The 57,671-nt window shown below is 48.7% G+C and carries 53 protein-coding genes (1 of these 53 running past the window's edge); 5 read left to right on the forward strand and 48 right to left on the reverse strand.

Going from position 1 to position 57,671, the window contains the following annotated elements; all coding sequences use genetic code 11:
• Window positions 1-1,805, forward strand: partial view of a discoidin domain-containing protein gene (locus ACOZB4_RS20530; protein ID WP_379406946.1) — the 3' portion only. It extends 1,546 nt beyond the left edge of the window; the window shows 1,805 of its 3,351 coding nt (coding positions 1,547-3,351); the start codon falls outside the window, past its left edge; its stop codon occupies window positions 1,803-1,805.
• Window positions 1,806-1,903: 98 nt separating this feature from the next.
• Here ACOZB4_RS20530 and ACOZB4_RS20535 read toward each other — a convergent pair whose 3' ends face one another.
• The 22 genes from ACOZB4_RS20535 to metH all read right to left on the reverse strand — a co-directional run bounded on the left by ACOZB4_RS20535 (window position 1,904) and on the right by metH (window position 26,782).
• Window positions 1,904-2,941: a ThiF family adenylyltransferase gene (locus tag ACOZB4_RS20535; protein WP_379407013.1), complete on the reverse strand. Its 1,038-nt coding sequence runs from the start codon at window positions 2,939-2,941 to the stop codon at window positions 1,904-1,906.
• 210 nt (window positions 2,942-3,151) lie between these two features.
• Complete coding sequence (locus ACOZB4_RS20540; RefSeq protein ID WP_422759619.1) at window positions 3,152-3,757, reverse strand: phosphotransferase; 606 nt, start codon at window positions 3,755-3,757, stop codon at window positions 3,152-3,154.
• A 620-nt stretch (window positions 3,758-4,377) separates the two neighbouring features.
• Window positions 4,378-5,931, reverse strand: coding sequence for an ABC-F family ATP-binding cassette domain-containing protein (locus tag ACOZB4_RS20545; RefSeq protein WP_379406944.1), 1,554 nt, complete (start codon window positions 5,929-5,931; stop codon window positions 4,378-4,380).
• 122 nt (window positions 5,932-6,053) lie between these two features.
• The gene (locus ACOZB4_RS20550; protein WP_379406943.1) at window positions 6,054-7,049 is read right to left on the reverse strand and encodes a hypothetical protein; all 996 of its coding nucleotides are present in this window, start codon (window positions 7,047-7,049) and stop codon (window positions 6,054-6,056) included.
• Window positions 7,036-7,590, reverse strand: a complete 555-nt coding sequence (locus tag ACOZB4_RS20555) for a hypothetical protein (protein ID WP_339272400.1) — start codon at window positions 7,588-7,590, stop codon at window positions 7,036-7,038. Before ACOZB4_RS20555 ends, ACOZB4_RS20550 begins: the two co-directional genes overlap by 14 nt.
• Window positions 7,591-7,595: 5 nt before the next feature.
• The gene (locus ACOZB4_RS20560) at window positions 7,596-7,991 is read right to left on the reverse strand and encodes a hypothetical protein (RefSeq protein WP_379406942.1); all 396 of its coding nucleotides are present in this window, start codon (window positions 7,989-7,991) and stop codon (window positions 7,596-7,598) included.
• 24 nt (window positions 7,992-8,015) lie between these two features.
• A complete protein-coding gene (locus tag ACOZB4_RS20565; RefSeq protein WP_076321164.1) occupies window positions 8,016-8,474 on the reverse strand; it encodes an ABC transporter permease in 459 nt (152 codons plus the stop codon).
• Between the two features lie 73 nt (window positions 8,475-8,547).
• The gene (locus ACOZB4_RS20570; protein WP_379406941.1) at window positions 8,548-10,620 is read right to left on the reverse strand and encodes a hypothetical protein; all 2,073 of its coding nucleotides are present in this window, start codon (window positions 10,618-10,620) and stop codon (window positions 8,548-8,550) included.
• Window positions 10,617-12,521, reverse strand: a complete 1,905-nt coding sequence (locus tag ACOZB4_RS20575) for an ATPase, T2SS/T4P/T4SS family (RefSeq protein WP_379407012.1) — start codon at window positions 12,519-12,521, stop codon at window positions 10,617-10,619. Before ACOZB4_RS20575 ends, ACOZB4_RS20570 begins: the two co-directional genes overlap by 4 nt.
• On the reverse strand, window positions 12,508-13,377 hold the full coding sequence (locus ACOZB4_RS20580; protein ID WP_379406940.1) for a hypothetical protein: 870 nt from the start codon (window positions 13,375-13,377) through the stop codon (window positions 12,508-12,510). Before ACOZB4_RS20580 ends, ACOZB4_RS20575 begins: the two co-directional genes overlap by 14 nt.
• Window positions 13,374-14,081 carry a hypothetical protein gene (locus ACOZB4_RS20585; protein ID WP_379406939.1) on the reverse strand — a complete coding sequence of 236 codons (708 nt, stop codon included), beginning with the start codon at window positions 14,079-14,081 and terminating at the stop codon, window positions 13,374-13,376. Before ACOZB4_RS20585 ends, ACOZB4_RS20580 begins: the two co-directional genes overlap by 4 nt.
• Window positions 14,082-14,134: 53 nt before the next feature.
• A complete protein-coding gene (locus ACOZB4_RS20590; RefSeq protein WP_379406938.1) occupies window positions 14,135-15,244 on the reverse strand; it encodes an SAF domain-containing protein in 1,110 nt (369 codons plus the stop codon).
• Window positions 15,245-15,272: 28 nt separating this feature from the next.
• Window positions 15,273-16,739 (reverse strand): serine/threonine protein kinase, encoded by a 1,467-nt coding sequence (locus ACOZB4_RS20595; RefSeq protein WP_379406937.1) that lies wholly within the window; start codon window positions 16,737-16,739, stop codon window positions 15,273-15,275.
• Between the two features lie 161 nt (window positions 16,740-16,900).
• Window positions 16,901-17,977 (reverse strand): SAM-dependent methyltransferase, encoded by a 1,077-nt coding sequence (locus ACOZB4_RS20600; protein WP_379406936.1) that lies wholly within the window; start codon window positions 17,975-17,977, stop codon window positions 16,901-16,903.
• Between the two features lie 5 nt (window positions 17,978-17,982).
• Entirely contained in the window at window positions 17,983-18,756 is a 774-nt protein-coding gene (locus ACOZB4_RS20605) for an ABC transporter ATP-binding protein (protein WP_379406935.1), read from the reverse strand.
• Window positions 18,753-19,100: a thioredoxin family protein gene (locus tag ACOZB4_RS20610; RefSeq protein WP_098743275.1), complete on the reverse strand. Its 348-nt coding sequence runs from the start codon at window positions 19,098-19,100 to the stop codon at window positions 18,753-18,755. The genes ACOZB4_RS20605 and ACOZB4_RS20610 overlap by 4 nt, the downstream gene beginning before the upstream one ends.
• Complete coding sequence (locus ACOZB4_RS20615) at window positions 19,097-19,435, reverse strand: cyclic-phosphate processing receiver domain-containing protein (protein ID WP_076321155.1); 339 nt, start codon at window positions 19,433-19,435, stop codon at window positions 19,097-19,099. The genes ACOZB4_RS20610 and ACOZB4_RS20615 overlap by 4 nt, the downstream gene beginning before the upstream one ends.
• A 17-nt stretch (window positions 19,436-19,452) precedes the next feature.
• Window positions 19,453-20,301 (reverse strand): deoxyribonuclease IV, encoded by an 849-nt coding sequence (locus ACOZB4_RS20620; RefSeq protein WP_076321154.1) that lies wholly within the window; start codon window positions 20,299-20,301, stop codon window positions 19,453-19,455.
• A complete protein-coding gene (mutM, locus tag ACOZB4_RS20625) occupies window positions 20,291-21,109 on the reverse strand; it encodes a DNA-formamidopyrimidine glycosylase (protein ID WP_379407011.1) in 819 nt (272 codons plus the stop codon). The genes ACOZB4_RS20620 and mutM overlap by 11 nt, the downstream gene beginning before the upstream one ends.
• Before the next feature lie 51 nt (window positions 21,110-21,160).
• Entirely contained in the window at window positions 21,161-21,955 is a 795-nt protein-coding gene (locus ACOZB4_RS20630) for a TIGR01457 family HAD-type hydrolase (RefSeq protein WP_379406934.1), read from the reverse strand.
• A gap of 370 nt (window positions 21,956-22,325) precedes the next feature.
• Window positions 22,326-23,255, reverse strand: coding sequence for a ribonuclease Z (gene rnz / locus ACOZB4_RS20635; protein WP_379406933.1), 930 nt, complete (start codon window positions 23,253-23,255; stop codon window positions 22,326-22,328).
• Between the two features lie 86 nt (window positions 23,256-23,341).
• Window positions 23,342-26,782, reverse strand: a complete 3,441-nt coding sequence (gene metH, locus ACOZB4_RS20640; protein WP_379406932.1) for a methionine synthase — start codon at window positions 26,780-26,782, stop codon at window positions 23,342-23,344.
• Between the two features lie 169 nt (window positions 26,783-26,951).
• On the opposite strand from metH, the gene ACOZB4_RS20645 reads away from it, so the two are divergent.
• Complete coding sequence (locus ACOZB4_RS20645) at window positions 26,952-27,488, forward strand: acireductone dioxygenase (protein ID WP_379406931.1); 537 nt, start codon at window positions 26,952-26,954, stop codon at window positions 27,486-27,488.
• A 90-nt stretch (window positions 27,489-27,578) separates the two neighbouring features.
• Here the strand turns inward: ACOZB4_RS20645 and ACOZB4_RS20650 are convergent, their stop codons facing one another.
• From ACOZB4_RS20650 to ACOZB4_RS20670, 5 genes are all read right to left on the reverse strand, one after another.
• Window positions 27,579-27,983, reverse strand: a complete 405-nt coding sequence (locus tag ACOZB4_RS20650; protein ID WP_076321148.1) for a FixH family protein — start codon at window positions 27,981-27,983, stop codon at window positions 27,579-27,581.
• A gap of 280 nt (window positions 27,984-28,263) precedes the next feature.
• Window positions 28,264-29,055, reverse strand: coding sequence for an HAD family hydrolase (locus ACOZB4_RS20655; RefSeq protein ID WP_076321147.1), 792 nt, complete (start codon window positions 29,053-29,055; stop codon window positions 28,264-28,266).
• A gap of 42 nt (window positions 29,056-29,097) precedes the next feature.
• On the reverse strand, window positions 29,098-29,622 hold the full coding sequence (locus ACOZB4_RS20660) for a hypothetical protein (RefSeq protein WP_076321146.1): 525 nt from the start codon (window positions 29,620-29,622) through the stop codon (window positions 29,098-29,100).
• 160 nt (window positions 29,623-29,782) lie between these two features.
• Window positions 29,783-29,989: a DUF896 domain-containing protein gene (locus ACOZB4_RS20665; protein ID WP_076321145.1), complete on the reverse strand. Its 207-nt coding sequence runs from the start codon at window positions 29,987-29,989 to the stop codon at window positions 29,783-29,785.
• A 263-nt stretch (window positions 29,990-30,252) separates the two neighbouring features.
• Entirely contained in the window at window positions 30,253-30,621 is a 369-nt protein-coding gene (locus tag ACOZB4_RS20670) for a LysM peptidoglycan-binding domain-containing protein (protein WP_076321339.1), read from the reverse strand.
• A gap of 175 nt (window positions 30,622-30,796) precedes the next feature.
• On the opposite strand from ACOZB4_RS20670, the gene lexA reads away from it, so the two are divergent.
• Window positions 30,797-31,423, forward strand: coding sequence for a transcriptional repressor LexA (gene lexA, locus ACOZB4_RS20675; RefSeq protein WP_076321144.1), 627 nt, complete (start codon window positions 30,797-30,799; stop codon window positions 31,421-31,423).
• Between the two features lie 94 nt (window positions 31,424-31,517).
• Here the strand turns inward: lexA and ACOZB4_RS20680 are convergent, their stop codons facing one another.
• The 19 genes from ACOZB4_RS20680 to ACOZB4_RS20770 all read right to left on the reverse strand — a co-directional run bounded on the left by ACOZB4_RS20680 (window position 31,518) and on the right by ACOZB4_RS20770 (window position 53,781).
• Entirely contained in the window at window positions 31,518-32,306 is a 789-nt protein-coding gene (locus tag ACOZB4_RS20680) for a hypothetical protein (protein WP_379406929.1), read from the reverse strand.
• Window positions 32,299-32,844, reverse strand: a complete 546-nt coding sequence (locus ACOZB4_RS20685; RefSeq protein WP_379406928.1) for an RNA polymerase sigma factor — start codon at window positions 32,842-32,844, stop codon at window positions 32,299-32,301. Before ACOZB4_RS20685 ends, ACOZB4_RS20680 begins: the two co-directional genes overlap by 8 nt.
• A 292-nt stretch (window positions 32,845-33,136) precedes the next feature.
• Window positions 33,137-33,406 carry a hypothetical protein gene (locus ACOZB4_RS20690; RefSeq protein WP_379406927.1) on the reverse strand — a complete coding sequence of 90 codons (270 nt, stop codon included), beginning with the start codon at window positions 33,404-33,406 and terminating at the stop codon, window positions 33,137-33,139.
• Window positions 33,407-33,562: 156 nt separating this feature from the next.
• Window positions 33,563-34,891, reverse strand: coding sequence for a type I glutamate--ammonia ligase (gene glnA, locus ACOZB4_RS20695; RefSeq protein WP_339272365.1), 1,329 nt, complete (start codon window positions 34,889-34,891; stop codon window positions 33,563-33,565).
• A gap of 61 nt (window positions 34,892-34,952) precedes the next feature.
• Window positions 34,953-35,363, reverse strand: a complete 411-nt coding sequence (locus tag ACOZB4_RS20700) for a MerR family transcriptional regulator (RefSeq protein WP_076321140.1) — start codon at window positions 35,361-35,363, stop codon at window positions 34,953-34,955.
• 82 nt (window positions 35,364-35,445) lie between these two features.
• Window positions 35,446-36,699, reverse strand: coding sequence for an aminotransferase class I/II-fold pyridoxal phosphate-dependent enzyme (locus tag ACOZB4_RS20705; RefSeq protein WP_379406926.1), 1,254 nt, complete (start codon window positions 36,697-36,699; stop codon window positions 35,446-35,448).
• A 143-nt stretch (window positions 36,700-36,842) separates the two neighbouring features.
• A complete protein-coding gene (gene hflX / locus ACOZB4_RS20710) occupies window positions 36,843-38,135 on the reverse strand; it encodes a GTPase HflX (RefSeq protein ID WP_379406925.1) in 1,293 nt (430 codons plus the stop codon).
• 121 nt (window positions 38,136-38,256) lie between these two features.
• Entirely contained in the window at window positions 38,257-39,240 is a 984-nt protein-coding gene (locus ACOZB4_RS20715; protein ID WP_076321137.1) for an AAA family ATPase, read from the reverse strand.
• A gap of 81 nt (window positions 39,241-39,321) precedes the next feature.
• On the reverse strand, window positions 39,322-39,975 hold the full coding sequence (locus ACOZB4_RS20720) for a YdcF family protein (RefSeq protein WP_379406924.1): 654 nt from the start codon (window positions 39,973-39,975) through the stop codon (window positions 39,322-39,324).
• A complete protein-coding gene (locus tag ACOZB4_RS20725; protein ID WP_071218240.1) occupies window positions 39,975-40,532 on the reverse strand; it encodes a DUF402 domain-containing protein in 558 nt (185 codons plus the stop codon). Before ACOZB4_RS20725 ends, ACOZB4_RS20720 begins: the two co-directional genes overlap by 1 nt.
• 99 nt (window positions 40,533-40,631) lie before the next feature.
• On the reverse strand, window positions 40,632-43,304 hold the full coding sequence (locus ACOZB4_RS20730) for a transglycosylase domain-containing protein (RefSeq protein WP_379406923.1): 2,673 nt from the start codon (window positions 43,302-43,304) through the stop codon (window positions 40,632-40,634).
• Window positions 43,305-43,488: 184 nt separating this feature from the next.
• Window positions 43,489-43,728: an RNA chaperone Hfq gene (hfq, locus tag ACOZB4_RS20735; RefSeq protein ID WP_076321134.1), complete on the reverse strand. Its 240-nt coding sequence runs from the start codon at window positions 43,726-43,728 to the stop codon at window positions 43,489-43,491.
• A gap of 53 nt (window positions 43,729-43,781) precedes the next feature.
• A complete protein-coding gene (gene miaA, locus ACOZB4_RS20740) occupies window positions 43,782-44,729 on the reverse strand; it encodes a tRNA (adenosine(37)-N6)-dimethylallyltransferase MiaA (RefSeq protein ID WP_379406922.1) in 948 nt (315 codons plus the stop codon).
• Entirely contained in the window at window positions 44,719-45,498 is a 780-nt protein-coding gene (locus tag ACOZB4_RS20745) for a class I SAM-dependent methyltransferase (protein WP_379406921.1), read from the reverse strand. Before ACOZB4_RS20745 ends, miaA begins: the two co-directional genes overlap by 11 nt.
• A 17-nt stretch (window positions 45,499-45,515) precedes the next feature.
• On the reverse strand, window positions 45,516-47,501 hold the full coding sequence (mutL, locus tag ACOZB4_RS20750; protein WP_379406920.1) for a DNA mismatch repair endonuclease MutL: 1,986 nt from the start codon (window positions 47,499-47,501) through the stop codon (window positions 45,516-45,518).
• Window positions 47,502-47,538: 37 nt separating this feature from the next.
• Window positions 47,539-50,307 (reverse strand): DNA mismatch repair protein MutS, encoded by a 2,769-nt coding sequence (gene mutS / locus ACOZB4_RS20755; RefSeq protein ID WP_422759620.1) that lies wholly within the window; start codon window positions 50,305-50,307, stop codon window positions 47,539-47,541.
• Between the two features lie 440 nt (window positions 50,308-50,747).
• Window positions 50,748-51,998, reverse strand: a complete 1,251-nt coding sequence (locus tag ACOZB4_RS20760) for a putative amidoligase domain-containing protein (protein ID WP_379406919.1) — start codon at window positions 51,996-51,998, stop codon at window positions 50,748-50,750.
• Between the two features lie 107 nt (window positions 51,999-52,105).
• Window positions 52,106-52,672: an outer spore coat protein CotE gene (locus tag ACOZB4_RS20765; RefSeq protein ID WP_076321128.1), complete on the reverse strand. Its 567-nt coding sequence runs from the start codon at window positions 52,670-52,672 to the stop codon at window positions 52,106-52,108.
• 128 nt (window positions 52,673-52,800) lie between these two features.
• Window positions 52,801-53,781, reverse strand: a complete 981-nt coding sequence (locus ACOZB4_RS20770) for an aromatic acid exporter family protein (protein ID WP_379406918.1) — start codon at window positions 53,779-53,781, stop codon at window positions 52,801-52,803.
• A 247-nt stretch (window positions 53,782-54,028) separates the two neighbouring features.
• Here ACOZB4_RS20770 and scfA point away from each other — a divergent pair, with 247 nt between their 5' ends.
• On the forward strand, window positions 54,029-54,178 hold the full coding sequence (scfA, locus tag ACOZB4_RS20775; RefSeq protein ID WP_379407010.1) for a six-cysteine ranthipeptide SCIFF: 150 nt from the start codon (window positions 54,029-54,031) through the stop codon (window positions 54,176-54,178).
• Between the two features lie 103 nt (window positions 54,179-54,281).
• Window positions 54,282-55,661 (forward strand): thioether cross-link-forming SCIFF peptide maturase, encoded by a 1,380-nt coding sequence (scfB, locus tag ACOZB4_RS20780; protein ID WP_379406917.1) that lies wholly within the window; start codon window positions 54,282-54,284, stop codon window positions 55,659-55,661.
• A gap of 200 nt (window positions 55,662-55,861) precedes the next feature.
• Here scfB and ACOZB4_RS20785 read toward each other — a convergent pair whose 3' ends face one another.
• Window positions 55,862-56,542 carry an MBL fold metallo-hydrolase gene (locus ACOZB4_RS20785; protein WP_379406916.1) on the reverse strand — a complete coding sequence of 227 codons (681 nt, stop codon included), beginning with the start codon at window positions 56,540-56,542 and terminating at the stop codon, window positions 55,862-55,864.
• A gap of 31 nt (window positions 56,543-56,573) precedes the next feature.
• Entirely contained in the window at window positions 56,574-57,554 is a 981-nt protein-coding gene (locus ACOZB4_RS20790; protein WP_379406915.1) for a GNAT family N-acetyltransferase, read from the reverse strand.
• Between the last annotated feature and the right edge of the window lie 117 nt (window positions 57,555-57,671).

Below are 57,671 nucleotides of genomic sequence, written 5' to 3' on the forward strand. Positions count from 1 at the left end.
GCAGCTACACGTTAACAACATCCATAGCACCGGATGCAAACGAACTACCCGTTAAACGGGAGAACAACGTCAGCCAGGCCAATCTCACGGTATATTCCTCCCGCGGCGCCAGCATGCCATATACCCGTTACGATACGGATGATGCATTACGCGGTGGCGGGGCTCTGCTAAAGTCGGCACCGACTTTCGATCAAGCGCTCACAGCATCAGAAGCATCCGGCCAACGTTATGTAGCACTACCTTCCAACGGGTCCAATCTCGAATGGACGGTTCGGCCAGGTGAAGGCGGGGCTGGCGTAACTATGCGCTATACGATGCCGGACTCACCCGACGGCATGGGATTGACTGGCTCACTCGACGTTTATGTGAATGGCACGAAGAAAAAGACCATTCCATTGACCTCCTACTACAACTGGCAATACTTCTCCAGCGATCAACCTGCAGATGCGCCTGGTGGGGGACGCCCTCTCTTCCGGTTCGATGAAGTACACTGGAAGATGGATACGCCGCTTCAGCCGGGAGACCACATTCGTATTCAGAAGTCCAATGCCGATAACCTGGAATATGGCGTTGATTTTATCGAAATCGAGCCGGTCCCTGCGGCAATCGCCCGTCCGGCAAATTCGGTATCCGTAACGGATTTCGGTGCAACCCCGAACGACGGCCAAGATGACCTATCAGCGTTTGAAGCTGCTGTGCAGGCTGCCGCTTCAACCGGCAAGACCTTATACATTCCCGAAGGGACATTCCATCTGGGCAACATGTGGAAGATCGGTTCGGTTGGGAATATGATTGATGACATCAAGATTATGGGTGCAGGCATCTGGCATACAAATATTCAATTTACCAACCCGAATGCCGCTTCTGGCGGGATCTCGCTTCGGATCACGGGCCAGCTTGATTTCAGCCATATCTACCTCAACTCAAATCTTCGGTCACGTTATAATCAAAATGCAATCTACAAGGGATTTATGGATAACTTCGGCACCAACTCCAAAATTCACAATGTGTGGGTCGAGCACTTTGAGTGTGGATTCTGGGTAGGCGATTATGCGCATACCCCAGCCATAATTGCGGAGGGTCTGATCATTGAAAACAGCCGAATCCGTAATAATCTCGCGGACGGGGTCAATTTTGCCCAAGGAACCAGCCATTCAACTGTCCGTAACAGCAGCATTCGAAATAACGGAGACGATGGTCTCGCCGTATGGACGAGTAACGTGAATGGCGCACCTGCGGGCGTTAACAACACCTTCTCCTATAACACCATCGAAAATAATTGGCGCGCAGCAGCCATCGCATTCTTTGGGGGAAGCGGACATAAGGCTACTCACAACCTGATTGTTGACACCGTAGGCGGTTCCGGTATTCGAATGAATACCGTGTTCCCGGGATACCATTTCCAGAACAATACCGGCATTCTGTTCTCCGATACAACGATCATTGGGAGTGGAACCAGTAAAGACCTGTATGATGGGGAGCGCGGCGCAATTGATCTGGAAGCATCGAATGATGCAATCCGCAATGTCACGTTTACCAACATCGATATCCTGAACACCCAGCGTAGTGCCGTTCAGCTTGGTTATGGCGGCGGTTTTCAGAACATCGTATTTAACAACATCCATATTGACGGTACGGGGCTAGACGGGATCACATCCTCAAGATTCTCGAATCCTCATCCAGGTGCGGCGATTTACACCTATACGGGCAATGGGTCGGCAACATTTAACAATCTGACAACAGAAAATATCGCTCATCCTGATCTGTATTTCATTCAGAACGGCTTTAATTTAATTTTGAATTAAGGATTGGGGATCAACATGAAAAGGAGTGGGCCTGTGAGGCCCACTCCTTTTGTGCGTTTACGATTATTGATGAAACACTTTTGCTCTTGTCCTTGTGATTACCCACCAACGTATTGATTGTACAGCGACCTGGCCTTGGCGATATCCGATGTGCCATGCACCAGGGTTCTGCCGTCCCGGAATATAACCAAACGATGTGGATTCACCTGATAGATGATCATATACGGCGTTACGGTTGCTTTTCCATGATGGAGCCTGTTCAATCGATCGGCCATTTCATCCAGCTGAAGCTGCAGCGGTCTGGCTGGCCTAATCTGTACCGTATCCCTGCCACACAACACCTCGCTTTTATCCGCGTGTTCAGCCGTCAAGTAAGGATATTTCGGATGCTCCCCGCATGTGGGGCAGTCCGATTTTTTCGCTCGGTCCACGCCAAACTCCACCCGTTCATTACGCCATAAATCGAACGACAGCATCTTTTTTCTAAGAGCATGTCGGTGTCCTGACAAAAGCTTCATCGCTTCCATCGTTTGATGGGCAACGACCATCTGTACCGCTTGCGGAAGAATTCCGTTAATGTCGCAGGTGTCACCACCCAAAGGAATCGTTCCAAGCAGACAGTTCAAGCATGGCGTCTCTCCCGGCAAGAATGTGTAACTCATGCCTGAACTTCCCACGCAGCCTCCGTAAATCCACGGGATTCCATGCTTAAAACCGATGTCGTTCAGAATCAGCCGGGTCCCGAAATTATCGGTAGCATCCATCATCAAATCAACGCCTTGACAGAGTACCGACAGTTCCTGGGCACGTACATCCATAACGATACCATCCACGATACCATCCGAATTAATTTCGGATAACCGTTTAGCCGCTGCTACGGCCTTCGGTAATCGATCGATCGCATCCTGTTCGGTAAACAGCTGCTGACGCTGCAGATTGCTCCATTCCACGTAATCCCGATCCACGATCGTTACATGCCCGACACCTGCGCGAACCAAAGTTTCAGCTATAGCGCTTCCCAGCGCCCCAGCACCAAGAACGAGCACGTGACTGTCCCGGATACGGAGCTGGCCCTCTTTTCCAAATGGCGTAAAGCGCTCTTGCCTAGAATACCGATCTTCTCGTTCCTTTTTCATTGTTACATCACGGTCCGGGGACCCCGAGGCTGCCACGAAGAGAGACTGTGTACGATTTACTTCCTCCCTGTTATCGCTTAAATCAGACATGAATTTTCCTCCGATCAATATCTGCAAATCTTCTAACAAAAGATGACGTTCACGAAGTTTTTTGACGACGACGACCCATGATTGAAAATACCCATCCCACGAAGAGGATGGGCTGTTTAACTATTGCAACCTAGTATTTAGCGCCTTCTCCATTATACTGCGATGACGCAGAATCCAGGCCGCACTCCGTGCCCTCCAGGCTATCCCCCATAGAAGGCCTTCCGTTTCCGGCGTGACCTGTAACTCGATCGCTTCCTCTGCCGTTTCCCTTACGACCACTTCAACGATCATCTCAAAGAGGGCGGCCCTACTAGTTGGATCGAGGCCATATGCGTCAACCAATAAGCGGAGCTGCCTTGCACGAACCTCTGCATTTGGCAAACCAACCCTTTCAGCTACATCATCATCATGCAGCTGCGGAAATAGCCAACATACGCGGGCTAGTTCAAGAAACGGATGTACAGGGCCAGCGTATTCCCAGTCAATTAATGCAATCGGCCTCCCATCACGGGTAACCATATTCCAAGGGGCAATATCACCGTGGCTGTATACAACCCTGGTGTCACCCAGTTTACGCAGGAACCATGGCTTCCAGACAAGCCCGGGTTGGGGTTTAAATGTAGCAGAAGCGTCATGAAGCTGCCGTAATAATTGTCCTACTTCGATGATACCTTCGTCGCTCCATGGCCCGGGATGAACAAATTCGCCTTCGATATAACTTAACATCTCTTGGCCTTTCTCATTACATCCTGAACCTATAATATCCGGAATCGATGTAAACCCTGATTGCCTCAAATGCCTCAACAAAGAGTGTACAGCCGGAGTCCAAGCTCCGGCTGGGCGGTACACAATCTGGCCCCGCCGTATAACCGACTTCTCGGGAGAGAGCATGACGTCTTCTCCCTGATTTAAGTTATTTTCCCAATTCATTTTAGTACGGCTCCCTTTCAGAAGGGAATTACACGGGTTCATGGGGCTATGGATGCGAATCCCCTTCATATAATGATGCCCCGATGGATAAGTCCATGTCTTCCATCAACAACTCCTCCGTTCATTTCAGGTTGTTTCTAGCATATCATAAATGCACTTATACCATAAAACATAAAGTATAAAGCATAAGGCATATACCATACGATATACGAACGATATACGATATAACATAAAACATAAAACATAAAACATAAAACATAAAACAAATAAACCGTAACCGTACGCCCCATTTTGCGGATATACATAAGGAGGACAGGCAGCAATCTGCCCATCCTCCTTATGGAATACTAATAAATTTATGATAATCAAAGTTTCATTTGTCCTGGCAGAGAGCTGGATTCTGATCCTGATATGAATCAGGAATTCTGGTTGGACCAGTCTTCGACGTTCCAGATCTTGGTCACCCAATCCTCATAAAACTCAGGTTCGTGGGAAACCAGCAGGATTGTGCCTTTATATTTTTTCAAAGCACGTCTTAGTTCTTCCTTAGCCACAACATCAAGGTGGTTCGTCGGTTCGTCAAACAGAATCCAATTGCTTTCGCGCATCAGAAGTTTACACAGACGGACCTTGGCTTGCTCTCCGCCGCTAAGTGCCTTCAATGGACGGGTAATATGCTCGTTTTTGAGCCCGCAGCGAGCAAGCGCTGCACGAACCTCGTGCTGGTTCAAGTGTGAGAATTCGTTCCACACATCATCAATCGGCGTAATATTCCCTGGACGTACTTCCTGCTCAAAATAAGCAGGCACCAGGAAATCCCCTTGATACGTCTTCCCGGAGAGCGCCGGGATTTTGCCTAATATGGTCTTCAGCAGCGTTGATTTACCTACGCCATTACAGCCAACAATGGCAATTTTCTCTCCTCGCTCGATCAGGATATTCATTTTGGGGAGCAATGGTCGATCATATCCGATCTCAAAATCGATCCCCTCGAATACCGTTTTACCACTAGCACGGGATTCCTTGAAGTTAAACACAGGTTTAGCTGCTTCCTCGGGGCGGTCAATCCGCTCCATACGATCCAGCTGCTTCTCCCGGCTTTTCGCTCGGCCAGAGGTGGAGTAACGGGCCTTGTTCCGCTGAATGAAGTCTTCCTGCTTCTTGATGAATTCCTGCTGCTTCTCGTAAGCATCAATATGCTGGTTCTTATTGATATCGGCCATTTCCAGGAACTTCTCGTAGTTCGCTGTATAGCGAGTCAATTTTGCAAATTCCAAATGATAGATCACATCCACCACCTGGTTCATAAATTCCGTATCATGGGATATCAAGATGAAAGCATATGGGTATTGCTTCAAATATTGAGTGAGCCAATCAATATGCTCAACATCCAGATAGTTGGTGGGCTCGTCTAACAACAGTACATTGGGCTTCTCCAGAAGAAGCTTTGCAAGCAATACTTTAGTACGCTGTCCCCCACTTAATGTTGCTACATCGCGATCCAAGCCAATGACGGATAACCCAAGACCATTCGCCATCTCTTCAACCTTTACGTCCAACATGTAGAAATCCCCGATATCCAGCTGCTCCTGAATTTCACCCATTTGTTCGAGCAGCAGCTCCAACTCTTCGGGAGAAGCATCACTCATCTTATTGGTGATCTCCATCATTTCTTTTTCCAGCTCTAGCAGAGGCAGGAAGGCATCCTTCAACACATCACGAACCGTTTTGCCAGGTGTCAGCTTGGTGTGCTGATCCAGGTATCCGTACCGGATCTTCGGTGTCCACTCCACCTTGCCGCTGTCTTTTAACAGCTGCCCGGTCAAAATATTCATTAGTGTTGATTTGCCTACGCCGTTTGCTCCAACCAAACCAACATGTTCGCCTGCCAACAAACGAAAGGATACATTCTTAAATAGAGTACGTTCCCCGAAATTATGTGATACGTTCTCTACAGTCAATAAACTCATGGCTATAGTAACTCCTGTCTGTATAAAATGAACTTATTTCATGTTAATTTAGCGAAATATACACAGTCAAGAGTTTATTGTATCACATCCTGGAGTCCGGCAGAAACCATAACTTTCAGAGATTATAGAACACCGGGATTAGAACAGCTTTTCTCCTGATAACCTGCTGCCGCTGCCTCCTTGGCACTCGGAAACACTTCTTCCACCCGATAGTTGTATTGGCAGACATCGCGATAATAATATTTGAGTCCCCTGCTATCCACACCTCCGAAATAAACCGGAGCTTTAACGAGTCTGCCGCCTCCAAGGGCATAGTTATTATAATACTGATCGCCCAGGGGAATACCTTGAATAAATGCCATCATACCGATATCATCAATCGTATTCACCCACTCTTCCTGGGATATCAACGGAAGTGCGAACGTATAGGATACTCCGTTTCGGAGCGCCACTTGGTTGTGCCGCTGTATGTAATAAGCCAGATGATCTTGAACGGTATTCACAATCGTGATCCGCCTAACTTGTTCAAACCTATCTTTATCTTCCAGCAAAGCTACACCCGTCCTGCCAGTCAGATCCTCCCGAAATCCAGAGTGCCAGATGGAGGAGCCTCCACCTGATTCATACACCTGAACGAAGGAATCCAATGTAAACCGGATGCTGTTGCCCCTGCCATCATTCCAGGCATAAGGGATTTTGGGCGTCCATCTGTGCTCCATGAGCTCCTCCCCATACGCGTTGGTGAAAGTTTGCGAAACATACATATAATACCCGTCATAATCCAGCACAACGATAGCAGGAATATACCACCACAAGGCAGTCTGCGCAGCCGGATCATCCGCGATCCCCATATTGATGTACAGCGTCTGAGAAAAGGACTCCAGCGCTCGCTCTTTGTCCGCACGCATGAACTTTAAAGAATCATATGCCGACTCTTTGTCCTGGGTCTCATTATCGTTCAGCATCATCCCACCGTCTTGGACGGCTGTGCGCAGAGCTGCCGAGTATTTCATTTCTACGTACCGGACATCCTCCAGACTCTCGGCATGCATGCCCAGAATAATAAACATGGGGAAAAACACGGCGGTGAATACGATGGCAAGATCAGTAATCTTCATTCAGAACCAAGCCTCCGTATGGGAATGCGATTGCTGCTTTTCCACCTGAATTTGATCCGGTCAGCGCATCGAACATGATCAGTCCGGGTGTTCGATTCAGAGAACTGACACTTACCTGGAAGTGATCTCCGGCCGTTAAGCGATATCGGCGTCTATCATCGTGTTTATCAACATTCGACTCCGGGAACAAATATCCCATAACATCTTCCTGATAGTAAGCATCATATACGACGGAATAACGATTCAGGAATGTACCAGGATCTGAAGGATCCCCATATTCCGGGTGGTACTTCTTGTGGTGGTGCTCCATCTCCACATTGTAAATGTTCCCGGTGGCTGCCAGCTCTTGCAGGAAGTCATTGTACATGATCGGAGTAATATACCCCTTCGTACGAACACTGTCCACGAATTTGGTGACGGATTGATAAACAACAAGTCGTGACAGATCATCCTGTCTTCTGGCCATCTCACCTGCGGGAACCAAGTACAGCAGAAGAAGTGCCAGAAAGGCAGCAAACCATTTCGAAACCGAGTTTGACATTGCTGTTACCTCACTTTAACAAACTGGATGCTTTCCACATCTCCATTGATTCTCCGAACGTACTCCGTAGCATAACGGGCGTTCATATCAATGATCGAGAGATCCAGCTCCTCCGGATTACTTCCTGATCGGAACAGTGCTCCATCCACATACATATTGAAGCCGCCTGCTTGAACCTCTCGCAGCGTGAATAATACTTCGCTCCCCTTATAAATGAGCTTCCTGTTCTCGTTCGTCATCTCTACGGTGATCACACCCGCATGCTGCTCCTGAGTCATTCTCCCTGCGGCTGATATACCGCCATCAACCATCGTATGAATATGCAATGCATACAGGGCTGCGCTAAGAAATAATGCCACCCCTGCTGCCATTTCCAGCGCGCTTATCGTTTGTTCACGCAAGGCAAGTCACCTTTCCATTCATAACTATTGATCAAACTTGATGCCTCTGATCACGTTGGAATCATCCTTAACGATGGTGGCCTTGAATTTCCCGCTTGGATTGACGTACTCCGGGCTTTTCTCATCCATAACGTGTTCGATATTTCCCTGTCTTGAATCCGGATTGGGAATCGAACCGTCCTTCTCCAACACATTGCCGTACCATTGCCCTGCTTTATTTTTGCCTGTTGCTATGAAAACGCCAAATTGATCCTTGTCCTTGTATTTGCGCAGTGCGTTTGTCACCTGAGAACCGCTGATGGTTGTTCCGTCATATACGGTAAATGCTGCCTGGGACAGCTCTGTCTGAATATCTGAAAAGTTGTTCTGAGCGGTTTTGGTTGCCTCCTGCGCCGAGATAAACAAAATAACAACAATGGTAATCAAAGCAATGGTCAGAAATATACCTGCTGCAACCTTTAAAGCGGATGATGCATTATTCATTGAAATCTCCCTCATTCTTTTATTTATTTTTTAAATCTACTGATCTAATTCCAGTTGACCCATCCTCGTGTCGTTATAATCGTTGAATTTGCTCATAGTACGTTTCCATCTGGGAGAAACTCATGCCGATTAGCGGAATGACAAGATACATAAAGATCAGCGCATACATCGGAGTAAAACCGATCATTCGCCCCCATGCGGCCTTCGTGTCGATCATCGCTTCATATTCCTGCTTGCGCTGCTCGAAACTGAATATCATTTCTCCATCGATATCATCAAAAACATCCTTGATCGGTACTTTATCCACCGCAAGCAGCAGCTTGTCCACGAGCCGCTGAAATTCAGGAAACCAGACGTCTTCCTTCAACTCCAGCAAAGCCAACTGTGCGCCATGTTCGTAATGAAGCAAGCTTTTTTGAATGGGAATTTTAAAAATAACGGCAAACCGATTAAGCCATTCTAATATGCCCTCAACCGAGATTCGCTCCATTCCACGCAATATAGAGACGACCGTCTGAAATTGATAAATTTCATGCCGCATTTCCATATTGCGAACTTTCCGGTGAAAATGCAGCAGCCATAATGGCGCCGCATATGCAGCCACACCTGCCAGAAAGGATAGGAGCAACTCCCACCATTTCAAATACTCGCTATCATAGCGCTGCAGTTTAGTCATAATTCGATCGGTTGTGATTTCAACTTGTTCTTTGGTCAATCCAATAGGGTCTGTCTCACTGACCATCTGTTTGATCTGATCATCGGTTGCATCCGGCGACATATGCAATTGTTCCATTAGCAGCCGATCACGCTCAACCGTTTCTTCTGCCTGCCGACGCTCGATCTCATTCATCTGGCCGAACAGGGAATGGTTCAGGGAAACGGGGACATACAGCAGATGATGTTTTGCCTGCACATGCAGGCCTGCTGCCAGCGATAACGACAGGAAGAAAGCCAGGAGGAAAAACGTCACCCTTCTGATATAGAGCCATTCGAACTTGATTCTCGCGTTGCTTTCCTTTAGTAACCGTATCTGCCTGTCATATTTCACCGTACCGGGTGTCGGAGCCATCACCTTCACAAGCCAGCGCATAACAGGAATTCGGTACATCCTTTCTTCCAAGGTCATTTTCTGAACCTCAGCGCGGTAATCCGTTTCTCGATTTTGCTGGAGCTTCTGAAGCAAGATATAAGAAATGAGAATAATGACATAAATGGATATCTTGGTCATATACCCAAGCTTGCTCATATAAAACACATCCATCGATGGAAAACTGCTTCTGGCCCAGCGTTCAATCGGTTTGGTGAAAAAGACCGGCGCCAACGCAATCACATTCAAGCCCTTCATTAAATAATCCAGCTTGTCTCTGCGCAATATTTCCAATTGGATCTCCTTGGTCAATCCGCTTAGTCCATGCAGATAGATTGAGCCTTGTTTTCTCGCATGATCGCCAAACTCCATGACCAGATGTGAAATACCCGCAAACGCTTTAAGATATCGGTTCGGCGCTACCTCATAATACCTCTCCAACTCGTCATCAGGATCGTGGGATACCAAAGCATTGTAGATCCGATGGGCATGCATAGAGATTTCATGTCCAGAAGTCTCCGCCCCCTCGTACAAAGCTTCCTCTACCATTCCATGCTGCTGATAGTGATGGCGGACGGAGGAGAACAATTCAACCGATTGGATAAGTAGTTTTCGTTCCAGTCGGTTAATGAACATCTCAATGAGCATATTGTTAATAACCGCTGCTGCGAGAATAACAATGATAATAAACCCCAAGTCCGGATGACTCCATATAAGAAGCATGGCGGTTAACCCGATCGTGCCGGTTATCGCCAAGGCTAGCCTCACTGTTTCAAACCGGAGTGATATTTCGTCGTAAGGATGCATGATCGCGATCCGCTGTCTGATCCGTTTAAGATAGGTTTTGATTAGCGGGAGCTTCATCCCATACATATAGGCCAATTGAAACCATTGCCGGTACATCCCCCGCAAGGATCTCACCTCGCCCGCATCCACCTTGACGGAAGTTACCTCACGATCCCCTCGTCTCCTGTTCATCCACGACATGATACCGAATGTGATGGAGAACAGTGCCAGAGATATGATTAAAATCAGTATTAACACATCTTTAGAGGTCACTTTTGTTCCCCCCAACCCGAAGCCAGAAACACTCTGAATTCTTCGGCATCTTCCGGATGCATCTGCTCGGACATTTCACGAACACTGCTTTCGGATAACTTGGCGGCAGCGATATAGGCACCGTCCCGGTATTCAATTACATTACGGGATACGAAATAACTTAATTCGTTCAATCTCCGCATATGTTCTGCACTAAGCTGAAAATACTCCTCCATGCTGCTCTTCCAGCGTTTTTCCGAAGTTCCCTCGAATGGTGGCAGGGATCCCTTCTCAACCGGGATGCACTCTGTAATACGCTCTATGTAACGGTTACCGTCAGCGTCTCTTCTAAGATGAATATCAAAGTTGATCACGCTGACCACCTGCTGCTCAGCAATATGCTCTTGCCTGAAAACGCCGCTCTTGAGTAAGGAGTTACGCAAGGATTGTACAAGGTCTTTGAATGTCTTGGCATGATGGGTAAACACGGTAAACAAACTTGCCACTTGAGACATCTGTATCATCCATGACGCAACCTCGTCACTGGCAACCTCACCAAGAATATTAACGGTACCGTCCGTTTTCTTCTGCAGATCCAGACCTGCCTGCCCACTAATATGCTCGGTTTCCCTGAAGCTGAGAATATTCCTGCGGCTGTAGATTTTCCTTAAATGCAGCTCAAAGGCCATCTCCTGAACCCGAAGAGTATAAGACGCATAAATATGACCCACCATCGCCATGAGCAGCGTTGTTTTTCCGGATCCCTGAGCACCGGTGATTGCCGTAATCCGGCTGCCTTTCATTAAATACCTCAACAAACCGATCACCAATTCGGAGCCGTTTCCCGTAATTAACTGATCCAGCGAAGCCTTGGGCAGATCAAACTTGCGGACAAAGAACGCCCAGGACTCGGCAAATGGGGGCCGGACCACAACGACCCTGGAGCCATCCTTCATTTCATTCACTTTATAACCGCTGGCTTCCGAAAGCTGCCCAGGATGATTGTATTTGTATATGTTTTGACATACCCTCTTAAGTTCCAGCATCGAACCAAATGATAAAAAAGCTAGATGCAGCGACACCCCTCGATAAAAAATCCACACACTCTCACAGCCTGTTGCTGGCGATTCGGGATGCGAAAAACTTAGCCCCAGAAACTCATCCTCGGAGTGAAAAATGTCCTGCCCGCTGTCACGATTAACAGGAATGCCACTAACGCCGCCACTGATCCCGTCAATCCGTTGATCCCTGATTTCATCCACAACGGAAAAGCCTTTGTACTGCTGATATATGCGCTGAACGACGATGTCCAGCTTCTCCGGAAACAAGAGCGGACGCTGCTCTGACTCATAGATATATGCGATGTCTTCCGCAGTAACCGCATAGACGCTGCCCTCTCCATAACCTGGAATCACGCGCGGCTCTGCAAGATCATACGTTTCAAGAAGTACGGATAGAGCATCCTCTCCGTGCCTCTGCTTATACAGGTATAATATGATCTCGAATTGATCCTGGGCTGTTAACTCGGTCAGGTTTTCGAACGGAATGGCTGCATGAATGTTGGACTCGTTCAAACCTAGGTCTCTTACCAGGAGCTGCTTTAAAAAATCCTTTACATACGCCTTATCCAGCACATCTCCGGAAACGCAGCCCTTGAGGGCACTTCTCAATTCGCTTCGCTTGTTCAGCCTGCGGCGATACTCCTCTTCGTGCAACCCTAAATCAGACAACTGGCTGTGCGTCAGCTGATGGAGGCTTTCTTTAACAAACGCAGTCATAGCTTCAAGAGAATAGGGGTCCGATCCCCGCGAAATCGTAGCCGCCGGTTTTCGGGTATCCAAATAACGCAGATATACAAACAGCAATACAAACAAAATCATGACGATGATCCATATCGTATTCAAGGAATTACCCAAGAGCATGCAGGCCTCCCAGTTTCGAACCGCCAGCAGGAAGACCAAGCTGTTCAGCCACGGCATCCGCCAGATTACGAACCGCATTATACAGTGAGCTCATGCGTTTCAGGTCAGCGCCTCCCCGGCTTCGCTGCATGTAGGGCATAACTGAGCGCATATTCCATGCATCCGTCATCCCGGAACAATACGGAACACCGAGTACCGTCGTCTTGATGCCAAAGCGGCGCTTGATATTTTGCAGTGTACAATGGCTATCCCGGTCATATTTGCCGACGATATACAAGCATGCCTTGTCACTCACTTCTGGAGGCAACCTCTCCTGTTCAATCGCACTCTCCAGGATATGCAAATTCTGATTCAAACCAACTACGATTAAGTCTGCCGCTTGAAGTATCGCCCGATCTGCCGCACCAGGAACTCCATTTCCTGCATCGGCTACCGTGATGTCGTAACTTCGCTTGGAGGACTCCATAACTCTGGTCATAAGTTCTGCCTGTTTCCTGTCCTCCGCATTTCCTGTTGCATGTATAGCATCGGCAGACATGGGTTTCGGTCCACATAAAAGATCGAGCCGATCAGACAGGAGCGGCAAGGTATAATTGCGTACATTCTCTGGGCTCAGTCGCCCGCTTGCACGAAGCCGTTCCAAGGCATCCATTCCGGTATCTTGAAATGCCGTCATATAATCTAATGCTTCCTGTTTATAGGTAAAGGCTTGCTCCACTCGTTCCCCTGCATGTCCACCATGGGCGAGGAGCACTTTAACCTGATATTCAAGCGCCAATACGATAGGTAAGCTCGAAGCCAACACCGTACTGCCACTGCCGCTCTTCAAGGGACTCCATACAGCAATCAGACTCATGCATGCCTCCTTCCTGCTTGCCGAAGTGCCCGGCGAATATGCCGCTGCTCCATTTCCGTTAAAAGGCGGAGAAGTTCAGTAAGCGCTCGTTTATACTGTCTGGACAATGGCTTGATGCCCAATCTTCCTGCATGTTCATTTTTTATTTTCAAGGCGAAAAACAATTCATCCCATGGCATTTTCACAGGAGGACCCAGCCACTGAATCCGGCTGTCTTCCAGATAGCCTTCAATGTAGGTTTCATCCATCAAATCTTCAATGACCTGAACATATACCCGGTGGAACGGCGGTAGCGGAGCATCTGTTCTTGAAGCTCTCAGTTCATCAAGCAAAGCCGTACTCTTACGCAGTCCTGTTACCTCAAACCCGCTAACCCAAACATGGGCATCTGCTGTATCCCACTGCATCTTGTCCAGGAATTCCGTCTTCTCCACGTCCATGACGATATAGTCATATTTCCTCTCGTCTGTTTCCTCCAGATAGTCCATCAGCGACGTATAGTTCTCAAATCCGGTTGCCACGTCGAATCCGGCAAACTCCATAACCGGCAGCTGTGGATGTATCACGCCTATGCAATGTTTGTACTTCGCATCAATCGCACCATCCACGAGCAGTACTCTATTGTCTCCATTGGCTAATATTTTGCACATATAGAGGAGCATGTCGCTCTTATCACAGATGCCTGTAAATATCCACGTCTTCACTTTGATTACACTCCTTCAGTTACCGTCTGTTCTTCGGGGTTCGCCTTGTCTTACTAAGGACTTGAGAATATCAACTCCGCTTCTGGTGATTCCTTATCACTGCTATTCTGGGATTCTGGCGAGCCGGATGATCCCAAAATTTGCTCCGCTTCTGAATCCCGCTCTTCACGGATCGGAGTCTCTGTATTGGACTCATCGTCAGAACGGATGTCAGCGGTATTCCATTCCGTATCCGTTGAAGATTTTGCTTGGGGGCTTATGTTGGACGCAGGACTCCAGGAGTCCGGACTCCTTGCACCGCTAGCAAAGATCGAGTTATGATGCATGTCAGATACCTGAGCCTGCTGATTCGGTTGAAGCTTCTTTAAATCCTCTTCCAGCGTGTTTCGCAGCGTAATCTCGAAAAACTTCTCAGCTTTCTTCACAATATTCGGGTTGCTTGTAATCAGCTTCGTTACTTCAGCGTTCGGAGGATAGTTAGGAATCGCTCTATCTTGCAGCTCCGGCTCTACATAGGTGAGTGCATAAAGCGTTGCATCATGCAGATAAGCATCCACCAAAGCGCTGGAAAGCAATAAAATCTCCTGTTCGCTTAACGTCGTCCAGAACGCCGGATTTTGAAGCTTGTCGATCTTCTTTTTGGATAAAATGATGTAATCCTGTCCGGTAGGAAATTGAACCCTTACATCGATCACATCCCCTTGGCGTAAATTGCTTGGCAGATATACGGACTTCATCTCCCGATGACGGAGATCAGACGGTGTCGGCTCTTCTTCAAAGAGCATCGAGCGGGTAATCGGTGTTCCCTGCAGCAGCTCGATCTTAGCCCCCTTCCCTGCGATCTCTTCCTTGACCGAGAACAGATTGCCGGAAGAACCGTCATCAGGCAAACGCACTTCCTTAATATCCTTCGCATCTATGAAATGACCAGGCGGAATATCTTTTAACGGAACCCATGCAACCTTCATTGAATTGAGCTGCTGCAGCTGTGTCTCTTCAAGCTCCGTGATTCGCTGCTCGTATTTAGTACGCTCTACATTCTGCTGCTCTTTATAACCGTGCACATAATACATCATTGCGCCAGCACATACGGCACCCGTTACGGCTGCGCCGGCAAGTCCAGCAAATATCAGTTTGCGGCTGCGCCTCCTGATAATCGGCATTGCTTCATCTCCTTCAGTTCAAATGCGGTTAATTCTTAAGAAACCTGAATCTTCGCTTCCTTTCTGCCGGCGGCAAGTAGTCCTGAAATAACTGTGCAAATGCCTCCCTGCTGCTGTCCGGTACTTCAAACGGATCCAATTGCAGGGGTAAAGAATAAACTTTATTCGTTCCTAGCGTTCTTCTCATCTCTTGAATTGTTTCTTCTCCTGCAAGAGGCAGTGCATAGATCCTTGCCGCCTGTGGGTGTCTTAACAGCATCCGGGCCAGCGTCACCACATCATGCTGTCGCCACTCCGCTCCTGATCCGATAACGATAGGCAGATCGGCCCGAAGGAACTCCTCAAGCCGTTCGCTGTCCCGATATGCTCCCAAATCCAACACAACTGCATCGTAGCTGCCTCCGAGCAGCGAAATAACTTCCGTTCTGGCCGTTTGCCGCCAGAAATGAATCCCGTTGATTTCGAATTTTCGGATAGATCCAAGCTTCCCGCCCTCGGCAATTTCCTGAATCCGGGTAAAGGCGGTGGATTTTGCGCTCATTTCCACGATCGCTACCTTCCCGTACCTTGATGCCAAGTAATGGCCAAATGCGATACAGCTATGCGTTGTTCCTACACCGGCCGATGTCCCCAATACGGCCGTCACAAGCGTCCCGGCTAGCGTGTTGGACTGAACACCCGCAATATTCGCAGTAATCGACTGCTGCCTGTTTAGTGCTGAACGAACCTCTACTGTGGATTGATATCGGTGCTCCGGAGCATACTGCAGCAGCTTTCGGATAACGGGCACAAGCTCTCTTGGTAAATCACCCCGAATATGTCGCTCCACGCCCGTTATCCATTCACTGAATTTGCCTCCGGTTGAGAGATAAAGCAGAAGCGCACCAAGTCCATACAGGTCCGATCTCGCATCGCTTTGCCTTCCTCCGTATTGCTCCGGCGCTGCAAATCCAACCGTGCCTAGCTTGACCGTATCCTCGCCACTCTCCTGTTTATAACTTCTCGCGATTCCAAAATCGATGAGTCTAACCTCCAGCTGATCGGTCAGCATAATGTTCGATGGCTTTAAATCTCGGAATATAACCTGAGGTTCGTGATTATGGAGATACTCCAGAACATCCAGCAATTGCTCGATCAGTTCCATAATGAAGTCCGGATTCACATTTCCCCGATATCCTCGGAAGTACTTCTCCAATGTCATGCCCTGAATATAATCCATAACTAAATAGGTGTAGCCGGTATCCTGAACATGAAAAAAATCGACAATACGGGGCAGCCGCGGGTGACTGAGTTTAATCAGAAGCTGTGCCTCATCCTGAACGGCGCGCTGCATACCGGGTTCAGACAAGCTCTCTTTCACTGCCCATTTCTTCCCGGGCAGTTTCTGATCCTCGGCTAGATATACACAGCTCATGCCCCCTTCACCAATCACGCGGTCAATCACGTAACGCTCGCCCAACACTTCCCCATGTACCAATCTGCAAGGCTGATTCATGTCAACGCCCTCTCCTCTGACTTACAAGCACAACAAAAAAAAGGAAAGCACTCCGCCTCATCACTGAATTGTGATGAATAGCGGGATGCTTTCCCTAATGTTGTCGTTGGTTAATTTTGGAATCATTATAGAACAAGTTACATTCACTTGTAAAGACTTTTTTAATACTTAATCATATATAGCGTAATCTCGTCCCGATTATGGAACAGCTGCTTCGCTCCCTGAATCTGCATTCTGGACTCTTCAAACACCGACATGATTTCTTTTACCAGCGCCATCGGTTTCTTAGTCAGCAGCTTCACCGTAATAACAGCAGTACCGCCCGTTTGAAGGCTGTGCAGCAGCCCGGTCACCATTCTGGCCATTTGTTTAGGACTCCAGCTCATATCACACACCAACAAGTCAAACTCAGAATCTCTAAACGATACGTCCGCTGCATTCTTGTGAATCACGCGGAGGTTTTTATGACCATCGAGTGATGGATGCATTTTCGCCGGATCAACTGCCGTAACTTGCAGGCCGCGCTCCAATAGAAAGGATGTCCATCCGCCAGGCGCCGCTCCGATATCAACTGCCTTGCGGAAGGAATCAAACGGAATCCCGAACTGTTTCTCCGCCTCAAGGAGCTTGAATTTGGCTCTTGAGATTTGTCCCTCTTCCCGTTGAAAGCGGACGGCGCCTCCGTTCCAATCCGACAGGTTGTCCTCCGGCCGCGACACGCCAACATACCAGACGCTGTCAGCAGCGAATAGTGAAATAATCCACTCCGGTGCCTGAACCGTGTATTCAATTTCTAGCGCAGCCAAACGATGCTGTAATTCATCTCGAAGCGCCGCCGGGTTTTCCTTCCACGAGCTGTTCTCCGTCTTTCGGATCTGGATGGATACGCGGCTGCTGCCGATCTCCTCCTGCTTCATGACATGCTGAGCGACCGCATGCAATGCTTCGGCAGCGGTATCGGCCGCTACCTCCAGATGTACCGGAAACAAATGCCGCAGAAAAATTGGCGGGGAAGACGTAATTAGCCGCTTCGCCTCCTCTTCGGAATGGCCGAGTGTCGCCAAAAACACCTCGCCCGGCATCATCATCGTGCTCTTTAAACTGCCAAACATCCGGCGCAGCTCTTCTTGGGCGTAGGGAGCAAAACCATGGTTTGCTGTGCATACCCACTTGCTGTGAAAATCCCGGTGATTTTGATTCTGTTCCTCATGCTCTTGCATCACATTTAATTCATCCAAACGGATTAACCTCCAGAAATAACTTTGATCCAGGGACGTCCGCCATCCCATTCCAGCTGAGCGTCGATATCATAAGTTTGTTTGATAAGTACATGGTTTAATACTTCTTCTTTTATTCCCGCACCCGTTAAGCGGCCGTCTTTCATGAGCGCCACATGAGTAAATAAAGGGACAATCTCCTCGATATGATGCGTGACGTACACAACCGTAATTTCGCGCTGCCTCAGGTTGTGAATCTCCTGCAGCATCTTCTCCCGTTCATACAAATCCAGGCCGGCACAAGGCTCATCCATAATCAGAATCTTCGGATCGGCCATGAGGGAGCGTGCCAACATCACCTTTTTCCGTTCACCTTGGGACAATGTCCCGAGAGGCTGCTCCGCCAGATGGCCGAAATTCATTTCTTTCAGCAGGGAATAGGCTAGATTCCTGGCCTCTTCCGGAATGTCCTGGTAGAAGCGCAGAAAGGCATACGCGCCTGTTGCCACAACCTCCCAGACTGGGTCGCTCAGGGTCAATTTCTCTAATAATGACTGGCTAATATAGCCAATGGACTTCCGGACCTCCCGAACGTCGCATTGTCCGTAAACATGACCCAGGACCTCAACACGCCCACGGGAAGGAAACATATATCCTGTCATCATTTCCAGCAGCGTCGTTTTGCCAGATCCGTTCCTGCCCAAAATGGCCCAGTTCTGTCCCGGCTTCATCTCGATACTAACATCATCCAGAATATGACGGCTCCCTCTGACAAGCGAAACATGCTGTAACGAAATCACGGCCTCACACTCCTAACAAAACTTACGATATCCTGCACGGAACCCATCCGGTACAGCACCTCCGGCGCGGCGAGGGGACTCGACTGAATAGCCAGCAATGCAGGAACGCTGCGAATTTGATACCGTTCCACAATGCCCGGTAGAAAGTTAACATCGGCTTCGAGCAGCTGTACATCCGGCACCACATGTTCCACAATGTCGATCATCTTACGCGCAGCGGCACATGTGCCGCATAATGGCGTATGTAAAAATACGATGACAGGCTCCGCATTCGCATCTCGTTTCGTCAGGCGCTCGTGCCATTCAAGCCTCTCTGTCAATTCACGCTGTGTAACCTCAATCATCTTGAACCCTGGGCAACTTCCCGCAGAACGGATTCCGGCATCGGCCCATTGTGAACCTGGACGCTTTCCGGCATGTGCTCATAGAGCAGCTCATACATTTTTCTTCTGCCCGACGGGCTTGAGGTATGCAAGTATATTTCCCTGGCCTGCAGGTTTTCGGCGATCATGGCTGCAACCACGTCGCCACCGTTCATCTGGCCGTGCCCCAATTCAAAATCAAGCGACAGAACATCCACTTCGCATTCACGGAGCATCAACAAGCACTCTTCCCCGTTTCGAGCCAGCGCAAATCCTTTCGGATTGGGGCGCCAGTCGTCTAAATACAGATGAATCATTTTACTCTCTCCCTTAATCAGGACCAGGACAGCACCTTAGCGATGTCTTCCCGATGTGTGCCGTCAGCCCCTTTTTCACTTTCCAGAACAAATGCCTTGCCCGCAAGTTCCGGTGCCAGCACCAAACGCTTCAAGGCTTCTGTGCCTATCATACCTTGTCCGATGCGGGCGTGGCGATCTTTCCTTGAACCGGCCCCATATTTCGAATCGTTCAGATGAACGGCAACGGTGGATTCCCAATAGGCTAGCTCCTTGCCTCTGGCAAGGAGCTCATCCGTATTCGAAATGTCCCAGCCTCCGGCAGCAAACAAGTGGCAGGTATCCAGGCAAAAGCCTATTTTTTCCGGATCATCAGCAAGCTGTCTAACCTTTACACTCTCTTCAAGCGTCATCCCCATGGACCCATGGTCTCCCGCCTGATTCTCGATCAGCAGCTTGGCCCTTCCCGTCCAGGAAGCCAACACATCATTCAAACAGCGAATAATATTCTGATACCCTTCAAGGATATCCTGGCTCTTGAGATGCCCAAAATGAACCACAATACCCAGCGATCCGCAAGCCTCGGCAATCATGAGATCATTCTTAAGGGAATCTACGGTCAACTGGTAAAACTCTTCTCCCCGCGTTAAGCCAACCGCCATATTCGTCGGATATGGTGTGTGCGCGATCGAAACGAGTCCTTGTTCCTGACAAAACTTTGAGCATGCAGCGGCATTGCGGACATCCGGCGTCTTCAAATGAAGACTGCGCGGATTTTTCGGGAAATACTGATAGGCGAGTGAACCGATGCCGGCTGCGTGCTGAGCTGCTGCGAGAAATCCGCCTCGTGTGCTGACATGACTTCCAATCCGGACTTTAGACTTCATGCTGACAATTTGGACAAAAGAACACTTTGCGCGAGGTATGCTCCGCCTTCACGATCGGCGTGCCACAGCGAACACAGGGCTCTCCTTCGCGATCGTAAACTTTACACTCGTCGTTATAAGCTCCCGTCAGAGTATCCCCTTCCTGAAACGGCATTTCCATATATCCTCCGCCATCCGTCGCCTCGTGCATCACTTTAACGGCACTCTCGTATAACTGCTCTAAAGACTGCTCCGATAAATCCTGAATTTTGGATAGCGGGTGAATGTGAGCATCAAAGGCAATCTCATCCGCATAACAGTTGCCAATTCCGGCGACAACCTGCTGATTAACCAGCGTTGTTTTTAAAGCGCCCCGCCGTTTTCCAATCCGTTCAACGAAGCGCGCTTTGGTCATTCGCCGATCCAGAAGTTCAGGACCAAGCTCTTTAAGCGCATTTTCCGTTTCTCTGGCTGTTAAGAAATGCAAGTAACCCAGACGCAAACCGATAAAATACAGCACCTGTTCACCAAATGTGATCTCGACCTGGGTCGACCTTGAGGGACGCTCCTCATCCCTATGCCCTAAATACAAAATGCCGCCCAGCATGAGGTGAAGCAGCAATCTGCCTCCGTTATGCAGATGGAATATGAGGTATTTGCCTCTACGCTCCACAAAAATGACCTTGCTTCCCTTTAACTCGGAAGTAAATTCGTCAACCGTCACATTCAGTGATTTTTCACGGTTCACGACAACATTCGTGATCGGCACATTCAAAATGCTCTGCGATAACAATCTTCGGTAATTTTCCATTTCCGGCAGTTCCGGCATCATTCATCTTCCCTTTCGTCAATCACAAAAGTTAATGTACACTTTCGCTCATTATGAGCACAGCAGGTTTATCACTTCTCTCAAATCTCGGCAAATAAAGTCCGGTGTGACACCCGTGGCTTCCATATGTGCCTCCATATTCAGATCGGTCGTGATTCCGGTCATAACGAGCACCGTCTTACAGCCGGCATGCGCGCCGGCCGCGATATCCGTACGTATATTATCTCCAATTACATAAGTGTCCTCCGGGGCCAAACCGAGACGATCCGAAGCAAATTCCATTAAAATCGAGGACGGCTTTCCGATGACCGTCGGTTTCACTCCGGAAGCGGCTTCGATCGCAGCACCCAGCGAACCTGCACCTGGCATCAAGCCGGTATCTGATGGAAGCTGCAAATCCGAATTGGTCAATATCGACACGGCTCCCTCCTGAATCCAGCGAACGGCACGGGTTAACTTCTCGTAATCGAACGAACGGTCGATTCCTTGAATCACATATTTAGGGGACTGCTCCACGATATTTAGACCCGCAGACAAGAGGGCTTCACGGAGCCCCACTTCTCCCAGCATCGCCACTTTGGCACCCGGTGACTTCTCCGCGATATATTTAGCTGCAGCCAAGGAAGAGGTGCAGACTTCCTCCGGCAAGGCAGGTATCCCCATCTCCATCAGATGCGCCGCAACCTGCTCGGGTGTTCGTGATGAATTATTCGTTACATACAGAAACGGAATCTGCAATTCCTTCAGCCGTTCGATAAGAAGGTCTGCCCCCTCAATTCGATAACGGCCATGATAAAGCGTTCCATCCAGGTCAATCAGTAATCCTTTTGGTTTTGGTTTTTCCATGAATTGATAGCACCTTCTTTATTTCTTTCCTTCACGCCATAAATGATTCATCGGCTAAAGTATGAGCTTTCTCGGCATCGCTGTGATCGTCATTCATCGTCATATATCGGTATAATATGTATAACCTCGGTTCATACACTACCCTGAAGCATACTTACGTAGAAACCCCAGTTAGTATTATTGTAAAGAAGGCTACTTCCGGTTGCAAGGCTCATGGCTAGTACTTCAGCCCGGTAGCTAATCAGTCGAAAGAAATCGAAGAGTGTCCAAGCATTAATGATTATCAACCGGTTTGTCATTTCCTGCGCTTTCCCGGAAAATAATTCACTCCATCACTCGATATTTCCCTGTAAATAGCAGCTCTATTGGCTTATGATTTGCGCTGGATTGGGTACAATCCGAAATCCTCTGCCAAGCGTGTATTCTCAAAAATCTCCTGCGCTTCCTTGAGCAGCGGCTGCAAATGCTCCATATCCTTATACCGGGAGCTAAAATGGGTCAGGAACAGCGTTCTTACTCCAGCCCGTTTCGCTGCTTCCGCCGCCTGTTTAGCCGTACTGTGATAGTATTCGTGCGCGAGCTCCGACAGATCCTCCATGAAAGTGGCTTCATGGACCAAAAGATCGGCGTCTTTGGCCAGAGTCTCCACTCCAGGGCATGGCCTTGTATCCCCGAGGATCGTGACCACTCTCCCTTTTTTCGGTGTCAGGAGCACCTCAGAGGCATGAATCCATCGGCCGTCGCCGAGTTCTACGCTTTCCCCTCTTTTCAGTTTGCCATAAAGCGGCCCTGGCTTAAGTCCATAGTCCGCCAACCGTTTCAGGTCCAGGCTGCCGGGAAGATCCTTCTCCACGATACGGTAGCCATAACTCTCGGCCCTGTGATCCAGCTTTGCCGATTCCACGAGGAAGTTATCGTCCTCAAACAGCACGCCTCCGGTATGTTCAATGACCTCCATCGTATAAGGAACGCGCGATTGGCTAATATTCAGCGTAGTTTCAATGAAGGTCTTAATACCAGGGGGACCATATATCGTCAGGGGTGAAGTTACCCCTTGGGCACCACGACTGGACAGCAAACCCGGTAAACCGAATACATGATCACCATGCATATGGGTGATGAATACCTTTTCAAGCTTGGACAGCTTGAGCGGGGACTTCAATATTTGATGCTGCGTACCTTCTCCACAATCAAACAGCCACAAACTTCTTCGTTCTTCCAGCATACGCAGTGCAATCGAAGTTACGTTACGCTGCAGCGTAGGAACCCCCGCATTTGTTCCTAGAAAATAGAGTTCCATCCCTCTTCTCCCCTTTCGGTTGTAAACCGGAGAAATCCCCCGAAACATTCGGAGGATTTCAAACCGGCTGTACCGGTATTCAAATGTTAAGCTTTATCTACGTTAAAATAATGAGCTTCCGGATGACTGAACACCATGGCGGATACCGATGCCTCAGGTTCCATCATGAAACCTTCGGTAAGATGAACGCCAATATCTTCTGGCTGCATCAATTTAAATAACGGTTCCTGATCCTCCAGATCCGGGCAGGCCGGATACCCGAAAGATACGCGAATGCCTTGGTATCTCGCACCCAAGCGCTGTTTCATCGTCATGTCTGCCGGATCGGGGTATCCCCACGAATCCCGCATCATATGGTGAATCCGCTCCGCCAGCCCTTCTGCCGTTTCCAGTGCGACCGATTGAAGTGCGTGGGAGCGCAAATAGTCACCCTTGTCCTTCCATTCCCCGGACAATTTTCCGACGCCATGGCCGGCTGTAACGACAAGGAACCCAACGTAATCCATAACCCCGCTATCTACGGATTTCAGGAAATCCGCCAAGCACAGGTACGGCTCAACCTGTTGTCTTGGAAACGTAAAGGTATGCAATACTTTTGTTGTATCTTTTGGATCGTATATTAGAATATCATTTCCTCTTGACTGTGCCGGGAAGAAACGGTACATTGCATGCGCCTGGATGATCCCGGATTGAACGGCCTCTTCCAGAATACCATCAACGGTTTCCTTAAGCGATACCGCCTTCGGGTCATTGGCTTTCAGCAGCTGTTCCACCGAGCCTTTCAGACCTAAATGATGTCCTAACAGCATCTGCATGTTGATATAAGGCAGAATATGCGAAATCGGATAATTCCGGAGCACATGCCGCTCCATATCCGGCGGTAAATATACAGGAGCATCGGTCGAAATTTTGGATCGCAGTCCTTCTGACAGCTTCGGCATCACTTTAACCACTTGCGGAGCGGCAGCATCAGCTTCCTGCTCTGCCTTAATCTCTTCCGCTATTCTCGTCCGCTGCACCGGATCGCTGAGCTGGTTGGCCAACGCAAGACCATCCATGGCGTCCTTGGCATAGAGCACCATGCCGTCATACTCTGGACGAATGCGGGTCTTCGTGAATTTCCGTGTCAGAGCCGCCCCGCCTACCATGATCGGAACACTAATGCCCGCGTTTTTCAAATCCTGGGCGGTGGATACCATCTGTTGGGCCGACTTCACCAGCAAACCGGACAAGCCGATAGCATCAGGCTGCTCACGGCGGTATGCCTCGATAATTTGCTCCGGTGGTACTTTTATACCCAAATTAATGATTTGATAACCATTGTTGGACAAGATGATCTCCACCAGATTTTTACCGATATCATGCACGTCCCCCTTCACGGTGGCAAGCATGATTTTCCCTTTGACCGACGACTCGTTTTTCTCCATAAAGGATTCCAGATACGCTACGGATGCCTTCATTACTTCGGCACTTTGCAGCACCTCTGCGACAATCAGTTCGTTGTTGTTGAACAAGCGTCCAACCTCAGTCATCCCGGCCATCAATGGTCCATTAATGATCTCGAGCGCGCCGTATTTGGTCAATGCTATATCTAAGTCCGGAATGAGGCCTTCCTTAGAACCTTCCACTACATAGGATGCTAGTCGCTCCTCGAGTGTCAGATTGGATACCTTAACCTTCTTCTCTATCTTTTTATCCCGGAATGCCGCGACAAAAGCCGCCAACGTCTCATCATTGGTTCTGTATATCAGATCCTCGGCTAGGCGACGCTCTTCTTCTGGGATCGAGGCATAACGCTCCAGCTTCTCGGTATTTACGATTGCGTAGTCCAATCCGGCTTTTGTGCACTCATACAGATACACGGAGTTCAGGACTTCACGGCCCGCTTCCGGCAATCCGAAGGAAACGTTACTGATTCCGAGAATCGTATGCACTTTTGGCATGGCTTCTTTTATTATGCGGATGCCTTCAATCGTTTCCTTGGCTGATCCGATATACTGCTCGTCCCCTGTACCTACCGGGAATACAAGCGTGTCGAAAATAATGTCCTCCGGCGAAACGCCATATTTGTTGACCAACAGATCATAAGAACGCTGGGCCACCTTCAGCTTGTCGTCACGATGGATTGCCTGACCGGTCTCATCAATGGTTCCTACGACAACCGCGGCACCGTATTTATGCACCAACGGGATCACATGCTCAAATTTCTCTTCACCGTCTTCAAGGTTAATCGAGTTAATAATCGCTTTCCCTTGCGAATATTGCAGCGCCAGGTCAATAACAGCCGGATCCGTGGTATCGATCATGAGCGGCACTTTAACCTTTTTAACTACTAGCTCCAGGAACTTAATCATGTCTTCCGATTCTTCACGATCCGGATCCTGTACGCAAACATCAATGACATGCGCGCCATTCTTGACCTGGGCACGAGCGATCTCGGAGGCTTCCTCATATTTACCTTCTACAATTAAACGCTTAAACTTTCTGGAACCCAGAACATTCGTTCTCTCCCCTACCATATAAGGTCGGTTTTCCTGCTCAATATATACCGGCTCGATACCGGATAATGCCGGCAAATGCCCACCATCCAGCGGTCGCGGGGAGAAGCCATCCATCGTTTGTTTTAGAGCGCGAATATGGTCGGGTGTTGTCCCACAGCATCCGCCGGCGATGTTGAGCCAGCCTTTTTCAGCAAAAGCCCCCATCTTTTGAGCCAACGATTCAGGGGATTCATGGTACTGCCCGTTCTCGTCTGGGAGACCCGCGTTAGGATAACAGCTGATGGCACTTCTCGACATTTCGGATAAGGAGCGAATATGGTCACGCATGAATTCCGGGCCCGTTGCACAGTTAAGGCCTATCGATACGGGATTCAGATGCTCCAAAGAAATGTAGAATGCTTCTATATTTTGTCCAGCCAGCGTCGTTCCCATCGGTTCAATCGTACCGGATATCATAATTGGAAGCGTGACGCCCGTTTTATCAAACGCTTGGCGAATCCCAATGCTCCCGGCCTTCACATTTAATGTATCCTGCGATGTTTCGAGCAGAAGCGCATCAACCCCGCCTTCAATCAAAGCAACGGCTTGCTCCTCGTAGCTCTCGATCAATTCGGCAAAGGTCACACCACCGGTAACCGATAACGTCTTGGTTGTCGGACCCATGGCTCCTACCACATAACGCGGGCTGTCCGGCGTGGAATATTTTTCAACCGCAACGCGGGCCAAGTGAGCCGCTTTCAGGTTGATTTCCCGGGCAAGCTCAGGAATATCGTATTCAGCAAGCACAACGGAGGTTGCGCCAAACGTATTGGTTTCGATCAGGTCAGCACCTGCTTCAAGATATTGTTCATGTATTTTTTGAATGACATCCGGTCGATGAATGACCAGCATTTCATTACAGCCATCAAGGTCCGGGCCGCCAAAATCTTCAGCTGAGAGGTCCTCCTGCTGGATCATTGTGCCCATGGCACCATCAAGAATTAATATTCGTTCTTTAAGTACTTCTTGTAAGCTAGGCTTGTTCAACTCATAAACCTCCCCCGAAAACGTTAAATCTTAGTGTATCAGAATATTTTTCAATAGAAAAGCCGAAATATTGCGTTGCAATGGGTACAAATCAACATTTGCAGATGACAAATGCTGTGAGGGGGGCTATAATACATATTAATCCAACGGGAGAAAGAGGGTTAAAGCTATGGCAGAGATTGTGATTCGCAACACGAACGAACGCATTACTGGAGAAGAAAATGTTCGGGAATTCCTGAGTAACCAAGAGGTTGTTTACGAGCACTGGAATATGGAAAAACTCCCGGCAGCGCTTCAAGAAAATTTCAAGCTTAGTGATGACGATAAGAAGCGCATTTTGGACATCTATGATGAAGAAATTCGTGACTTGGCTGCAAGACGCGGCTACAAAATTTGGGATGTCATCACACTTTCCGATTCCACGCCCAATATCGAGGACCTGCTGAAAAAATTCGAAGAGGTTCACACCCACGCGGAAGATGAAATCCGTGCGATTGTCGGCGGTAAAGGAATCTTCATTATTAAGGGCTCCGACGATGTCGGTTACTTTAATGTTGAGCTTGAGCCAGGCGATGTCATTTCCGTACCGGAAAATACACCTCACTTCTTCACATTGATGGAGAACAAGCAGATCATCGCTGTTCGTCTTTTCATTGAAGAGAACGGCTGGGTTGCTACACCGGTAGAAGATCCTCAATTCCAATAAGCCTGCTGGCAGATTGAATAGGAAGACGAAATAAGGCAGCACATCGATCCGCCTTGCGGACCATGTGCTGCCTTATTTATTAGCGATGCTTTACTCCGTTACCTTCAGTTCCTTCAACGGCATGGAATGCTGTCCTCTCGCCGTGACATGGGAAACGATGCGATAGGTTCCAGCCTCATCGAAGGTTTTCTCCATTTTGTAAACCCCGTCTTGATCATGCTTAACCGGTACCTTCGCCTGAACGCCTCCGCCTTCCAGCGTGACTTCAAATTCCACATTGTTCGCATCTTCCACCGGACTGCCTGCTTGCGTCACCTTCGCTTCGATCAGCACCTTCTCGCCAGCCTTAATACTCTCCGGCGTCAGAGACAGCTCGACTATGATGGGTTCCGCCATCACATCTTCTCCGGATTCCGCTTTGCTGTCATTACATGCGGCAAGCGCAACCGCCATCAGCACCATGGCTGCAAGTAAGGCTATCTTTTTTCGGGTCATGCTCTACACCTCTTTTACAAAATAGGGCTATGTATGGTTCATTCAAGTAATGGTCATTACCAAACCTCGTTAAGTTACCTAATCCATTATATCGCATTATTCTTTTACTTCTATCTCATGCAGCTTACAATTGTGTGACGTTTATCATTGCCAAATGCACGGCTCAAGTCCGAGCGTGTAACCAACAAAAAACAGCCCATAACCGCAGAATCTGCTGTTAGGGCTGTTCCTATGTACGTTTACGCACCCATTATTCGGGTGTGAGTCTTCATTGCGTAGTTTACAAGGATGCGACGATGGCATGCAGCTCCGATAAATGTTTGATCTCAAACTTCGGTTGAATGGACGGATCGTGAGGTCGGTTTACCCGATTGATCCAAACTGTATGCAGTCCTGCAGCATTTCCGCCTTTAATGTCCGTGGTCAGCTTATCTCCCACCATCACGGCTTGATCCGCCTCAACACCTAACAAGTCAAGAGCATGCTGGAAGATGGAAACATCCGGCTTCCCTTTGCCAAAATCACCGGAGATGATGATATGATCAAAATAAGGAACCAGTTCTGGAACACCGTCCAGCTTCTCCTGCTGCAGATCCGGACTTCCGTTCGTGAGAAGCAGCAGCTTTACATTTCCCTGTAATTCCTTCAGAACTTCAAACGTTTCTTCATATACATAGGGTCTTGTTCTGCGTTCAGCAGCGAATTGTGCAGCCAACGTTTCGGCCAATGTTTCATGATCAACGCCCAGGCGCTGAAGTCCGCGTCGCCATGATTCCTTGCGGTATACGGGTGCCAGCTCCTGCAGCTTTCTGAATTCAGGCTGCGATCCAGCCGTGAAGTTAGCCCACAAGCCTTCGAAAGGGTTAATTCCGATCATTTTGGTAAAAGCAAAAGTATCATATGATTCATATAATGCTCTAGCTTCTTCCCGTACTGCGGCCAAAAGTGCTTTGGCATCTATGCCGGTCTCGTTCGCTCCGGCCTGGCATGTCACTTCAAACGCTTCTTCCACACTACGTTCATCCCACAATAACGTGTCGTCCAAATCAAACAAAACTGCAGCTATCGGCATGTCTCTCCCACTCCTCATATACACTGTGATCTATTCTATTTGTTAATTATGCTCTACTGGAATTTGATGAGTTTTTGCGAACTCTTCTAATCTTTCGCCCATCGCTTTCGTATCATAAAGATTCATCATACGCGAGAATACCCAGTTGCCTGCTTTCCCCTTGCCCTGGATCACGACGGAACCCGAAGCCAATTTGATCTTCTCGATATCCGATACAGCCAGTCGACGTTCCCGATTGAACTTCATGGTGGATACGGAAGCACGCTCAATCTTCAAATAAGGCTTGCGTAAGAAAATCATAAGCGCTAACAGAATGTACAAGCTGACACCTACCCAGTTCAGTACATCGTTACTTCCACCTGCAGCCTCGGACGTCGCCGTTCCAAGAAGTGCATACACACCAGCCAATGCAACAAGCACTAACGGAAGTACATATTTACGTCCCTTAAATACATCATGCTTATCAGTAACGGCAGAGCCTTGGTACGAGGTCAGCCCCTGCTTCTTACGCTGCTTGTTGAGCTGTGACATATTTTTGTTGACTTTTCTTTCCCATGATCGTGACATATGGTTCCCCCTGGATTAAATTTCAATATATTACCAATCCATATAAACTTGGGGTAACCGTATTCGATTCCCGCGAATAATCGGCACCCCAAGTATTATAATTCTATCCTACTATCTGGTCATGAATCACTGGTTGTAGATCCATGTTCCAGTTGATCGACTAATGCTTTAATCGCGGGCCGCCTTTTTGTTCATTTTCATCAACCCATTCGATCGATTCCAGCTGTTGTCTAAAGTTACCTCGAATATTATTAAGGTATATTTCCCGAAGCTCTGCCCGTTCCTTGAGCTCTTCCGCGGTCAATCCCTCACTTTTCTGTTTTCTTGCTAGCACATTGATGCGTTCAACCAAAGTATCGATGTCCATGACTTCTCCTCCAATTCCGATATCATGTATAACTTAAACATGTGAAAAAGAGCTTGTCAAGGCAACTGCACCTTGCAAACTCTGATTAATAACAAATATGAACATATGATGCCTATAAATGGGTCCGCTATGTTAAGAAATCAATAATCTTCTATTATAAACACGCTTATACTACGTGAAATCACATCGTCAGACAAGCCTACAAATATGAAGCGAGAAATAGGGACATATATAAGGAAAGAGTTTCTCGTAGTGTCATCCCATTACCAGACCGGTAAAGACAACACCTCTCCTGCCTGTATATCCGGACCCTTCAATCCATTCATTCTTCGGATGCTATCCAGGTATACTCGCGTATCCATATCTGTCGGTTTATGAAGGGAAGCAATCCGCCACAAACTATCGCCATATTGAACAATAACCTGCTTCTCCCCCGTGGGTTTATCCATCCCCCCGGCAAAAACGGAATATGCTCCTGTCCAACAGGATGCTACGATTAACAGAACGAATAAAAGCTTTATAAAAGGAATGGATGCCATTCTCGACTTCAATTGATCGATCCAAGTCTCCGAGGACTTCGTTTGCACTGGAACGTTCTCATAAATGCTACGGTATGTACTGTATTTCAACATGGAATCATCATCTCCCAAACAAGTGTTCTCTTATGAATTTATATTAACACGAACACTTGTTTGATTCAATACCAAAAAGAACATTTGTTCTATTTTTATTTAGAACTTATGTTTGTACGAACGGAAGTTCTATGTTATAATTTTCCCAAACGTTACTAAATGGGGTTGATACGGCATGTCGAAAATATCCAGCCGCCAGCTGGCGATCTTAGAGTTTATCCGCAACGAAGTTCGTAGCAAGGGTTACCCGCCTTCTGTGCGGGAAATCGGCGAGGCTGTCGGACTAGCTTCCAGTTCAACGGTCCATGGACATCTTGACCGCTTGGAGAAGAAAGGCCTCATTCGCCGTGACCCTACGAAACCAAGAGCAATCGAACTGCTTGGCCAAGAAGAGTCCGAAAGCGCAAGCCTGTTTACTCACACCATTGCCAGAGTGCCTGTTGTCGGAAAAGTCACTGCAGGTGTTCCTATTACAGCCATGGAGAACATTGAGGATTACTTCCCACTCCCACAGCATTATGTAGGCGACGATAAGGTGTTCATGTTGTCGGTTATTGGTGACAGTATGATCGAAGCCGGCATTCACAGCGGCGACTATGTCATTGTTCGCCAGCAGCAAACTGCAGACAATGGCGACATTGTCGTAGCGATGACAGAGGAAGACGAAGCAACTGTGAAGACCTTCTATAAGGAGAAGGATCACGTACGATTGCAACCGGAGAATCCTACCTACGAGCCACTGCGCCTGAACCATGTTACGATTCTCGGTAAAGTAATCGGACTCTTCCGGGATGTCCACTAATTTCATATATCTATCTATGAAGAATAGGTTACCTCCCTTAATTGGATGGTAACCTCTTTGCTTTTTCTATATAGATCACGAATCTGTATCATAGCTAGTTTGCCTGCTCCATAATGCCTTGTTTAAGATCTAGTCGATACATCCGTTTGGGTTTATAATCCGGCGAACCTTCCCCACCCGGCCCCTCCGTGGACTCTAGAACAAGCTTATTATCTTTAACCATGGGAGTAGTACCTGGTCTATAATATGAAAAGTAGGATACCAAGGATTCATCCTGAAATCGGAGCTGGACGGCTTTACCCGTTTCATGCTCCACTGCGAACGCATAGATTTGTATACCATGACAGTCCCTATATTGCGGTGCGAGTATAAATACATCGGCAGCTTGAAACGGCAGACGAATCATATCAACCGGAGCAGATGTTGGTTGAATAAAAGTAAGATCCCACAGCGTAGTTACTTCATTTGTAACTTGGTTAGTACTATACTGTACGCTGTAGTTTCCGGTAAACGACATATCCGTTTCGATACCGAAGCAGCTCGGTGCTCCCAATGTCGTTATTTTTTCCTGTCCAACTGCAATAACCCTTAACCCTCCTTCATCCGTTACGCCTTGTGCCCGGATTGTCTCTTCCGTACCAGGAGGTAAAGTCCCTGCTCTCTGTTGTTCCTCTCTGCCAAAAGGTAATTGAAAGGCAATTAAAATAATCAGAAGCATTAACCCTCCAGCAAATCCAACTTGTAAGTGCTTTCGACGTTTAGGCTTGCTGTCGGTGAAAATCACGGACCTATGCACGTTTTTTTTCATTTCAGATGTGAACTTTTCATCTGAAAAGGGAGCTTTTTTAGCCCGGGAATACCAGTCTGGTTTATCCTCATTCATCGCCATTCTCCTTCAACAGGTTCTGTACTTTTTTCCTTGCCCGATACAGTCTTGATTTTACGGTACCCGCCGCTAGGTTAAGAAACTCCGCAATCTGATTTATTGACATCTCATAGTAAAAATCCAGGATCAACACCTCCCTGAACTTTCTGGGTAAGGTCATAATCATGGCCCATATTTCATTGGTATACTGCCCATCCAAATACTCTGCTTCCGCCGAGCGGCTTGAGGCATCTATGAGCAGCTTGTCCTTGAGGGTCACTTTCCGAAAGAAAAAAGTCTGTTTATATCGAAACGCGGTATGTCTTGTAATTGTAAGCAGCCACGTTTTTAGCGTCGCCCGACCGCGAAAGGTATGTATGCCAAAATAAGCTTTAATAAACACCTCTTGAGCAATATCGTCAGCCAGTGCTTGCTGTTTGGTCAGAAAATAAGCGTAATTCCAGATATCATTTCCGTATAAGTTCATGATTTTATCCAGTGTCTGTGTGTCCATCACCGTCATCTGCTTCAAGTATTCCAGCTCCAACCGATTCACCTCGTCTAATTAGAGTCATGGAAGTGAGCAAAGGTTCCCTTTTTTCGAAAAATAAAAAAAGAATCTTCCCTTTTATGGAGGGCGATTCTGTATTAGCTGCATTCCTGAACGGTTCTCCAAAATCATAATCCAAAATCTATTGCCATTACTACTAAACTAACGGAGCCTCATCCCAGGCCTGTTTAAATTGAGAACCAAATCTTCGAATGGATTCTATGTCGGCGGTTAACTGAAAATCCTGTTCCGATCCGTAAAAATGCAACTGATAGATTCCTTCTTGTTCCTTTGGCTCTCAGCTCAGCTGGTATAAATGTTTTTCGAAAGACATAAATAAACCATCTAATTTAAAACCATTTAAATACTCAAGCGGAAATTCAGCAGTTACCGAAATATAATTCCGGATTGTCAAATTCGTCCACCCAAAATTCAAATCATAAATGATTCGGTTAGCCTGAAAAAACTTAAAATTGATCTGGCATCCTTCATCCTCACCAGGAATACGAGATATAAACGCGAACACTGCCCGAGTTCCCTTCTCTTCATGGTCACTTAGAGTTGCCATTTACGGGCCTCCTTCGTTGTTCCACTTACCACAGCAGCATTTCCCCTACTCCACTAACTTTATATGAAACCTGACTAATATTCCATATGCCTGTTTGATCATATTCATTGGAAAAACAAAAACCCCTCACGCCTTACGGCGCAAGGGATTCCTCTATTAATACATCGTGATGTACTGATCGCGTTCCCACTGGTGAACTTGCGTGCGGTACATGTCCCATTCGATTTCTTTCAGCTCGTAGAAGTGAGCCAGCGCATGATCCCCGAGCGCGTCGGAAATGACTTCGCTGCGAATCAACTCGTTAATGGCTTCTTTCAGGTTTGCCGGCAAGCTAGGGATGCCTTCCTCAATACGCTCTTCTTCCGTCATCACATAGATGTTACGGTCGATTGGAGACGGGAGCGACAGCTCGCGCTTCACGCCATCCAAACCTGCTTTCAGCATGACAGCCAGAGCCAGATACGGGTTAGCCGCCGGATCCGGATTACGCACTTCAATACGCGTGCTAAGGCCACGGGATGCAGGAATTCGAATCATTGGGCTGCGGTTACTTGCAGACCATGCTACGTAGCAAGGTGCTTCGTAACCAGGCACGAGACGCTTGTACGAGTTCACCGTTGGGTTCGTGATCGCAGCAAACGCGCGTGCATGCTTAAGAATACCCGCCATATAGTTACGAGCCGTTACGCTCAAGCCAAGCTCATCACTCTCGTCGACAAACGCGTTCTCGCTTCCTTTGAAGAGCGATTGGTTACAGTGCATACCAGAGCCGTTCACGCCGAATAGCGGTTTTGGCATAAATGTTGCAATCAGTCCATGCTGACGAGCAATCGTCTTAACTACCAATTTAAATGTTTGAATCTGGTCAGCTGCTTTGATCGCATCGGCATACTTGAAGTCGATTTCGTGCTGGCCAGGAGCAACTTCATGGTGAGAAGCTTCGATTTCAAAGCCCATCTCTTCCAGTGTCAGTACGATATCGCGGCGGCAGTTCTCGCCGAGATCCGTAGGCGCAAGGTCAAAGTATCCGCCTTGGTCATTAAGCTCCAGGGTAGGGTTGCCTTTTTCATCGGTTTTGAACAGGAAGAATTCTGGCTCCGGACCGACATTCATAGAAGTGAAGCCCATCTCTTCAGCTTCTTTCAGCGCTCTCTTCAGAATGCCGCGCGGATCTCCTGCGAACTGAGTGCCGTCAGGCATGTAGACATCGCAGATCAAGCGTGCAACACGATCCTCGGATACCCATGGAAAGATCATAAAGGTATCCAGATCCGGGTACAGATACATATCGGATTCTTCAATACGTACATAACCTTCGATGGACGAACCGTCGAACATCATTTTATTATCAAGCGCTTTAGGCAGCTGGCTTACAGGAATCTCAACATTTTTAATCGTTCCAAGCAAATCTGTAAATTGCAAGCGGATAAATCGAACATTTTCTTCTTTGGCAATACGTAGAATGTCCTCTCTGGTATAACTCACTTTATCCTCTCCTTTTTAAATAAAAAACTAGAATTAATGAAGAATTACAGCATGGCAATCCTTATTTATTAAAAAACCGGGATAATTCCCCTTGAATCAATGAAACCTGACCCGGTCTTCTAGCGGTAATCAATTCCTGCTTCAGCAAACGTCGCAACTGGGACTCCGACATCTCACGTCGTCTGTTCTCGGTATCAGGAGTAATGACAGTAGCCTCTTCAGACTCTTTCGTGACAGGGTTCATTACCTGCTTAATGCCGGCGATATTAACACCTTTTTCAATCAAAGCCTTAATCTCTAGCAGTCGCTCCACATCATTGAAGGAAAACAGGCGTTGGTTGCCCGACGTACGGGCTGGGACAATTAAGTTATGCTGCTCATAATAGCGAATTTGTCTGGCGGATAAATCCGTAAGCTTCATAACAATGCCTATCGGAAATAATGCCATATTCCTCCGAATCTCATCACCCATATCTCATCAACCTTCCAAGTGGTCTATTCTGATCCTATTGTACATTTCCTGATCAACCACGTCAACCGCATGTAAGGATAACTCACAACAAATTACGATCTTTCATGCTTTGGAGGGCCATAAGCACACCATATTTAACATGAGAGTAGGTCAAGCCGCCTTGCATATACCCGATATAAGGTGATCGGATCGGCGCATCCGCGGATAATTCGAGGCTTCCTCCCTGGATGAACGTACCTGCCGCCATGATTACGGGATGTTCATATCCAGGCATATCCCAAGGCTCAGGCACCACATGACTGTCGACTGCCGCCGCCCGCTGAATCCCCTGTACAAAAGCGATCAGATGATCCGCTCCGGTAAACGATACGGCCTGAATCAAATCGGTCCGCTCATCCTCCCAGCCCGGCTTGGTTGTGAACCCCACTGCCTCAAACATCGCGGCGGCATAAATGCTGCCCTTGACCGCTTGTCCAACCGTGGATGGTGCCAGGAATAATCCCTGATAAATGCCTCTGGTCGTTCCCAGCATAGCCCCTACTTCACGTCCGATGCCGGGAGCAGTCAGCCGATAGGCTGCCTTATCCACATAGGCCGCTTTACCGCATATGTAACCGCCGGTTTCGGCAATGCCGCCGCCAGGGTTTTTGATAAGCGACCCCGCCATCAGATCAACGCCAACCTCCGTCGGTTCCAATCGCTCCGTAAACTCACCGTAACAGTTATCAACGAAAATAATCAAATCCGGGCGAATGGACCGAATCCGGTTTACCATGTCACCAATCTGGGATACCGTGAACGAAGAACGCCAATCATATCCACGGGAACGCTGGATACCAATAACCTTGGTTGAAGACGTGATTGCCTTCTCTACCCGCTCCCAATCGACTTCCCCTTGTTCTGTTAGCGCAGCCTCCTGATAACCAATTCCAAAATCTCGAAGGGATCCGCTGCCGTCCCCGGGTTCGCCAATCACTTTATGGAGGGTGTCATAGGGACGACCCGAAATATACAACAGCTCATCTCCCGGTCTTAACACACCAAACAGTGCGGTTGAGATCGTATGGGTACCGGAAGCAAAATGCGGCCTGACCAGGGCAGATTCGGCTCCAAATACGTCTGCGTAGACTTCATCCAGCACTTCACGGCCGCGATCATTGTATGCATACCCGGTGGAAGCCGCAAAATGAAAATCACTCACCTGAAACTTCTGGAAAGCATCGATCACCTTCCACTGATTAAAATCAACGATATTATCGATCTCCCGTAAACGCTGTCCGATTTTGGACTCAATCTCACTGCTCAATTCAAGTATATCTTGCGAAAATCTTGCCATGACCAACTGCTCTCTCCTCTTTTACACATGATGTCTCACATCTTAACACATATTTTTATTTCATAGAACTCGCAATGCTTGAGCACCCTGAACACGCAATATAAGCCCCATACAGGGGCTTACACTACGATTCCTATTGGTACCTAAGATCCGTTCTGGACGTAATCATGGAGCAAGTAACCCATTTTCTCATAATCCGCTTTATTGATTCGCACCTCATAGAGGATATCATTCTCATCAAAAGACTGCTTCAGCACGTCTCCGACACGGTATACAACCGAGTTCAGATCGCCGCGGTCTGCCGGAATCCGGAACGTCACGTTCCCTCCGGACAGCTGGTCCTGAATCGCTTCACGAACCATTTCCAAATCCTGATCTTGATACGCACTAATCTTTAATTGACCATCCCCTGTAGGCAGCATCTCCAGCTGATCCGGTTCACATGCGTCCTTCTTGTTAAACAGAACGATCTGCGGTTTATCCGCCGCCCCCAGATCCTGAAGTATGGATTGAACGACAGCCATCTGTTCGTCCCGCATCGGGGACGAAGCATCTACGACATGAAGAATCAGATCGGCTTCGTTGGCTTCTTCCAGCGTAGCACGGAACGCAGCTACCAGATCATGAGGAAGGTTCTGTATAAATCCAACGGTATCCGTTAGCACAACTTCCTTGCCGCTAGGCAGCTCCAACACACGCGAAGTGGGGTCCAGCGTAGCAAATAATTGATCTTGGATATAAACATCTGCGGCCGTTAACCGGTTTAACAATGTTGACTTGCCGGCATTGGTATAACCGACTAGAGCAACCTGTACGGCACCGCTCTTCTTCCGCCGCTCCCGATGGAGCGTACGATGCCGAGTAACTTCATCCAGCTGCCGCTTCAGGTCGCTGATTCTGTCACGAATATGCCGGCGGTCGGTTTCGAGTTTACTTTCCCCTGGTCCACGTGTCCCGATCCCCGCCCCGAGCCTGGACAGATTCTTACCATGTCCCGACAACCGCGGGAGCAAATAAGTAAGCTGTGCTAACTCCACCTGGATAATCCCCTCACGGGTCTTCGCACGTTGAGCGAAAATATCCAGTATCAATTGAGTACGGTCGATAATTTTCACATCGAGTGATTCTTCCAGATTTCGAACTTGCGCGCCGGATAATTCCTGATCAAATATGGCTGTTGTTGCGCCCAACCCATCAATCGCCATGCGCAGCTCTTCGACCTTCCCTTTGCCGATAAACCACTTGGAATCCGGAACTTCGCGATTCTGCGTAATGACATCCAGCACCTCCACTCCAGCGGTTTCAGCTAGCTGAACCAGCTCCTGCAGCGAGTGTTCCGGATTAATTCCTGTACGTTTAACTGCATCCGTCACCAAACTGACCAAAACGGCTTTATCTTCGATCTCTGTCCGGGTATCATGCGTTATATTTGTCATATAGCCAACTCCTTCTAACATTACGTCTCCTAATTTAACTAACCGCTGCTGCCTGCAATAAACATTATGATCCAAAGAAAGCAGCGTTACCCCTTCATTATGTTCGAAGACAAGCTTAAAATCATTGTATTTTTCCGTTTAACTTAAAGTCCTCCGGCCGCAGGGTCATAAGCTCAAGCTTGCCGGGGTTTCCGGTTACGTACTGATTTAGCAGCCGAACCGATTGATTCCTTATCGATTTCTCGATGACATTCCGTACATAACGCGCATTACTGAAGGCGTGCAGTCCATGATCCTTCTCCATCTGCAGGTGTTCCTTGAGCTTGCTCAGCGACTGCGGCATCAAGATATAATCCCTCTCCTTTGCCATCAGCTCCGAAATCTGGATCAATTGATCCAAATTGTAATCCGGGAAGTCCATCTGGATCGGAAAACGGGAATACAGGCCGGGATTCGAATCCATAAAAAAATCAATCTCATCGCTATAGCCTGCCAGAATAAGAATGAACTGGTTTTTATGATCCTCCATCGCCTTAACCAGCGTATCGATCGCTTCCTTGCCAAAATCCTTCTCACCGCCGCGCGCCAAACTGTAAGCCTCATCGATGAACAGAATTCCTCCAAGCGCTTTTTTGACCAATTCTCTGGTCTTTTGTGCCGTGTGACCGATATATTCACCTACGAGATCGGCCCGTTCCACTTCGACTAGATGACCCTTATTAAGCACGCCCATCTTCTGAAACAGCTTTGCCACGATACGGGCGACTGTGGTTTTCCCAGTTCCGGGGTTTCCTTTAAAAATCATATGGTACACATGACCGCCACTTAATAAGCCTGCTTCCAAACGCATCTGGGCCACTTGAAGCAATGCATAGATTTCAAATACCAGGTCTTTGATTTGTTCGAGACCTACCAGTTGATCCAGCTCTTTCTGTATTTCCTGGAATAGACTGTGCTGGGAAACAGGGTTTGGCGAAGGGGCCGGTTCGCGTTCCGGAACCGCACTGCTGATGAGTGGAGGTTCCGCGCTGCGGAGCACGACATTAATCTGCCTGGATGGCCGTCCTTCAGATCGGCCGTTAGCGGCCGTTACACGCCCGTTCATTGCTCCTCACCTCTTTACCAAAGGGCTGACTATCTATTCCAATGTATTCTATTTACAGCCTGCTTATTAGAAGTTTCGTCCTCATAGGACACCCATGGCGATCAACAGCCGATCAGCCGTCCATTTCGTATAAGCCAGCACTTCTCTAGACTTGTGTTTAGCCATCGGCAAAACGGTAGATTCCGTCAGCGACATAGAAGGATGATCGTAACCAAGGGTTGTTGCAACCTCCATCGTTCTCGTCCCGTGATAGTCATGGGTTATTATAATGGCGGTGTTCCACCCATGCTCCTCCATAATCGCTTGGCTGAAGAGCAAATTCTCGTAAGTGCTCGTTGCTTCGTTCTCCAGGAAGATCCGTTCCTCCGGTACGCCCGCGTCAACCAAGAAATTTCGCATTCCTTCGGCTTCGGTATATGGATACCCCGGCTTATCGAGGCCGCCAGAAACGATGAAGGTATCAAAACGGCCTGCATGGTATTCAACTAGCGCATGCTCGAGCCGCTCGCGAAGCCCCGGACTTGGCTGATCTCCCCACATGGAAGCGCCCAGGATAATGCCGACATCCGCTTTCTCCGACGGACTGCTGACGGCACTTTCGATCTTCCAATATGCATAACCTGACCATAGCACTCCAAGAACAACGAGAGAGAGCAGGGTAATCATCCCTCGCCGATACCATGCTCTCTTCTTCGTGCCTGTTTGAGACAGACTCTTATGTATTTCCTGACGCATTATTTCTTCCTCCTGAACTCTCCATTATGGAATAACTGGTCGCGGTGCTTCAGAGACATCATAAAGTAAGGGAATTCATGCGCGTCAATGGCCCGAAGCAGATTCCGTGCGGTCACCTTGGCCAGCCTGTAATCATCCCGGGTAATGTCATTCCGCCCTAGGGCATCCTCAAGCTCATCTTCATCCAGCAAGAACACTTCACCGTTCTTGACGACCACAACGTCCAAATACAGATCGTCAAACCAAGGAACACCCTGATCGGTTACCCCCTGTTTCTTGCAAATATCGATGTACCATTGAACAATATTTCGTTTGTCATCAAACATGGCGGTCACGATGAAATGGCTGTCCTTCGGATAATACTGCAGCCATGAATAGCCTTTGTCCGCGATTCGGTAAGTATGACGGCCATACGTCTTCCATAACGGTTCTTTCAGGCCATATATGGTATATAACGTGAGATACCCTGTAAACTGCTCACATTCCACATACCGGGAAGTGAAGTGCCGGCGGGTGATGCGGCGCCAATTCGCCCGATCTCCGAATTTACGTTTCATGGAACTTTTCCTCCCCATTCGTATTCCCAGCTTACCACATTTGGGTAGCACACTCAAAACAAAGAAGCCTCCGCAATCATGCGGAGGCTCTCAAGTTCATTATGGACTATCTTGGAACTGGTCAGAACCATCAACCGGATCTGACGGATCCACAATGGTTCCCGGTACCGTAGGAATATCACCCGAATCGCTGTCGGTTCCTCCAGTGCCTGTGTCACCATGGTTAGATCCATCTCCTGAGCCATCAGATCCATTGCCAGGATTTTGACCATCTTGGCCATTCCCGGCTCCGTTTCCATTATCAGGAGGGTTCGTTCCATTACCGTTACCATTGCCTGGGCCTTCACCATTCCCATTGCCTGGCTCGCTATTACCATTACCGTTGCCATTTCCGTTCCCGTTGCCATTCTCATTCCCAGGAGGGAACTCATTGCCTGCTCCGTTGTCACCTTCATCAACCGGAGGTGGTTCCTGGATGTCCCCCGGATCGGGTTCGAGATCCTCAGGCGGCAATTCCTCGGAAACGGCCACAATCTGCAGGAGGTTCGAAGGTGCCGACTCCTGGCTCGTAGACGGGTCTATAGCAGTCACATAATAATCATAGGTCAGTCCCTCCATTGCGCTCAAATCCTCAATGGACGTACCATTCAAGGCATCGAGAATCGGGGTGTATTCCGATTCCGACGTTTCCTTACGATACACGCGGTATTGCACGTTGCCCTGAACCGGATTCCAGCTCAGTGATACAGTCTGAGTCTCTCCATTATAGGAGCCCGTCAAACCGCTGACTGCGGTTAATGTCGTTTCTTCAACAGGCGGCTTTACCGGCTCGGTACTTGGGAAGCTCTTCGCTTCATAGCCTTGAACAGCCTTCTCCATCACTTTGCCCCATAAGGAAGCTGAGATCGAACTGCTTCGTTTCAGCAGATGCTGCCGGTCTGGGTTATCATAACCCATCCACACAGCTGCGGTTAACTCCGGCGTATATCCGACAAACCATACGTCGCGGTTTGAGCTGACGCCCTTATAGCCGCTCTGCGTGGTTCCGGTCTTACCGGCTACCGGACGACTGATCCGGGCATTTCTACCCGTTCCGTCCTCTACAACGCGCTTCATCATGTCTGTCATTTGCGAAGCCGTCGAAGCGCTCATCACGCGCTTCCCTTTGCTGCCTTTGTTCTCATGCACAACCTTGCCTTTGTTATCTTTAATCTGCTTGATTGCAAAAGCCTCTTTGAATTCTCCGCCATTAGCAAAGGCGCTGAAAGCTTGTGCCATCTCGAATGTGTTCGTACCGGTATTCATTCCGCCGAGGGCCAGGGATAAGTTCGCGTCGCCTTCGGTCATCTTGATCCCGAGACTCTGAGCGAACTCGAATCCGGTTTTTACGCCGATTTGGTTCAACAGCCATACGGCCGGAATGTTCTCGGAACGCTGAATCGCTTCCGGCATACCAATCGTCTCTGAATATCCGTGCAGGTTTCTTGGGCAATAGTTGGTGCCAAAACATTGCTGTTTATTACTCAATCTGGAGTCCTTCGTAAACTTCCCGGATTCCAGCGCCGGTGCATACGATACAATCGGCTTCAAGGCGGAGCCCGGCTGACGACGGCTGTCGGTAGCCCGGCTGAACCCGCCGCGCGTATATTCCCGTCCACCGGACATGGCTACGATACCGCCGGTCTCCTGGTTAATGATGACCATGGAACCCTCAACGGGTACGTCATCAGGACCTTTTTCAAAGTTTTCCGGATTCTTGAACTCTTCTTCCATTGCCGTCTGGGCATTCACGTCCATCGTTGTGTAAATCTGATAACCGCCAATATTAACATCGTCCTCGGTGAGGCCCCATTTTTCTTCGGCTTCTTCCATTACATAGTCGATAAACGCTGTATATTTCTGTTGTCTTTCAGGCGGTGTATACGCATAGTCCACTTTCTTGGCTTTCGCCGCCTCTTCGGCCGTGATATAACCCTGCTGTTCCATCAAAGTCAATACCACCGCACGACGCTCTTTGGAGAGCTCAGGGTTCTTGAGCGGATTATATCGGGACGGTCCCTTCGGCATTGCCGCCAGTGTTGCTATTTCCCATATCTCCAGTTTTTTTAGATCCGATTTGCCGAAATAACGCTCGGACGCGGCTTTGATGCCGTAATAAGGCCCCCCGAAGTTAATCCGGTTCAAGTACATCTCAATAATTTCCTGTTTACTGTGCTTACGCTCAAGCGCCAGCGCGATCGACATTTCAGTCGCCTTCCGGAAGAATGTTTTATCCCTGGTCAGGAATATGTTCTTCGCCAGCTGCTGCGTGATCGTACTTCCGCCTTCGACCATGGAACGGGCCATGACATCCTTTACCGCTGCGCGGCCGATCGACCACATGTCTACGCCGTTATGCTCCATGAACCGTTTATCTTCTGTTGCAATAAATGCTTGTACCAATAGCTCCGGAATATCCTCGTACTTCACAGGATCACTCTTCTGAAGGGACAGTTCGCCCATCAGCGTGCCATTACGGTCATATACCTTAGAAGTACCGTAAGCGGTCAGCTTATCCTGATTCTGCTCCAGCAGCTTTTCACCGCTGATCAAGATGAACAAATAACCTGCAAGTGCACAGAAGATCGCAATGACAGCCGTAAAAAACAATGCCCATGCAATTCGCTTTCCTTTGCCTTTTTTCTTCTTCGCATTCGGTTTCGTGGTTTTGGATGTCTTCGGGTTGTCTTTGTTTTTGTTCAACCGTGACATCTGATTATCTTTTCCAGCCATTTGTCCCCCTCCTTACTCCCTTGCGGGATCAAGCCTTCTGACTCAAGTCATGCCTCGGAAAGAAAAGAACAACCTTCTCAGGTTGCTCTCTGCACTCCTTATAAGCTAAACGAAATATAAGCCAAAAAGTTTCAAATTAATCATTTACGGTATGATTCTGCTCTTTATGAATCCATTCTAAAATCTATTGTTCGCTGCTGTTATCCTGCATCAGGGACACATTACGCTGCGGCATGAACGTGGAGATAGCATGCTTGTACACCATTTGCTGACGGCCGTCGCTGTCAATCACGATGGTAAAATTGTCAAAAGCTTTGATCGTTCCACGGATCTGAAAGCCGTTTGTAAGGTATACCGTGGCCGGAATGTTCTCTTTGCGCAGTTGGTTCAAGAACGTGTCTTGGATGTTAATGGACTTGTTCATTAGCCGTACCCCCAATGGTTCATTTAGATTGTTTTGAAAATATATTCAAGATTTCAGTGAAACTTTCCTGCTATTATAGCACGGATTTTTTGATAGTTCGCAGAAAAATTTCCCGAGTCGGTGACGTCTACCCACTCGATGTCCTTCATGTGGCGAAACCAAGATAGCTGCCGCTTAGCGAAACGGCGTGTATCGCGCTTAAGCAGCACGACGGCCTCCTCGTAGCTGAACTCCCCGCTAAGGTACGAAACGATTTCCTTGTAACCCAGCCCTTGCATGGATACAAGCCCCGGAGCGAACCCTTTGTTCATGAGCGCCGCCACCTCATCAACAAGTCCCTGGCTCAGCATAAGATCAATTCGCTCTTCAATACGGTTATATAGCATTTGCCTGTCCATTGTCAAACCGACCAAGCATAAGTCATAGGGAGATTGCTTGGTTTGAGGTGCCAGTTGGGTCGAAAGTGGGACGCCGGTCACATGAAATACTTCTAAAGCACGAACGACCCGACGTAGGTCATTAGGGTGAAGCCGCTCGGCCGTTTCAGGATCAACCTCTGCCAATTTTTGATGAAGAGCCTCGGCTCCATGTTCGTTGGCATAGCAGAACTGCTCTTCCCGAAAAACTTCATCCGCTCCCGTCTCGCTAAACTGATAGCCGTAACACACCGACTCCACGTAAAGTCCGGTTCCCCCAACAATAAAAGGAAGTTTCCCCCGCTGCGTAATCTCCGTAATGAGCCTCTGGCTCTGCTCCTGAAATTCGGCTACCGAATAGGGGTGATCGGGCTCGTGAATATCAATGAGATGGTGAGGAACGCCTTCCATTTCCTCCACGGAAATTTTGGCCGTTCCGATATCCATGCCCCGGTATACCTGCATCGAATCGCCGGAGATAATCTCGCATCCGAATTCCTTCGCGATCTCAATGCTCATTTTGGTTTTACCTACAGCTGTTGGTCCGATGAGAACGAGCAGTTTCGGTTTGGTTTCATCTGTCAATGGAAATCACTCCGTACGTTATTTTCGATTTTCCCCGTTCAGGCAATGTAAAGCCAAGCCGCTCAAACTCTCCGCTGGATCGGGCTTCCTTCATCACGACGGTTTTGCGCGCGACCCTAACCGCTTCTCTCACACTTTCCATTTCCAGCGGCTCCCCATATGCATAATGTCTTAGAGGATGGATCGAAGCCGATTCGGCGATCGGTTCACGGAACATCGGATCAAAATAAACAATGTCTACGCTCCGGTCCGGCAGCGACTTCAAATAATCCAGATGATGGCTGTGCCTGACCTCGATTCGCCTCATCGCCTGATCACTGGCCTCCAAATGGCTTTCATAGGTCCGCAGCCCTTCTTTCAGCAGCGCATACAAGGGCAGTGAGCTCTCCAGGGCGGTGATCTGACTGCTCGCCCCGCCCCTGCCCGAGAATACCAGGGAATCGGCTCCAAGCCCGGCCGTACAGTCCAGTACGGAATCCCCTTCCTCCATTCCGGAAGCCTCCAGCATGGGATCGGGTCTTCCGCTCAGCACGCGTTTCAATCGGACAAACCCCATACTCGGATGAAATTCCATGACCGCCCCATCCGGTCCGCTTAGACGCACATGTCCGTTCAGTACGACCAGCACGTCATCGTCTTCGAACCGGCGGGCTAATTTTCGCAATGAATGACCGCCGCGCTGGACATAACGGCAGCCGATTTCTTGGGCTAAACATCTCGCGCGCTCCACAATGTCCGGCGCTTCCGCTTCTCCAGTTGTTATAATCATGAAGGTCCTCCTTGCTGTTACATCACGCGTTTAAACATTTTCTCCAAATCATAAGATGAGAATGAAACTACGATCGGTCGACCATGCGGACATGTGTATGGCTGCCGGCAGGCGCCCAAACGCTGAATCAACGTCATCGCCTCCTGCTCCGTCAGCTTCTGATTGGCTTTGATGGAAGCCTTGCAGGAACACATGATAGACGAGGTTTCTCTCAGCTTGGCGATATCAATATTGCGTTCGCTCAGCACCCATTCAGCCATCTCTTCGATAATGGCCTTCTCGTCGCCCTTAGGGAACCAGAACGGATGGGAACGAACCAGGAAGGTATGGCCGCCAAAAAACTCCATATAAACGCCAACCTTCTCAAACCAATGCAGCCGTTCCTTCACCTTCTCCGATTCCGAGGGCGTGAATTCGAGCGTAATCGGCAGCAGCAGCTCCTGGGATGCGTCTGCCGGGTTGCCAAACTGTTCATAGTAATACTCGTAGTTAATCCGCTCATGTGCGGCATGCTGATCAATCAGGTACAGCCCGGTATCATTCTGCGCTATAAGATAGGTGCCGTGATGCTGGCCGATCAGCGTAAGCTCCGGAAATGGCGGAATCTCGGGAGCCGGTCCTGAGGCCGCCTGCAGCCACTCCTTCGTTATGGCAGGAATTCCGGCATTCCCCCTAGTCTCATTGCGGTAATCATTGCGGTAAGAAGAAGCTGCTGCCGTTTCCAGCATTTGCGAGGTGGCAGCTGTTCCTGCTGCTCCGGCCCCATACGTCTGCTTGATATTGGACTCAGACTGAGTGAATACCTGACCCTCCGGCCGTGTCGACGCAGGCGACGCATGGAGAGGCATGTTTCCACCAGTGGAAAGCTCGCCGCTTCCTGGGATCGCGATATCCCGTTCATTACCGCTACCGATCGCAGAGACACGACCTTGCGCAGAAGAAAATTGCAGCTGTTCCTGGATATAGGCGTTGTCGCTTTTGCCAATATTTTGTTTGGCCGGACGTGGAATAAGAATTTCCTGCTGCAGCACCTTGCGAATCTCTTCCTCCACAAAAGCGAACAGCTCCTGCTCTTTACTGAACCGCACCTCCAGCTTGGATGGATGCACATTCACATCGATCAACGAGGGGTGCATGGACAGCTGAATGACAACGAGCGGAAACCGGTTGATCGGCAGCAGCGTATGATAACCTCTCAAAATCGCCTGCATTAAGCCGTAATTCCGAATATACCGCCCGTTAATGATGAGCGACATGCCGTTACGGTTTGCCCGCGTATAATCCGGGCGGCTGATATATCCGCTTAACGTATAATCCATATTCTCCGCTTCAAACGGCAGCATCGCTTTGGCCGATTGGGTACCGTATATGGCCGCAATGACCTGAAGGGCATCGCCATTGCCCAGCGTCTGCAGCAGCGAGTTTCCATTGTGCCTAAGCGTAAAGGCAATATCCGGCCGGGAGAGGGCCAGACGGTACAGATAGTCGGATATGTGCCCCAGCTCCGTTTGGATTGTTTTCATATATTTCAGCCTTGCCGGCGTATTAAAGAACAATTCCTTCACGAGGAAATCCGTTCCTCTGGGTGCGGCCGTCTCTTCGTTCACGCGCAGATGACCGCCTTCGATCTCGATCACACGTCCGCGCCCATCCTGAGCATTGGAGGTAACCAGACGTACCTTGGATACAGCCGCAATGGATGGCAGGGCTTCGCCCCTGAATCCTAGGCTGGTGATTTGGAACAAATCGCGGCCTTCAGCGATTTTGCTCGTTGCATGACGATAAAAAGCCGTCTCGCAATCCTCCGGATCAATGCCGGCACCGTTATCCGTCACGCGAATGCTGTCCAGTCCGCCTTCTTCAACCGTTACGTCAATCTTGGTGCTCCCGGCATCAATGGCGTTCTCGACTAGCTCCTTCACAACGGAGGCAGGTCGCTCCACCACCTCACCGGCAGCAATCTGGTTTGCAATATGCTCGTCCAAAATCCGAATAATCCCCATCGTTCCTACCTCCGTTTCATTTCATTCCTATGCTAAATCACATATCCTTTGCTTGAAGCTTCAGGTCATTCAGGAACTGCATGGCCTGAAGCGGCGTCATATTCATCACGTCCGCACCCTTAACAGCATCAATGAGGCTCTTGATCGCAGGATCTTGAGAGGCTTCCTGCGGCATCGAGTGCTGATCCTTACTAGGCTTAGCACTCGATTCAGGCACTTCCTCCTCGCCAAAAATGGAGAGCTGTACCACGCCGCCTTTCTGGTCAGCACCGCCCAAGCCTTCAGTATACAGCGTTGTATCTTCTCGATGCTCAAACACAGCTTCCGGTCCGCTTCGTCTTTCATCGGACTGAGGTGCGGCAGTTGGCTGCTCGCGCTGCATCACAGCCCCTTGCTCTGATGCCACCGCGGCCAGCGAAGCCATCTCCAGACCCTGCAGCAGCCCATATGCGCGGTCAATGATACTGCCGGGCAAGCCGGCCAATCTCGCACAGTAAATGCCGTAGCTGCTGTCGGCTGCGCCAGGGATCAGCTTGCGGAGGAAATGCACTTTGTCTCCGCTTTCCTGAACCGCCATGGAATAATTTTTAAGACCGCCAAGGCTTTCCTGTAGATGGGCAAGCTCATGGAAATGCGTTGATACCAATGCCTTGCAGCCGATATGGTCATGCACATACTCAATCACAGCTTGTGCGATTGCCATGCCTTCACTCGTCGACGTACCGCGTCCAAGCTCATCAATGATGATCAGGCTGCGGGGCGTCGCTTTTTCCGTCATGACCTGAATATCCGCCATCTCCACCATGAAGGTGCTCTGACCGCCGATCAGATCGTCAGCCGCCCCGATGCGGGTAAAGATCCGGTCGACCAGCGGGACAACCGCACGCTCTGCCGGGACAAAACAGCCCATCTGGGCCAGAATCGATAATAAGGCAACCTGGCGCATGTACGTGCTTTTTCCAGCCATATTCGGACCGGTAATAAGCAGGATCGAGGAGCCGTCCTTGCGCAAATCCGTTCCGTTCGCGATAAACGATGAATCCTTCATGACGGCTTCTACAACAGGATGACGACCGCCTTCAACGATATAATCATAACCTTCGCTCAGTTCCGGCTTCACGAACCGGTATTCCGCACTGACCGCAGCCAACGATTGGTAGACGTCGATCTCTGCAATGCGCTCAGCGAGCTTCTGCAACCGGCTTACTTGGGTATTCAGCTTGTCCCTGAGCTCGGTAAAGAGGGCGTACTCCATATCCACCATCTTCTCCTGCGCCTCCAGGATCAGACCTTCCTTCTCCTTCAGCTCGGGCGTGACATAACGCTCCGCGTTCGCCAGGGTCTGCTTGCGTTCGTACCGGCCTTCCGGCAGGGACGACAGATTGGACTTGGTCACCTCGATATAATAGCCAAACACCTTGTTGTAACCGATCTTCAGCGACTTGATCCCCGTAGCCGCGCGTTCCTTCGCTTCCAGCTCGGCGATCCAGCGTTTGCCGCTGGTACTCGCTTCACGAAACTCATCCAGCCGCTCGTGATAGCCCGGCTTGATGATGCCTCCGTCACGCACGGACACCGGCGGTTCATCAACAATCGCATTCTCGATCAGTTCACACAGATCGTCACAAATATCCGTATCCGCAGCCACCCGCCGCAGCGTCTCGGAAGCCGAATGGGCACACAGCTCTTTCAGGGAAGGGATTTGTCTTAACGACAGCTTGAGCGCGTTCAAATCCCGTCCGTTCGCGCTGCCAAACGCAATCCGGCCGACCAACCGTTCCAGATCGTATATCTCTTTAAGCGCCATCCGCAGATCTTCACGCAGTATGTACTGGTTATACAAATGCTCAACAGCCTCCAGCCGCTCTTCAATCCGGCTGCGGGACAGCAGCGGTTTATCGATTCTCCGCCGCAGGAGTCTGGCTCCCATCGAGGTTTCCGTGCGATCCAGAAGCCACAGGAGCGAACCTTTCTTTGAACGCTCACGAACTGTCTCAACCAGCTCCAGGTTGCGTCTGGTGAATGGATCCAGAACCATGTATTGTCCCGGTTCGTAAGAAGCAATCTGCGTCAGCTGTCCCAGTGACCGCTTCTGCGTCTCGCTTAAATACGAGATCAGCAGGGATATGCAGGCTCTTCGCTCCTCTTCCAGGCGGGCCCAGGCCGGTTCTCCGAATTGGGAGCGAACCAATGCGTCCTCCCTACGATCCCAAGCCGTATAGACAATGTTGCGGCTGCCTGGAAGCGCCTGAGATGAGATGATATCAAGAAGGGAAGCGTCCCCAATGATCTCGGAAGGCTCATAAAGGCCAATCTCATCCCGCAGCCATTCCTCCGAAGATGGCACTGATGTCACATAAAGCTCACCTGTGGACAGATCGCATGCCGATAAAGACATCAATCCGCCCGCTTCCGTAACGCACACCATGTAATTGTTCGATTTGTCGTGCACGACCTTGCCGTCCATGATGGTCCCCGGCGTGACGACCCGAACGATTTCCCGCCGCACCATGCCTTTGGTGACAGAAGCATCTTCCATCTGCTCGCAGATGGCGACTTTGTACCCTTTCTCAATCAACCGCTGGATGTAACCCTCCGCGGAATGATAGGGCACTCCACACATCGGTATTTTCTCTGCACCGCCGCCTTCGCGGCCGGTCAGCGTAATCTCCAATTCCTTCGATGCGAGGATCGCATCATCAAAAAACATTTCGTAAAAATCGCCTAAGCGAAAAAAAAGAAACGCATCGCGCGCTTGTTCTTTGACCTTCAAATATTGTTCAATCATCGGCGTATATTTAGCCATGACGTACCTCCATTACCTTCTAGCTTGACCTCCATTATAACAGAAATTGACCTCAAGGCATCACGGTTTAACGTGCGCGTTCAAAAAGGTCGGTTTTCAGCACCGAGGCTTATGCTTCCGATGTGCGTTTTTTCAAAACGCTTCAGTTGGATGAAGCTAGGGATTGAGGAGCGGAGCGTACGTAGTTTGTACGTGAGCACCTGAAATGTTTCCGTAGGAAAGATACTTCGGAAGCTACTACTTAGGCCCGGCTGAATTCAAGATTCGATGCCGAGTTGCTTCTTGATTCACTTCGTGTTAGATATAGAATTTATGAGTGATCAGTGGAACTGATGAAATTCGATATCGCAAGAAAACCTACCTATGCATCGCGGTCGCTCATCCTTGAAGTGGCCTCGATAGAGGTTTTCTTATCAAAAGCGGACTTTTTGAACAACCTCTTAAACGGGAATATTCCACAGCGGCCTGATATCTCTGCTCTCATCCCAAACGCGCCCCGCCTCCATGTGTGCAAGAGCCAGTTCGATTTCACGAGCAAAGTCCGAATATTCCGGCAGTGTTGACAAATCCCTATGCCAGCCTGCAATACATTCTTGAAGCACGGACTTGTCGCCTTCATAATAGGCGCGATGGTAACGTTCCGTATTGAATGGCCTCGCTAGCAAGCGGTCGCTGTACCGAGCTGCCAGATAGGCAACATAGAGTGACACCTTCGCGACAAGCGGCGAAACGAGAAAGCTGGGAAGCGTACGGTATTCAAACCCACCATATGGCTGTCTCCGAAAATCCCCCAGATATCCATAACGGGGCCTACGAAGACGCCCCTTGGGGTCTTCCAGCAGCGCCAGCGGCAGAGCCAAATAATTATCCAGGGTCTGAAGAAGAGACAGGGAAAGCGGTACCCCACTGAAATGAATATGGCCTCCCAACGGGAAATCACCATAAGGCAGAGCTCCTGCCCTCCATGTTAATGAATGATCGGTAATTAGGCTCTGGGCTTGACGCAGAGCTTTTTGCATTTCAATCACTAACTCCTTTGGCCTTGCTCTCGGTAACGGCCTCAGCTCGGCAATGGGGTATATGACCTCACCCCGATAACGAACGGCGTCACTGCCGACTGACCCGCCACGCTCCATAAATTCGGATGCATACACAATATCTCCGTTATCCTTCATCAGCACAAATTCGGGATCCATCCCCATGAGCAGCGGAGGAGTCAAAGGAAACTCACTGTCTTCGTTATGCGCGTGAAAACCTGCCGCCTGTTGGCCTTTGGCACTCATAACGGTTTTATTCCGGCCCGCTTTCATGCGGACACCTTCGACTACATATCTTCGCCCGGGCCGGGCCGTGATGATGACCTCTCCTTCATCCACACCCAGCGTATACAGCGACCGCAGGGCTGCTTTCTCCAATCTCCGATGCAGGCCGTCTTCATACCTCCCGTTCTCGGGATCGGGCTCAAATATCACTTCGCTGCCGCCAAGCTGATAAGAGCGGATCGAGACTGCAGACAACCCCTCGACATGAACCGCGTACCTGGCCGTGAAATGCTTCTCCTCAACTGTACTCAAGCCCAGAGAGCATGGTATTCCGGATCTGATCAGACGTGCTTGCGCGAGGAGCACTGCAGCTCCCTTCAATGGTACATATTCTTTTACAGCAACTGGTTCTACTTTAAATTGAGCCATCTCCTAGTCCCCCTGTAAAAAAAAATAAAAAAGAGGGCATCCGCCCTCCGCAAAGCTGCCCTCACTGCATATGCTAAGATTAGAATCATTCCTACAGGAGGGTTATCTTACAGTTCATCCTCCAGACCTTCGTAATCAAGGTCTTCGTAATCATCGCCTTCGTCTCCCAGGACGTAATCGAATTCTTTGTCTTCGTAGTCGCCATGGTGATGGCTGCATACTTTGACAACGACCTTGGTTTCCGCAATCAGCTCCACCGCGTACTCTCTCTCTACCCGCAGAATGACACTCGTGCCATTCGAGGATACGCTGGCCTCAACGCAGCTCGGCTCCTGTGTCGCTTCAGCCGACACTTCCACCGTGGATGCACGATGCTTCGGATCCAGATAAGAAAGAGGCACGCGTTCTACATACGATACCGTTTCTTTGGCCACATCGGTCTGTGAATTTTTGTCATAGGAATACCAGATGTTAACATCGTAAGTACCAATAACTTCAATTCCGTCTCCGGCGGCAACCGCCTCGTATTGATGGTTTATAATCCAAGCCCCCAAAATACTGGTCGGATTATTAGGCGGAGTCACGGTATGTGTTACGGTAGAGAATTTACGACCCTTGCCGCAGATCGCCTTCGTGATGATTTCTCTACATTGGTGTTTATGACTCAATGACATCTTCGAACCTCCTCCATACAATCATTCCATACATGTGTATGCAAGACATGGGCGAATGTTGAATGAAGTGGTCCAAATAAATTCATATGATGCTAAAAATATCAGATTTTTTTTTGCAAATCCCTAAGCTATACGGCCGAATCCGCGCGCTTCTGCGGTTTTTTCGCCGTGGGTGCCTTATACTTCTTTGAAATATTCAAATAGTATTCCAGCTCATGGCATAACTGCAGGATGGCAGACCGGACCTCGAATTCTTCGCGGGTCGTCGGCAGCTCCATCTCTTTAAACAAGTCCTCCAGCTCAATCAGCAGTCCTTCGGACTTGCCCGTGTATCCTTCGGCAATGACATCCTTGCTTAACTGATCGAATATTTCCGCCGTCAGCACGCCATGAGGAAGCCTCTCATACACCTGGGATATCTGATGCATCATGCTCTGGATATTCTCCATCTGTTCCTTCCGCATATAAAAGTAGATGTTCCAGGAGCCGTCCGGATGAATCATCTGATTCTCCGATGCCCGCTTCGCTTCCTCAATTCCTCTTTCAATCTGCCGGTTAGCCTCAATTAACTCTTTACCGTCCCATATATGTTCGGGATCTCGAAGCGTAAGCGAGAAATGATGGAAAATGACAGAGAAGAGCCCGTCCACCTTCCGGCGAATCTCCATCATCGCTCCCTCGCTGTTCGGCATATAAACCAAGTTCACAAGCATGGCGGATCCGAGACCAATAATCAACAGTTCTATTTGGGTGAACAAAATGTCCACTCCGATCTCTTTCCCCTGAAACACCCGAAACACTACAACCGAACTGGTTACAATGCCTTCCTTGAAGTTCGCCTTCGAAATCGCGGGAAATGCAAGCAATATGTATATGGCTAGTACCCAATAATGAAAACCGAGAAAATAAAATAAAACACACGCCAGCACCAGTCCCAGCAATGAAGCGAACAATCTGGACGAAATGGAGCGCACACTCCGTTTTCGCGTGACGTCAACGCCGAGTATAGCAAGAAGACCGGCGGACGTAGCCCCCGGTATGTTCAAGGCATCTGTAATTAAGATGGCAAGCAGGCTTGCCGCAGCCGTTTTGATGACACGAAATCCCATGTGATGAAGAGCCTCCAGGCGAGTTGATGATGACTATATATGTTACCTTTCACGTGACTACATATTATAAGGTATCTTCATCCTAGCTTATTTTAATGCCATAAACAACCATGCCTGGGTGGCCTAGTCCATTAGATTTTCCAATTAGTGTGACCTTTTTGATTGTTGAGTATTCCAAGTTGTTGTTACCATAGTTCAACGTAGCGAGTTTATTCGAATTCAAGAAATGGTAGAGGAGTTATTCATGATGAAAAGAATCGTAACACTAAGCACACGCAAACTGATGGACACTGCAAAACACGGCGGATGCGGCGCATGCCAGACATCTTGCCAATCTGCTTGCAAGACTTCCTGCGGCGTAGCTAATCAGCGTTGTGAGAACGTAATGAACAAATAACAAATGGGCAAAGAAACTCACCGCCGTCCTTACAAGGACGGCGAAGTTGTTTCTGCTGAATAGCCGCCTGCAATTTGTAGTAAAAAGGAGCTTGATTCGCAGTATGATTCATCAATATCAACTGAACGGATACAACATCGTAATCGACACCTATAGTGGCTCTGTACATGTTGTTGATGACCTGGCATATGAAGTTATTGCGCTTTATGAACATGAAACACCCGAACAAATCCTGGCGTTCATGATGGAAAAACAATATTCAGAAGAAAGCATTCAGGAGACGATCTCAGCGGTCGAGGAACTAATTAAGAATGAGCAGCTTTTTACAGAGGATGCTTATGAGGATCTATCTATTCATTTAAAAGCACGTAAAACGTATGTAAAGGCGCTCTGTCTCAATGTCGCACATACTTGCAATCTGTCGTGCGAATATTGCTTCGCCAGCCAAGGGAAATACAATGGTGATCGGGCAATTATGAGCGTAGAGGTCGGGCAAAGAGCTATCGATTATCTGCTAGAAAATTCTGGCCATCACCGAAACCTTGATATCGACTTCTTCGGCGGGGAACCGCTTATGGCTTGGAAAGTCGTCAAAGAGATTGTAAAGTACGCACGAAGCAAAGAGAAGGAATGGAAGAAAAAATTCCGCTTCACCTTCACAACGAATGGCATGCTGCTCAACGATGAGGTTACCGAGTTTTTAAATCAGGAAATGTACAATGTCGTCTTGAGCTTGGATGGAAGGAAAGAAGTACATGATCGGCTGCGCACAACCGTTACCGGCAAGGGAAGCTATGATTCTATCGTGCCGAAGTTCAAGGAATTCGTCCAAAAGCGCGGAGATCAAGAATATTATGTACGGGGAACGTATACGCGGAACAATGTCGACTTCACCAAAGACATCTTCCATATCGCAGATCTTGGTTTTGACAAAATCTCGATGGAGCCGGTCATCTGTGATCCACGGGAACCTTATGCGCTTACCGAGAAAGATCTCCCGGAGATATACAATCAGTACGAAATTCTAGCCAAGGAAATGATTGAGCGCACTGAACAAGGCAAAGGGTTTACCTTCTATCATTACATGCTCGATCTCTCAGAGGGACCGTGCATTCAGAAGCGGATCACGGGCTGTGGATCAGGCACAGAGTATTTCGCGGTCACACCATGGGGCGAATTGTTCCCTTGCCACCAGTTTGTCGGGGATGAAGAATACAGCATGGGCAACATCTGGGATGGCATCAAGCGGCCTGAACTGCAATGCCAATTCAAAGAAAGCAACTGCTACACGAAGCCGGAGTGTAAAGATTGCTGGGCTAAACTCTACTGCAGCGGCGGCTGTCCTGCCAATGCTTTGCATGCGACGGGTTCCATTAACGGAATCTACGAGTTTAGTTGCGACGTGTTCCGCAAACGAATCGAATGCTCGATGATGGCCAAGGTCGCCGAGTCAATCCGAGCGATGGAAGAGAGTGAAGTGTAGATAGCAGTACAACTGCACGGTAAGGGAAATTTTCCAATAGAATATTTTGAAAAAATGATCCATCTTCATTAGATATTATGACCCTAAATTTTCACTAGACATGAACGTGCAAGTGTCCATTGAATATGAAAAGCCGGATTCCTTAGAGAGGAAAACCGGCTTTTTGGATAACTATTAATTGGATAACTATTAAATAGTACTTAGTGTCTACTTCCGTTAAAATGTTGGCGGGCGCCCTTATAAGAGGTCCAGGATTTTGTCAAAGACTTGCTTTTCCGTAACCGTATTATGCCCTGACACGCAAAGTTCCATATCCATTTCTTATACTTTAAAAGAGTCTTGATATAGTCGTCTTTATCACCATAGAGGCTTGGAACAGGCTCCTCCATCGAGTCACCGATATTATCGCCTACATGAATGACCTTTTCCCATTCATCCATAACGCTGATGGAGTCCGCGGTATGCCCGGGTGTATACATGATTCTTATTTGGTCATCGGGAAAATAGATCTCTTGTTCGAAAGTTAGATCGGGTAGAAGTTTTTCGGCTTCACCGTCAACAAGATGCCCGTATTTCTGCATCATCTCTTCCCAATGTACATCGATCATGTCCCTGCAGCTCGTGTGAGATATAATCGTGCAGTTTCGAAACGAGCTGTTTCCCCAGGTGTGATCCCAATGGTAATGGGTATTGATGACGATGATGGGCTTGGAATCATGCTTTATGTATTCTTTGACAGGCTCCATGCTCAAAGAGCCCAAGCCTGTATCGATGATGTAGTTGTACCGATTGCCGAGAATAAGCTGAACATTTAAATCCCAACCAGCAGGCTGCCGATACGTAAACAGAACGTTTCGATTCCTGATTTTTTTTATTTCCATTTCGTTTTCCTCTTTCTCCAATTGTTGATGTTTACAGCTTAAGCACCATCTGATAATTCCCCGGCTCCGCCCGGAAACCGATAAGATCACGGTTAATTCGAAGCATCGGGACGTTCATGGAATCATTATGCGTTCTCAAATAAGGGACTCCGCATGCACGTGCTGTTTGAATGCCGAGCAGCTTTAAGGCAAGCGCGATGCGGCGGCCCCGGTACTCCGGCAGAACGCCGGTATATTCATGATACATCGCCTGCGTCTGCTCGTTCTGCTGCAACGTGACGACACCGATGTAGCGGTCGCCGTCCTTGGCGATATGGATCCATTCCGGGCGCACTCTGCTGTGTCCAATGCTCCATTTCTTCCATTCTTCAAACCAAGGGAAATCGCCGGAAAAACCCGGTATATCCGGCTGCGTGACCTTGTACAGCTCATAGAGCTTTCTTTCCCCGTCTTCTCCCGGCTCATCGGCTAATGTAATGAACTGAATTCCGGCCCGCTCTGCCTCTTCAATCGCAACAAACAGGTTGTCGTCGTCAAACGATGCCAGATCCAAAACGGATTCGAAGATATGGCGCTCCTGTATGTAACCGCGACGTTCGGCGAAAGTTGCCGACGAAGCGTCCGTTTCTCTCAAAATAACGGTCAGATGAGAGGCTTTAACCTCTGCCGCCCATTGGTGAAGCGTATCGTACATCGCCTTGCCTACCCCGTTCCCGCGGCTTTCCGGGTGTACAACAAGGGTGAGGAATAATTCACCCGGCTCCGTCCAAGGTGCCCTCCAAGCGATAGCGTAAGCAACAACTTGTCCCGACTCATCTTCTGCTACCCATTTGGGACGATCCCATCCTGTCAGTTCGCCCTTCTCATTGTAATCCAGCTTTCCCGGAGGGATTTGGTCCTCCTCTTCCTTCAAAAGTTCTGCCGTTATCGGTTCCGGCCAAACCGTATTGAGCAGCGACGCAACCGCAGCATAATCGTCGGGCTCTCTCATCTTTCGAATTATAAATTTCATCGTTATCATTCCCTCCAAGTTTTCCTAATCGATCTCAAAGAGATTATCCCATACATGGAGACTTCTTTCAGGGTAAAATATGGATTTATTGAAAAATTCACAGCCGATTTCCTAGCC

The sequence above is a fragment of the Paenibacillus sp. NPDC058898 genome (genome assembly GCF_049316025.1).
GTDB lineage: Bacteria > Bacillota > Bacilli > Paenibacillales > Paenibacillaceae > Paenibacillus_AQ.

Excerpts from the sequence above, each read along its gene's own strand:
- ACOZB4_RS20790 (WP_379406915.1), bottom strand. The coding sequence starts at position 57,554 with ATGAAATTTATAATTCGAAAGATGAGAGAGCCCGACGATTATGCTGCG.
- hflX (WP_379406925.1), bottom strand. The coding sequence starts at position 38,135 with ATGACAAATATAACGCATGATACCCGGACAGAGATCGAAGATAAAGCC.
- ACOZB4_RS20535 (WP_379407013.1), bottom strand. The coding sequence starts at position 2,941 with ATGAAAAAGGAACGAGAAGATCGGTATTCTAGGCAAGAGCGCTTTACG.
- ACOZB4_RS20630 (WP_379406934.1), bottom strand. The coding sequence starts at position 21,955 with ATGGAAAAACCAAAACCAAAAGGATTACTGATTGACCTGGATGGAACG.
- ACOZB4_RS20720 (WP_379406924.1), bottom strand. The coding sequence starts at position 39,975 with ATGCGTCAGGAAATACATAAGAGTCTGTCTCAAACAGGCACGAAGAAG.
- ACOZB4_RS20700 (WP_076321140.1), bottom strand. The coding sequence starts at position 35,363 with ATGGGTGATGAGATTCGGAGGAATATGGCATTATTTCCGATAGGCATT.
- ACOZB4_RS20615 (WP_076321155.1), bottom strand. The coding sequence starts at position 19,435 with ATGATTCATCTGTATTTAGACGACTGGCGCCCCAATCCGAAAGGATTT.
- mutM (WP_379407011.1), bottom strand. The coding sequence starts at position 21,109 with ATGCCGGAACTGCCGGAAATGGAAAATTACCGAAGATTGTTATCGCAG.
- ACOZB4_RS20580 (WP_379406940.1), bottom strand. The coding sequence starts at position 13,377 with ATGAGTCTGATTGCTGTATGGAGTCCCTTGAAGAGCGGCAGTGGCAGT.
- ACOZB4_RS20730 (WP_379406923.1), bottom strand. The coding sequence starts at position 43,304 with ATGGCTGGAAAAGATAATCAGATGTCACGGTTGAACAAAAACAAAGAC.
- ACOZB4_RS20785 (WP_379406916.1), bottom strand. The coding sequence starts at position 56,542 with ATGGAAATAAAAAAAATCAGGAATCGAAACGTTCTGTTTACGTATCGG.
- scfB (WP_379406917.1), top strand. The coding sequence starts at position 54,282 with ATGATTCATCAATATCAACTGAACGGATACAACATCGTAATCGACACC.
- ACOZB4_RS20590 (WP_379406938.1), bottom strand. The coding sequence starts at position 15,244 with ATGCCGATTATCAGGAGGCGCAGCCGCAAACTGATATTTGCTGGACTT.
- ACOZB4_RS20660 (WP_076321146.1), bottom strand. The coding sequence starts at position 29,622 with ATGTCACGATCATGGGAAAGAAAAGTCAACAAAAATATGTCACAGCTC.
- ACOZB4_RS20565 (WP_076321164.1), bottom strand. The coding sequence starts at position 8,474 with ATGAATAATGCATCATCCGCTTTAAAGGTTGCAGCAGGTATATTTCTG.
- ACOZB4_RS20760 (WP_379406919.1), bottom strand. The coding sequence starts at position 51,998 with ATGGCTCAATTTAAAGTAGAACCAGTTGCTGTAAAAGAATATGTACCA.
- ACOZB4_RS20745 (WP_379406921.1), bottom strand. The coding sequence starts at position 45,498 with ATGATTATAACAACTGGAGAAGCGGAAGCGCCGGACATTGTGGAGCGC.
- ACOZB4_RS20665 (WP_076321145.1), bottom strand. The coding sequence starts at position 29,989 with ATGGACATCGATACTTTGGTTGAACGCATCAATGTGCTAGCAAGAAAA.
- ACOZB4_RS20680 (WP_379406929.1), bottom strand. The coding sequence starts at position 32,306 with ATGAATGAGGATAAACCAGACTGGTATTCCCGGGCTAAAAAAGCTCCC.
- ACOZB4_RS20670 (WP_076321339.1), bottom strand. The coding sequence starts at position 30,621 with ATGTTGAAATACAGTACATACCGTAGCATTTATGAGAACGTTCCAGTG.
- ACOZB4_RS20595 (WP_379406937.1), bottom strand. The coding sequence starts at position 16,739 with ATGAATCAGCCTTGCAGATTGGTACATGGGGAAGTGTTGGGCGAGCGT.
- ACOZB4_RS20650 (WP_076321148.1), bottom strand. The coding sequence starts at position 27,983 with ATGACCCGAAAAAAGATAGCCTTACTTGCAGCCATGGTGCTGATGGCG.
- hfq (WP_076321134.1), bottom strand. The coding sequence starts at position 43,728 with ATGAACAAGTCCATTAACATCCAAGACACGTTCTTGAACCAACTGCGC.
- ACOZB4_RS20770 (WP_379406918.1), bottom strand. The coding sequence starts at position 53,781 with ATGGGATTTCGTGTCATCAAAACGGCTGCGGCAAGCCTGCTTGCCATC.
- scfA (WP_379407010.1), top strand. The coding sequence starts at position 54,029 with ATGAAAAGAATCGTAACACTAAGCACACGCAAACTGATGGACACTGCA.
- ACOZB4_RS20540 (WP_422759619.1), bottom strand. The coding sequence starts at position 3,757 with ATGTTAAGTTATATCGAAGGCGAATTTGTTCATCCCGGGCCATGGAGC.
- ACOZB4_RS20645 (WP_379406931.1), top strand. The coding sequence starts at position 26,952 with ATGGCAGAGATTGTGATTCGCAACACGAACGAACGCATTACTGGAGAA.
- lexA (WP_076321144.1), top strand. The coding sequence starts at position 30,797 with ATGTCGAAAATATCCAGCCGCCAGCTGGCGATCTTAGAGTTTATCCGC.
- ACOZB4_RS20655 (WP_076321147.1), bottom strand. The coding sequence starts at position 29,055 with ATGCCGATAGCTGCAGTTTTGTTTGATTTGGACGACACGTTATTGTGG.
- ACOZB4_RS20550 (WP_379406943.1), bottom strand. The coding sequence starts at position 7,049 with ATGAAGATTACTGATCTTGCCATCGTATTCACCGCCGTGTTTTTCCCC.
- ACOZB4_RS20555 (WP_339272400.1), bottom strand. The coding sequence starts at position 7,590 with ATGTCAAACTCGGTTTCGAAATGGTTTGCTGCCTTTCTGGCACTTCTT.
- ACOZB4_RS20610 (WP_098743275.1), bottom strand. The coding sequence starts at position 19,100 with ATGATTGAGGTTACACAGCGTGAATTGACAGAGAGGCTTGAATGGCAC.
- mutS (WP_422759620.1), bottom strand. The coding sequence starts at position 50,307 with ATGGCTAAATATACGCCGATGATTGAACAATATTTGAAGGTCAAAGAA.
- ACOZB4_RS20725 (WP_071218240.1), bottom strand. The coding sequence starts at position 40,532 with ATGAAACGTAAATTCGGAGATCGGGCGAATTGGCGCCGCATCACCCGC.
- ACOZB4_RS20545 (WP_379406944.1), bottom strand. The coding sequence starts at position 5,931 with ATGAGTTTATTGACTGTAGAGAACGTATCACATAATTTCGGGGAACGT.
- ACOZB4_RS20690 (WP_379406927.1), bottom strand. The coding sequence starts at position 33,406 with ATGGCAACTCTAAGTGACCATGAAGAGAAGGGAACTCGGGCAGTGTTC.
- ACOZB4_RS20765 (WP_076321128.1), bottom strand. The coding sequence starts at position 52,672 with ATGTCATTGAGTCATAAACACCAATGTAGAGAAATCATCACGAAGGCG.
- rnz (WP_379406933.1), bottom strand. The coding sequence starts at position 23,255 with ATGGAACTCTATTTTCTAGGAACAAATGCGGGGGTTCCTACGCTGCAG.
- ACOZB4_RS20575 (WP_379407012.1), bottom strand. The coding sequence starts at position 12,521 with ATGCTCTTGGGTAATTCCTTGAATACGATATGGATCATCGTCATGATT.
- ACOZB4_RS20705 (WP_379406926.1), bottom strand. The coding sequence starts at position 36,699 with ATGGCAAGATTTTCGCAAGATATACTTGAATTGAGCAGTGAGATTGAG.
- ACOZB4_RS20715 (WP_076321137.1), bottom strand. The coding sequence starts at position 39,240 with ATGAACGGGCGTGTAACGGCCGCTAACGGCCGATCTGAAGGACGGCCA.
- ACOZB4_RS20620 (WP_076321154.1), bottom strand. The coding sequence starts at position 20,301 with ATGAAGTCTAAAGTCCGGATTGGAAGTCATGTCAGCACACGAGGCGGA.
- mutL (WP_379406920.1), bottom strand. The coding sequence starts at position 47,501 with ATGGGGATTATTCGGATTTTGGACGAGCATATTGCAAACCAGATTGCT.